The organism is Streptomyces sp. NPDC052020 (assembly GCF_040680575.1).
In the GTDB taxonomy this organism is placed as follows: domain Bacteria; phylum Actinomycetota; class Actinomycetes; order Streptomycetales; family Streptomycetaceae; genus Streptomyces.
Window position 1 is genome coordinate 1 of the sequence record NZ_JBFAWY010000039.1, and the last position, 57393, is coordinate 57393.

Consider the following 57393-nt stretch of genomic DNA (forward strand, 5'->3'; position numbering starts at 1 on the left):
CGCGGCGGTACAGGCCGGTGCGCCAGCCGCCGTCGTCGTTCTTCATGTAGCCGTGGGTGTTCACCTGGCCGACGTAGCGGTCCGCGCCGTGCTCGGCCAGGTGCTCCCAGGTGGTGACGGCCTGCTGGTAGTAGCTCTCGTCCGAGGCGGCCACGGCGACGTCGGACAGGCCTCGGGCGTCGAGCTGCCGACGCAGGAAGTGAACGATCCGCCGCTGAGTGGGTCGGCTCATGTGGCAGCCCTCGGCCAGCAGTCGGCGCCGTGTCGTCATTGCTGCCTCCTCCGCGTCGCACGGGCGAGCGCGGTATCCGGCCGCCATCAGGGACCGGACGCAGCCCGCCGAGCCGTCATCCGTAGAGGCGCCCGCACAGACAACCGCATCACTCGAACGGGTGAGAGGGGGAGCGCACGTAGCGCGCGTGTCCGCGCGGCCTGCCTCGGGCGCCGGTCGTAGTCGGCCACTCCTGGGACGGCGGGCCGCGATGCGCACGGCTCGCCGGGGCAACTTACTCCTGCGAGGTACGGCCCACTACACCCTCGACGAGCTGTCGTCCGCCCCTGCACGTCGCCGCCTGGCGAGCCCTACTCGATTCCCCGTCGCCTCTCACATCGAGATCGTCCGCGTCCTTGTCGGGCCGGCACGCCCGGTTCGACATGGGAACGCGAACAGCAGGCGGCAGCCCGGCCCCATCCCGTTGTCTGGGACTACGGCTCCATCGTCGGTGACCTCGCCGCCGTACCGTGTCACCAGTCCGGATTGCCAGCCAGAGCAGCCAGGCCATCGCTGAAGGGCCTGCAGAGCGGTGACCTGCTGCCGGGCCTGTGGTGCCTCGCGACGCAGGCCGATCCCGGGCCGGGTTCGGCGCTGGTGACGATCGGCCCGGCGGCTTCCTACGCGCCGCTGTCGTAGCGGGCACCGGCCGCGGCTTGCGGTCCTTGACGGTGTATCGGTGCGGGCAGACAGCAGCAAGACCTTTACCTTGATCGTGCCACCCGCTTGTCGCGATTCGAGTGGCGTGATGCCACAAGCACTCTGCTGTGACGTGCTCCCGCACGCCCCCACGGCCGGGATTCGCCTGTCACCTGCCAAGACATGCATACCCGTAACACAAAACGACTCCTACACGGACACCACGTGGAAGGCTCCCCATGAACCTCACCCGCAAGGTCGTCGCCACGCTCGGAACCCTCACCCTGGCCGCCTCGGGCGTCCTCCTCACCGCCCCCGCTGCCCAAGCGAACGCCCGCGACTGCCTGGACTACCTGCAAAGCCAGGGCTATTCCCTCAACTACGTCCGCATCGGCGCCTGTCACTACGCAGAAGAGGGAGACTGGTCGCAGTGCTACTACCAACTGGTATGGAACGGCGACGTGTACTTCCTCCATGCCGAACGAGCCTGTGACCTCGGCGCAGCATAACGTTCACTGAACATCGGACTGGCGGGCGCGATAGCGGGCGCATGGCCACAGCCGAGTTGGCCCGAGAGGGCCTGCACGTCCCACGCGGTGGCATGAGGTCTTCTGCCCCCGTTGCGCCCCCGGACCGGACGTCGGGCAGCCCCCTGGGTGCGGGGGCGTGCCCGGCGTCGCGCGCGCCGTCAGCGGCTGACGGGTTCGGGGTAGCGCGCCGGCGGCGCCGGTCCGGGTCGTCAACGCCGATCCCGTACCAGGGCTCGCCCCGCTGGAGCCGGGGCAGGGTGTTCACCCACACCGCGACGGCGATGCCCTGCACGTCGTCGGCGAGCGCCTTCAGGCAGTTGCCCGAGCAGGGGCTCCTCCTTTCCCGCCAGGACGACATACCGCCGCGGGAAGGTCTTTGAGGGGGTGTAGCGGTGGCGCTGCCAGAACGGTTGAAATCCATCTGCCAGCCGATCAGATGTTCGCGGCCGCCGAAGGCGAGGATCGTGTCCGGTCACCGCGACGCCGTGCGGACCGATCCCGGCGCGAACGGCCTTTGCTCCGGTGCCAGCCTTCGGCCGGGGAGGAAGCTCGTTGCTGTCAGCCAGAGCCTTCTGTCCCGTCACCGCAACACCGTGGCGCAACACCCCCGCCCGGCCGTCTCCGGCCGGGCACGACGCAACGGGTCCAGCCCAACGCGCAACCAGCTCTCGCCCACCCGCCCCCCCCAGCCGCGCCCCGCACGCCCGCCCCACCCCTTTCCACCAGGCCGGAACGGGCAGAGCGGGATGTCGGCGACCCCAAACATGCTGAGCACATCTGGTGACCTGCGCAGACGCGAGGACCGGCCGGGAACGCAGCAGATGCCCCAGGAGATACCGCAGAGGAAGTCGCAGGGGATCCCGGACCCTGACCACGGTCAGCCCGGCACGGCCTGGCGAAGGCGAGCCGGGGAAACCCGCAGACCACCCGGCAAGAGGCTCCGGCTGACTGCCCTGCAACTTGCCTCACTCGCCTGTCCGCGGCCGGGGAGGCCGCACGTCACGGGCCCGGTCAAGAGGAGGCGGGCACGTCGGCTACTTCCCTACCGAGGGGCCTGAGCGAAGCCGGACCCTATACCGGCGTCCGATGCGGTCCCCAGGTCATCCCGATCCGGGTCGCATCCAGGGTCCCGCCCCGGGGCGCATCGGCCGACGGCGTACGAGCGCCTCCGGCAAGCGGTCCGACCAGGCGGACAAGGAGGCCGTCGCGAGGCCGGACCGGCGTCGACTCCTTCCCCTGAGAGCTCTCTGCGAAAGGATCCGGAGATGACCGCCCGCCGGGCACCGGACCCGCCGCCGACCCCTCCCGCACACTGGACACCGACCTGGCACCCCCGCCCGCGCGGCCCGCCGCCGAGCGCCTCCCCGCCGCTCCGGCCGCCGAGCCCGTGGTGGTCGGTGGCGCATTCGTCTCATGGCGTAGGGTCTTATGCTGCGCCCAAGTCACAGGCTCGTGCAGCGACGCCGGGGTGGACGTACGCGTCCCTCAGAATGCCGTAGCACAGCATCCAGTCGCTCTTCGCGTGGTAGCAGCCGTAGAAGTGGTCGATGTTGTAGGAGTATCCCTGGTTTTACAAGTAGTTCAGGCAGGCGTTGGTGTCGGCTTGGGCTGCGGGGCGCGAAGAAGACGCCCGAGACAGCCAGGGTGACGCCCCCGAGCGTGGTGGCGATTTTACGAATGGCGTTCATAGGAATACCTCCACGTGTTACCCCGCGCCGGGGGCCGTTTGTACTACTGACATACATGCTTTGGCAGGGCGTGAGCGAATCCCTGCCGCGTGGGGCGTGCGGGAGCACGTCACAGCGCAGCGGCGCTGTTTCGGCACGCCCTCTTGGCCGAGATGCCTATCGGATGCCCTCTCGCAGAGCGTTGCCGGGTCGAACGGGAGCGGCGGACGTCGACCGGGAGGTTCCGGTTCTTGGTTGCGCCGGGTGAAGTGCGCTGGTACTGGTACGGAGGGGCGCTCTTGCGATCAAAGGATCGCTTCTCTGCCGGTTGCCAGCCCCCCGTCACAGGTATCACGCTCCGGCGTGGCTCCCGTCTTCGTGTGCGTCGGTTCACCTCCGCGCGCTGTCACTTATTCGGGTGAGTTGTGGCATCGGATGTATTACATCAGGAAATAGGCGTGGCGAGATGTTGGACTGTTACGTAGCCATTCGCAAGGGTATTGACCGCCGGACGGGCGTAGGCCGACCATCAACGACGAGACCGAAACGGTGCGCCGCACACCGCGCAGCACTGCGTCGGCTCGCCTCTGCCTGGGGGCCACCGGAGCAGGTGCTGCGCTCCCTCTGCCACCTGCACACAACCGACTGCTCGGCACCTGTCCCGCAGCACGAACAGGCGACCTGTGGCGTGGCGTGGGGCGCGGTGCGAGCCCATCGGGACCGACGTAGGCACCAGAGACGGCGCTCATCCGCGACAGGAAATCCACCAGCGACACGGCCTCCACCCGGACGGGATCCACGCGGTCCGCACGTCACGGCGGGACTCCGCACGGGCGGTCGTCACCGACCTGACAGCCCGCCTCACCGACCCGGACACCGTGACGTGGTGCGTATGGCAGCGGGATGAGTGACAGGAGTGTTCGTGAGCGCGACGGCACCGCGCTACTCGGCAACATCGCCAGAAGGCGGCAGGTGCACCACTGCGACCAGCGCACCCCCGGGGCAGGCACAGCTTGCACCGCCGGTCACCCTCTCGGAGGACGATCAATATCATGACCGTTTCCACGAGCGCGTGCGGCGGGTCGCGTGCGCAAGGACAGGTGACCATCAAGGCTCCCTGGCTGGTGAGTTGAGACTTCAGGCGTCCCTCTCAACAGCACGGGAGTCTTGCCCGTTCTCCCCGCCAACCAGCGCAAGCCGCCACATCACCCGATCAGTGACCGAGTTGAAGACGCTCATCCCCCAAGCCACACTTACCGCATCAAACCGGAACTACACCGGGGCCGTGTTGCAGGGCCGGTTCCGGTTCCGCTCTGGCCGCAGATCACCGCTGCAATGGTTTCGGAGAACCGGAATCCATGGCGATGCATAGCAAATCCAGGCGGGCACACAAAGAAGGAGTCAAATCAATGACGCTGGCAGTCGAAATCAAGAACAAGCAAGGCGGCGAGATCCCCAACTACCCCCCTCAGCCCAGCAAGAAAATTTTGAAGGACGCCGAAGACCTAATCGACAGCAAGAAGCTGGACTTTGCCTCGCTATGGGGAAGTCAAGGAGAAATTACCCGTGGGGAATTTACTCGCATTGATAGACAGAAACCCAGCAAAACCCACCAAAATATCCAGATCCAGATCAATAACATGCAGGGGGGATCGACGATCGCTGCCGTCCTGATCCAGTTGGAGCTCGGCAACGTCGGCTCCGGCGACCGCGAGACCGTCCTGACATTCTTCAAGCAAGCCCTCAAGGCCAGCTTGGGCGATAAGCATATCTGGCAGACAGATAAAGCCTGAAGCATGTTCCGCAAGCATCCGTCTTGTACAGCTGGGGTGTTGCGGGTCGGACCGCGACCGGGGCAGTTCGACCGGCTGCTCCGTTACCTCGGCCCGACGATGCTGAAACCCTTGTCGGCGAACAGAAGCCCCATCAGCGCCCCCGCCGTCCGGGCCGACGAGGTGGACCTCCTGCCCGGCTGGGACGATCACCTGCACGTCACGCCGAGGAAGCGGACATGCCACCCCGTCAATCTCTTCAACCGCATGGTCGGGTGCTTGCACCACCGCCTCGGCGAACGCGTCCACTACGATGAAACCATCGCTTTCCCCACCCGTCCCGAGCCCGTCCTTACGGCCGCGGCTTGACCGCTTGACGCCATCGGATGTCTGATCTGTGACGGGAAGGGCACCCCGTTCGAGGTCATCAGCACCGCTGCCAACCTCAACGACGTCACCCTGGCCCTGGCCGAGGGCATCCCGCCCGTGGCCGGCAAGCCCGGACGTCCCCCGGCGCCGATACGACGCCGTACTCGGCGACAAGGGGCTACGGCAGCAACGCCCCGAAACCACCGGGCAGGCCGGGCCCCGGCTGCAGAACGTTGGGATGGCCCCTCTCACCCCCGCCGTCGTCCGTGCCGCCGGCACCATCACCGGAGCCGCCCTGGGCCGCTATCGTCCTGTCGGCGTCGTCCGGGCCGGCAGCGCCGAGGACCGCGCCCAGAGCTACCGCCGGTTCCTTGATGCCGTCGTCCACCACACCGCACCGCACCGCACCGCACCGCACCGAGGCGCGCGCTACAGCGGGGCGCCTTTATCACACGCCCCCTTGACCGGGACCTGCTCGCCAGCCGAAACCGGCGATCGTAAGGGGGAACGTCGCGGTAGCAGAGCTGGACAAGGGGGTGTGACGGAGCCGGGCAAGGGGGTCACGCGCGTCCGGCCGCACCCGGCGGCGGGCACACCAGTGCGGAGCGTCGGGTGCGGCGCGCCGGGGCGCGCGAGAGTGCCCGGGCATCGTCGGAGTGGTGCGGTGCTGGACGCGGTGGCGCACCATCGCGGTGCGCATCACGGTGGAGTCCATCGTCGTCCGGCGCACCGGAGAGTGGGCTCCACTCGGTGGAGTCCATCGGGTGGAGCGCACTCGATGTTCTGCATCCGGTGGCGATGCGCGGCATCGAGTGGACTCCACTCAGTGGACGGTGCCGGGCATCGTCACCACAGCCAGGCGGTGGAGTGCCGCATCCGGGACAGGGCGCGGGCGTCGCGGCGCGCGGCCGCGTTGCCGAGACGGTTCTGCCAGGGCCGGGGCCGGCGCGACTGCCCGGCGGCAAGGCGGCGCCGTCCGGCGGCCTTCAGCCGCCCCCGTTGCCTACGCAGCTCCGCCTTCTGCGCCGCCTTGGACTTCGGCGTTCGGGGCCGCTACCAGACCGGCTGCCATCCCAGGGGCTCGGCGGCCCCGGGCTCCTGAACCTTCTCGAGCGCGGCGGCCATCTGCGCGCGGGCGGCATGGGCGCGGGCGAGCTCGTCGTTGGGTTGGGGCGTTCTTCCGGGGTGCTCACGCGACTCCTCCAGTGGGGTTCCGGCCCGGTGTGTTCTGGGTGCCGGGCTGCTGGGTGTGCGGCGGCGGGACCGCTGCCGGGGCGGGCTGCGGACGCGGGCCGTGGGCGGCTTCGCGTGCCCGTCGACTGTCCTGGAGCGTGGCCGCCACCTGCGCGGCGGCGGCTCCGAGGGTCTGACGGGTCTGCTCCACCGCGTCGACGTCGAATCCGGTCTCCGGCTCCAGGAGGCGGCCGTCCTTCCGGCCGACGCGGAACGGCCGCGGGTGCGACCTCGAGGCGGCGGGCACCGCGACGGCGTACGGGCGGGGTGCGGGAGCCCAGGCGCTCCGCTCGCCGCGCGGCACGGACCCGGGCGGCCAGCGCGTCAGGGGCGAGGCGAGCCCGCTCGTACCGGGCCGCCGCGCGGCTGCGGGTCAGCGGGCGCAGCATGGCCTGGTCCTCGGTGTCGCTGGGGTACAGGGCGCGCAGGTCGGCGGTCATCCTGCGGCCGCGTCCGACGGGGCGGGTGTGGTCGTCGACGGCCGTCTGCACAATCCGTTCGTCCAGGGCGGGCTGGTGAGGCCGGCCGCGCAGGACGTAGGAGAGGTGGCGGCGAGCTTCGGCGAGCAGATGGTGGCGCGCGAAGGCGCCGCGCGTCACGTACACCACGGCGACGACGTCGACGGCCGCCAGCGTGATGTCGACCACCGGCCACACCCGCGCCCACACCGCCGCGGCCGCCGCCCGCGCCCGCTGCGCCAGCCGGTCGACGACGTCGGGGCCGTAGGCCCGGATCGCCGAGGTGCGCCATCGTTCGCGCAGCTCGGTCAGTGACCGCATCTCCGTGCGCTTGGGTGGGCGGGTCTGGTCGGCGGCCTGGCCGGCCAGTGCGTAGGCGGCCCGCTGCCCCAGCGCATGGCCCTGCCGTTCCTCGTACTTGGCCGTCAGCACGGGCAGCGCGTCCTCGATCTGCCGGCGGCGGGTCGACTGCCAGCCGATGAGACGCCGGTCGATTCCCGCGATCTCCATGACGGGCCGTCGGCCGGGCGACACCTCGCGCGGCTCCCACGCCCACCCGAGCCGGGCGGACACCTCCTTCATGGAGTAGAGGAGGTAGGGGGTGTCAGCAGCGACGATGTGGGCCAGCATCGAGTCCGCCGACAGGTTGCCCCACGTCCCCTGGTCGTCCGGCCGCCGGGCGCGAATCGAAATCAGCGCATGATCGTGGAGAAGGGGCTTCGACTCGGCAGCTCTGGACTCGTAGTGCCGGAAGACCGCGATGATCAGCCCGTCCTTGACCCGGGCGCGGCGCTTGCCGCCGCCTTTCAGCGGATGTGGGCGACCGCATCCTCCATCCACGCCAGCGTCTTGTCCCGGGCGATGTCCTGGCACAGCTCCAAGCACCAGGCGGGTCTCGTAGTCAGCCAGCGCCCGCGCGATGTGTGCCGTCGACGGGGCCGGAACACCAGGTGCATGCCGAGCCAGGGGATGCGCTCCTTGGCCTTGTCGGTCTTGGGTGAGCGGTTGTGCTCGATGGGCCTGCCCAGAACGGTCGCCCGCCGGGCGCGCGCGGGCCGGGCTCTTGCCCTGCGCCAGGAGCTCGCGCTCGATCCGGTCGGCGTCCGGGTGCCGGCCTTCCCCGAGGAGCAACTCGGCCTGCCGCTCGGCACCACGCCCTCGGCCGCCAGGCCGACCGCGGCCAAGCCCCGGCCCTTCCAGGTCCCGGGTGGGACACCGGCTTCGTCCTGGGCGGCGCGCAGCGACGTGCCCGCAGCACGGTGGCCGTCGCCGACCTTCACGCCGCGGAAGAGATAGCGCCCGTCTCCCGGGCGGATCTTCGTTTGGCTGATCATCGAGCCATGGAACCCCGGTGCTGACGTGCAAAGAAGCGCGATCCGGGGTCCTTCCCGCAGGGCGGGAGGTCATCACCCAACCTTTACCGCCCCGCCCGCCAGGCGGGCCGCCGGGCCCGAGACGGTAAGCCGCCGGTGTGTGCACCCTCCCGCCCATGAACCCCAACCTCGTTCACGACGACCTCTGCCCGCTCTGCCGCCGACCGCTCCGGATCGAGTACGGCTACACCCAGCGCTCCGCTCAGCAGGACCACCCGGCCCGTAGCTGGATCACAGGGCGCCGATGCTCCAGCTGCGAGGCCACCCGGCCCCAGCAGTTCTGGGACGCCATGCGCGCTCTCTACGCACTGAGCACGCTGGACGGGCCACCGGCGAACCCGTGCGCCGTCACGAACGAGCCCGGCACGGCGAGCTGGTCCACATCGACGTCAAGAAACTCGGCCGCATTCCCGACGGCGGCGGCCACAAAGTCCTCGGCCGGGCGGCCGGCCGGGCCAACCAGGACCGCTGAGGCGGCACCGGATACGCCTGCCTGCACACCGCCCTGGACGACCACACCCGCCTGGCCTACACCGAGGACCTGCCCGACGAGAAGGCCGCCACCTGCGCGGCCTTCCTGCGACGAGCTGCCGCCTGGTTCACCCAGCAGGGCATCACGATCGAACGCGTCCTGACCGACAACGCTTGGGCCTACACCAAGAACACCTGGCGCGACACCTGCCGCGACCTGGGCATCAGCCCCCGCTGGACCAGGCCCTGGCGACCGCAGACCAACGGCAAGGTCGAACGCTTCCACCGCCCCCTGCTCGACGAATGGGCCTACATCCAGCCCTACACCTGAGACAGCGAACGGCAGGCGGCGTTTCCCGACTGGCTGGAACGGTACAAATACCGCCGCCCCCACACCCGCATCGGCGGCCACCCACCAGCCGGCCGCGTCACCAACCTGTCCGCACTGCACACATCTAGCCGCCCTCCGGGTCCAGCGAGGCGAGCAGCGCGTCGAGCCCCGCCGCGAGTTGCTCCTCGCCGCCGCGTTCGGCGAGGGCGGGGCCGTAGGCGCGGAGGATGGGGAGGTCGCGGGCCGGCAGGCGGTGGAGGCCGAGGCGGAAGGCGGGGTCCGGTTCGTCGGGGTCGTCGACGACGGCACGCAGGTCGATCACGATGTAGCCAAGCACCCAGGCGAGGAACGCCCGGTAGACCCGTAGCGCCTCCTGGCCCTCCAGACCCGTCGCGAGCAGCAGCGCCAGCAGGCGTTCGTGGACGCGCAGCACCGCGTGGGGGCGGCGGGCGAGGGGGACCATCAGAGGGCGGGTGGCGCACAGCGAGACAATGTTCGGGTGCGCCACCGCGACCCGGTACATCTCGCGCGCAAGGCCGTGCAGCGTGCTCCGGAGGCCGGGGCGCGGGCCAGCGGCCGCGACCCGGTCCTCCAGCTCCAGGAACAGCGTCTCGACGAGTCCGTCGAGCAGGTCCTCCTTGCTCGCCGTGTACCGGTACAGCGCCATGGACTCCACGCCGAGTTCCTCGGCGACGCGCCGCATGCTCACGGCGGCCAGCCCCTCGCCGTCCGCCACGGTCAGGGCGGCGCGCAGAACGCGCTCGCGACTGAGCCATCCCCGGCGCGCATCCGACGGCCCGCGACCCATGATCATACCCACCCTTGACGGTCGGACCACCTCAGGAGCAGCATATACGTCATAAACGTACATAGTACATATATGCCGCATACTTACGGTGAAGGTCCCGGTCATGGACGTAACCCCGAACGCCTCCTGGTGGCCGACGATCTTTCTGTGGATCGTCCCGGTCTCCGGCGCGCTCCTGTGGTTCCTCGCTCCCGCGATCTCCCGGTGGACGAACCGGCTGCTGCTCGTGGCGCTCCTCGGCGTGTGGAGCTGGCTCGCCGGTTCCGTGGCCATGCGGGCCGAGCGCACGGGCACCAACATCGACGCCACGGTCGTCGACGGGATCGAGCTGGCCGTCGGCTGCCTGGTGGACGACGGGTGGAGGTGCCTCGCCGGACAGCAGAAGGACATGGACTTCCAGTTCTCCCCCGGCGTCGTCACCTGGATCGTCCTTGGCGCGCTGCTCGTGGGCTTCGTCCGCCTCCTGGAGATACGCAATGCCCGCGGCGACCACATCACCATCGAGGTGGACGACCTGACGTACCCCAATCCCCCGGAGGACGAGCCCGATCCGGACGCGGCCACCTGCACCGCGAGGATGCGCACGATCCTCGCCACGCAGGTGCAGACACCGCCGCCTCTGCCTGGAGGGGAGCCGGTCCTCAGCCTTCCCACCGTGCTCTACGAGGCCAAGCCCAAGGAGGCGGACCTCTTTACCAAACTCCTCGCCCTGGGCTGGCAGTCGGCCTTCCCGCAGCGCGGCTGGCGGCTCACCGGCCATGTCCAGCACTCCGGGGCAGGTTATGGCGTCACCGTGAACATCACGGAGAAGCCGACGCACCGCCGTGTCCTCCAGGACACCTACTGGGAGGACACCCCTGACGAAGCCGTGTACAAGACGGCCTACACCGTGTCACAGCTCGCGATGGCGAGCACCGCCTGCGTCCCTCGGTGGACCAAGTGGCGCTCCAAGAACGGGCGCGGGCTGCGGCACTACCGGGACGGCGTCGATCTCCTGCACAACGGCGGCAAGCGGCGCGAGGCCGAGCGGGAGTTCAGGACCGCGGTGCGACTGGACCCGGCCAACGCGCTGGCCCGCTGCGAACTGGCTCTGCTCAAGGAGGGAACTCCCTTCGGGTATCTCCAGGCCCTGGAGATGTATCTGCAGCTCACCGCGGAGTATCCGGCGATGATGCAACCCCGCTACCGGGTCGGAATCGTCCTGGACCTGGTGGACGAGTGGCTGGACGCCTGGTTGGCCAGCGGGGGCTGGCAGGGACACCTCGACAGGGCCTTGACGGGCGCCGGACTCGCAGCCGTGCCCGATTCGGCGCGGGAGGACAGGGCGAAGGCGCGAGAGCACTTCCTCACGCAGTCCCTCTCGGCGCTCACGACGCTGCGCGGGCAGCTGACAGGCCGACGGCTGCTCGGACGCTGGATCCACGGCGAGACCCGAGGGCTCTACCGCGACTTCGTCCGGCCGTTCGGGACCCTGCGCGCACAGACCAGGGCCGCCGTCGACGCGGCGATCCTCTCGCACACCGTTCATGTCCGGTACAGCGGGAGACCCCGCCACTCTCTCGCGAACCTACGGACGCAGTGCGACTTCGCGGAGACGGAGAAGCGGCTCGAGGCCGCGTGCGCGTACGGCGACAGGCACCGCTTCCGGGGCTCCCCGGCCCGCCCCGCCGGCGATGGTCAGGCACTGGGGCACATCCAGATCTCGGGACTCGTCCAGTACAACGCCGCCTGCTTCTACGCCCGACTCATCGGGCCCCCCGAGGACCACCAGCACGACTGGACCACGGAGACGGAGGAGGCCGCCACCCTGGCCCTCGCGCATCTCACGGCGTCAGTGCGCACATCCGAGCTAGCCAGCGACTGGCTCGACCACCTGAAGGGTGATCCGGACCTCCGGCACCTATGGAGTCACCCGTGCTTCCAGGACTGGGCGCTGACACGACACACACAAGAAGGAGACGGTCATGACCGTCGAGAAGTTGGCGCCGCCGCTGGCGGCAGCGTATGAGCGCTACGTGCAGGAAGGCCGTCGACGCGCCCCACTGCGCCGGCCAGCGGGAATGATGGGGCTGGTCTCCGTCGAGCAGCGGGCCAAGCCGCTCAGGATCGTCGTGTCGGTGGAGTGCGATCCCGACGCGCCGCCCACGGGGACGGGCGACCTCGTGATCAACGAGGGCGGGCAGCGGGTCCGTACCGGGATCGTGCCCCTCGACGCCCTGGAGGAACTGGCCGCGCAACCGGGCGTGCGCCGGATCGTGCCGGCCGCGCAGTTGCGGCCGTGCCTGGATCTAGCGCAGGCGAAGGTCGGCATGCCCGAGTTCCGCGCGCGGACGGACCGGACCGGGGACGGTGTGCTGATCGGCGTGGTGGACACCGGAATCGACCCGCGGCATCCGGAGTTCCTGGGCCGCATCGAGCGCATCTGGGACCAGACGCTGGCGGGCGGGAGCGGGGTGCCGGAGGGGCGGTACGGGGCGGAGTGGACCGCCGGCTCGCTCGGCGCGGACGTGCTGTCCCGGGACAGCGACGGGCACGGCACCCATGTCGCTGGGATCGCCGCCGGGACGGAGGGGGTCGCTCCCGAGGCGCGGATCGTCGCCGTCAGCACGGACTTCCAGGACGCGCACATCATCGACGGCATCCAGTACGTGTTCCGCCTGGCGGGCGAGCTGGGCGTGCCCGCGGTCGTCAACCTCAGTCTGGGCGGTCATGTCGACGCGCACGACGGCACGGACCTGATGTCCCTCGCCATCGAAGAGGAGAGCGGCCCCGGGCGGATCGTCTGCTGCGCCGCCGGCAACGAGGGCGAGGACGACATCCACGCGCGGCTCACCGTCGCCGAGGGCGCCACCCGATCGGTGCCCTGCCACCCGGGGCGGGTCGGCGGCTTCCCCGACCTGTTCTGGCTGAACGGCTGGTACGCGGGCGGGGACCGGCTGGAGGTCGCAGTCGTGTCGCCGTCGGGCGAGTCCACCGCGTTCCAGCCCGTCTTCACGAGCGGCTCGCCGGTGCGCGCGTACGCCCTCGCGGAGGGCGTCGTGCAGATCGTGACGCCGGGGCCCGACTCGGGCAACGGGGACCACAACTTCTTCGTGGCCGTGGAGCCCGCCCCCGCCGCGCCGTCCGCCCTGGCGCCGCGCTGGCGGCTCGTGCTGCGCGGGGCGGGCGTCGGCGGCGCGAGCTGCACGGCGGACGTGTGGATGCTCGGCAGGCAGCAGGCCCGGCCCCAGCCGCAGTTCAGCGGACCGGCCGTGCACGACGCCCTCAAGATCGGTTCGCCGGGCGCAGCGACCTCGGCGATCACCGTGGCGGCGGCCACGACACGTACCCGGTGGCAGGACGTCGACGGCGTGCAGCGCGAGGCGACCTGGCTGGTCGCGGACGACATCGCGGGGTTCAGCAGCGAGGGGCCGCGCCGGGACGGACTGCCCAAGCCCGACGTCGCGGCACCCGGGGCGATGATCGTCTCCGCGCTCTCCCGGGACGCCGTCGGACAGCTCCGGGCCTTCATGGTCGACGACCGCCGGCTGGCGCTGCAGGGCACGAGTATGGCGTGCCCGTTCATCGCCGGGCTCACCGCGCTGCTCCTGGAGGGCGACCCAGGCGCGGACCCCGATAAGGTGCGCTCGGCCCTGACGGACGCGTCGGCGATCCCGGGCGCGGCCCAGGGGGCGTTCGACGCCCATTGGGGGCACGGCCTCGTCGACGCGTCCCGTCTGTGACCTCCCGTACCCGACTTCCGGGGCACAATCGACCGCCATGGACTACGGAAAGCTCGACGCCTCCCTCGCGGCCGCCGTGGACGCCGAGGGCGGCGACCCGGAGGCCAGGGATCTCCTGGTGACCGTCCTCCTGGAGCGGGCGCCCACGGACGAGCAGCGGGAGACGCTGCGCGGCGCGGGGGTGGACGCCGGGGCGGCGGACCGTACCGTCGTCACCGGCACGCTCTCGCGGCGCGGGGTCGAGCGGCTCTCCCGCGAACCCTGGGTGCGCTCCCTGGCTCTGTCGTCGCGCCGCCGCCCGCTCTAGCACTCCAGCAGCGTTTCGCTATCTGGCCTGGTCGGAGGCTTCGTCCGGAGTGTAGGGGGCTGGTGGTGTGCCGGGGGCGGTCTTGCCTGACCGCCCCTCCAACGAGTGGCTCGGGAAAGTGGCTGAGCTCTGATACGGACAGCCTCTCAGCATGACCGATGAACATGCGGACGCTGGCTGGGAACGAGAACTCGATGATCTTTTTCCTCTGCATCGGTCACCGCTTTGGCCGTGCTGACCTGCGGCGCCGGATGCGGGACTATGTGCGGGGCCTGCTCGCCCCCGTCGGCCGCAAGAACGCCTGGCAGCCGGCGGAGTTTGCCGGACACCGCACGCCCGACGGCTTCCAGCGACTGCTGAACGGAGCGACCCGGGACGCTGACGACGTCCGCGACGACCTGCAGTCGTACGTCGCCAAGCACCTCGGCGATGACAACGGGGTACTCGTCATCGACGACACCGGCTTCCTCGAGAAGGGCACCACCTCGGCTGGGGTGCAGCGCCAGTACTCCGGCACCGCCGGCCGCACAGAGAACCGCCAGATCGGTGTCTTCGCCGCCTACACCTCCGCCGCCGGCCGCACGTTGGTGGACCGGGAACCGTATCTGCCCAAGTCCTGGACGGATGACCGTGAGCGCTGCCGGGCGGCGAAGGTCCCCGACGAGCGCGGCTTCGCCACCAAGGGAGAGCCGGCCAAGCGCCTCGTACTGCGCTCCCTGGCCTCCGATCTTCCCCTCGCCTGGGTGGCCGCGGACGCCGCCTATGGGCAGGAGGGGCGTTTCCGCCGCCCGCTGGAGCAGTCCGGCTCGGCTACGTGCTCGCGGTGCCCAAGTCTCAGCAGGTCTTCGGCCCACGGATCGACCACCTCTACTACACTCCGGACGAAGCCTCCGACCAGGCAAGAGAGCGAAACGCTGCTGGAGTATTAGTAGTGCAGCAGCGTTTCGCATCTGGCCTGGCCAGCGACATCACCGGGGGTGTAGCTGGCTGCTGGCACGTCAGGGCGGTCTTGCCCGACCGCCCTTCCAACGAATGACATCGTCGTCCGTAGTGACAGTGCCGGGCCACGACCTGACGCCCTTCGCCGCCATCGCGACCAACTCAGCGCATGGACGCGAAGGGGCGGGCGAGGCCGGTGGGCGGGGCCAGTTGCCAGCAGCCGACGGACTTCTGCCACGGTAAGCGGGGCCATGGTGGAACCGTTTCTGCGTCCCCCTTTGCCGCCGCTTGGGCCGCGGTGACCGCGAGAAAGGCATGCGCGAGCATGGCCGGGGTGATATGCCTCATTCATCCGACGTAGCGGCGGACTTCATACTGGTCCAGGCCACACTCGTTCTTCGCAGCCTGGAAGCATTCCTCGATCGCCCACCGACGCCCGGCAACGCGCACGAGTTGGTCTACGCTGGCCCCCACCGGCGGCGCGTATGCGAGGTAGTAGGCAATCTGATCGGGTCTGCTGATGCTGCGCCGGGCCAGCGTCCAGTGGTGATGGGTGGACCGCCCACTGTCGAACTCCTCGATCACCGGGAGCTGGCCGGCTGCCCAGTCATAGACGCGCGGACCCTTGGCGCCGTCGCCGCACGAACGTTGCTCCCATGCCTCATCCGGTGCTTGGTCGAGAAGACGGTCGATCCGGCCGAAACGGGGCACCGGCTGAGAATTCGGGACGGCGAGCACATGGCCGACGGTGGTTTCTTCCCGTCCCGTGTCCGGCCAGTGATGCCCGGCAGCGGGCCGCTGACCAGTTCGGCACAGCGCCGGTTGGGCTGCGGGCCCGAGTGGTCGTGGTCGGCGCCGTAGACCCGGTGGCGCGGCGGCCGCTCGTCATCACGGTCCGTCCCGGTCGGCTTCGCAGCCACCGCTGACAGCCGGGCTCGATCGCGGCACGCGGCCGGCTCCGAGGCCGGAGCCGGCCGCGTGCCCCATACCGGCTCGCCCGGCCTACGCGGTGGTTGCTCGAGCGGGGCGACACGGTCAACGGTGCCGTCGGGTACCGTTCCCGCCTTGCTATCGTTCGCCGGGTGCAGCAGCATCGGGCAGCTCCTCCCGCCTTCGCTCCCGCCCCCACGGCTGCCACCGGACGATCCGGCGGACATCATGACAAAGCGTTACCGCCGATCGGCGTGGTCATCCTGGCCGCGGAGAAGGACATGCCCGGGCTGGACGTCTGCGTGCGGGGCATACGGGATCACTGTCTGAACCCCATCACCACAATGCAGGTGATCGCCCAGCGCGTGCCAAAGCGGCCCCGCGGCGACATCGATCCGCGCATCGTGTGGTACGACGAACGCCGGTGCACCGTCGCCGGCAGCATGGTGCGCGCGTACCTGCGGGACCTGGGTAGAGATCCCTCCACCGCCTCGTGGTACTTCCAGCAACTGGTGAAACTGGAGTGCTTCACCCTCCTTCCCGCGGACGCGCCGGAGCACGTGCTGGTGGTCGACGCGGACTTCGTGTTCCTGCGGGACACGGTGTTCGTCGACGGTCGGGGAAGGTCCCTGTTGTCCTACGGCTATCCGCTCTCCTGGCACCCCGGCTCCCGGACGCACCGGCTGCCGGTCCGCCACTCGGCGCTGGAGGCCGCCGGGAGACTGGTACCGGGCTGGTTGCCCGTGGACGCCTACAGCGGCATGCAGCACCATATGGTCTTCGACCGCACCGTCCTGGGCGACCTCGTCCGGCGCGCCCAGGATGCCCACGGCGAGCCCTTCTGGCAGGCGTTCTTGCGCACCGCCGACCCCGGCAAGTGGACCGGCGCCTCCGAGTACGTCCTCTACCGGCACTTCGCGGCGCGCTTCTTCCCCGAACGCGTGCGCCACCGGCACGTCGACGCCATCGACGTGATCCAGGGAGAGGGCCCCGGCGGCTTCACCCTGCCCGAGGTGGCCGCCGCGGCACTGGGCTCCTCCCTGCGGGCCGTCGGCTGCCACCGCTTCCTCCACTACACCGAGCGGCTCGCGACCATGGACTACATTCCCGCTGCCCTGCGCCGCACCCTGGGCGCCGATCCCGGCCCCCTGTGGTTGCGGCTGGACGGCGGGGTGCTGGCCATCGGACAGGCGGTCCCGCCTCTCGCCCTCGCCTGAGGGCTTCAGCCCTCGTCGAGCCGGCGGAGGATACCGGCGGTCACCGCCGTGATGTCGCCCTGGAGGAAGTCGAACAAGGGCAGGCGGACGTCGAAGTCATGGCTCAGGGCCGCCCCGTGGAGCTCGCTGGCGTGCGGCGACCCCAGCCCCTGGGCCGCCATCGGCACGTCGTCCTCGACCGACGCGGGTCGGACCGCCAGAAGTCCGGCCACGCGGTGGCGCACTTCCGCCGCGACCGCCGCGGCGCGCCGCTCGGCCGGCAGGGCCCTGACCGTCGGGCGTATCGCGCTCCGCGGCGGCGTCCCGGGCCGGGCGGCCGGGGAGACGCCGCGTGCGGGGGTGGTGTGGACCGGATCCAGCAGTCCGGCGGCGTACGCCTGCCGGCAGGCGGTGCGGCGCACCTTGCCGCTCTGGGTCGTCGGCGCCCACCCGGGCGCACGAGGACGATCTGGTGGACTTCCACGCCCAGGTCGTCCGCCACCGCGGCGCGCGCGGCGGTGCCCAGGGCGGACAGGCCGTGTCTCTCGGGGTCGGCGACGGCCTGGATGACGACCACCGCCCGGCAGCCGAAGCCCGCCGCCTTCCCGCGGGCCGCGAGGGCTGCGGCCATCTGCGGTTTCGTGCGGAAGGCCTGGTCGGAGCGGCCGGACAAGTGGTGGGCGGGGGTGTAGGGAGTCGCGTGCAGCGGGTAGCACACGCGGCCGTCGGTCCACACCGTGGCCACCTTGACGATGCCGTTGTCGGTCTTGCCCAACCGGCCCAGCCACTGCCGGCCCACGTGCGCGGTCCCCGGAATCGTCGATCACGATGACCCCGCCATCGTGCGGAGCCGTCGCCGGCTACTCGAGCAGCAGCTCAAGCCGCCGGTCGTTGATCAGCTCGGCCTCCCACGGCGACTCGACAGGAAGAACTGCAGCCGCTGCACCCCTGGCATCCCCGCACCCGCCACCGGTTCCGCTCCTGCCAGGCAGGTGATCGTCTTGTTCCACTCCCGCGGGGCCAGCAGCCCGGTCAGGTACTCGCGAAAGCCCCGCCGCTGGGCCAGGCTGAAGAAGAGGTCGTCGAACCGGGCCGCGCACTCCTCCAACGGCCCCGGCGCGAGCGGGCACGGACGGCGAGCGGTCATCTTCAGCCCACAGCAAGCCAGTTGACTCCTACCACCGGCCTACGACCAACCCGACCTGCAGTCAACCCACACCATCACCGGATTTAACGAACTACCGGTAACACAGCATTCGATGGGGCATCTTCTGCGACGATGACTCCACCCGTTGCAGGAGGTCCTCGTGTCAGACAACACCTCGCGATCGCCTGACTCACCAGAGCCACCACAGGGTGGAACAGAGCCGGAACCGTCGTGCCAGCCGCACGCGTCCGCCTCCCCGCCCCCCGCGCCCGCACCCGACGGGCAGGCAGAGCCCAATTCAAGTACCGAGGGCGACTGGCGACGGTATCTGCCTTTGAGAGACGGGAACTTTACCGCTACGGCGATCATCGCGCCGGTTGTCGTCTCGGTCATCGGGCTTGGAATAGCTGGTGGCTTCTCATGGATCAGTGATCAGTTCAAAGAAGAGAAGCCACCCCTGTATGTGTCCGGTTCGCGCTCGCCGAGGTTTGCGGTCTCTACCAAGCCGGGCGTCCAGCCATCCACCTCCATATCGTCGCCGGCGCCTGTGTCCCCTCCCCCCGCACATGGCATTCCTTCCTCGTCGGTGACAGGCAGGCAAGCAGATCAGTCCGAGGCAGAGGCACAGGGAATTCAGTCTTTACGTAATGGCTATCTGTGCCCGTGGGAGGCATGGGTAGTTAACAAACCCCCCAGCGAATTCAGCAACATACCCGTGTTAAAGGATGGAAACCCCGATCCAGAGATCATAAATGATGACACAGCGGGAGACCCCACCAGCACACATCTCAGCATTGATATCCAACCTGTCGACAACAGGCCGCTGCAGGTCAAGGAGCTGAAAATCAAGATCCTCGAACGAAAGCCGGCTCCGACGGCTGACGAAGCGACGTTGGTCGGATTGCAGAACGGCCAGTGCGGAGGAGGTCCCGTAGAGCTAAGAGCGTATGCCGACCTTGATGGCGGCGCCGACTTCGCAACCGTGAGATTTAAAGGCAAGGAAGCATTGCCTCAGGAGCTCGTCGGTGGAAGAACACTAAATATCGATCTCACGGTGGAGACCCGAACCTGCGACTGCGTGTGGATCCCCGAGATTGTCTGGTCTAAGGACGGTGAGGTGAAAACAACAGAGTTCCGGGTCAACGGGAAGAATTTTCGCACCATCGCGTCCATCGGACTTGAGCGTCGCGCCTGGCAGCAGGACCTTAATACGTTGGAGTGGTCAGAGACCGTTTTCGACGAATCCATCCTGGACTAACAACGCTAAGCGGCTGTTCTCCTTCCGATCCTGAGAGATGCGTGTCGAAAGGGAGTCCCGGTTGGGCGTTGCGGGGCTCTTGGTGCGTACCGGTAGGGCCTCCTGAACAGCTTGTTGGTGTCGATCACCGTAGCATCAGGAGATGCTACCTTCACGGCCTTGCCACGGCGAGACAATCCACTGGGAATCTGCGTTCGACCACCACTGCTCAAGATCGAAAAGACAACAGCTTCTGAGACAGGCCGCCATGCGATGAAGCCCTACGACAGCGATCCCGCCCATCAATCTCTCACTTCATGACAGTGTCCACCCACAAACAACCGCTGACCAGCCCGGAAAACCCCGCCCCAGAACACCACCACCGGCACGAAGCCGAGAGAGCGCAGAGCCGCTCTCGCACCGGGTGCAAGGCGGACGGAAACCGCACCAGCCGAACCTCCTGCCACCGTCGGCACTCAGATCCTCAGCGGCTACTGGCATTTCTGCGTGGCACGGGGCGCGGTGCCCTAGTGGGGCTTGGTCATGTGTGGTCTGTGATGGCGTTTCTTCTTGACTGGTCGTGTCGTTGGCTGGGTGTGCTGGGTGGGGAGTTGGCTGGGGTCCGGTGTGATCTGGAGGACTTCGCGGCGGAGATGCTCGAGCCGTTCGCGCGAGCGGAACAGCGACGGTGGGGTGAGGTCTATCTGCGGGGCCTGCTGCTGGACGGCAGGCGCACGCGCCACAGGGCGGCGATCTGGTTCTCGGAGGGATCCCTGATGCGGTCCGGCGGTGCTGTCCGCCGCTCAATGCCGATCGTCGGGTCACCGACGATCCGACCCTGGCGCTGCCACCAGCCGATTGCCCTGCGGGGGATGGCCAGTTCCCGATTGACGGTGTCAGCGTCCATCTCGTTCGCCCGGGCCGCCGCCGGTTCGGCCAGGGCCTCTGGCAGGGCGGGGCCGTCGATCGCGGTGACGGGGAAGACGGGGCGGCTTCGCGCCCCGGCGAGCGGGTCCGGTCGGCACCGGTTCGCCGGCGAGCATCCATCCCCACGTCGTCAGCGAAATCCGGTAGATCCGCGCGGAGGACTTCGCGATGCCCGCGCCGGTGAGGTACCGCTCGACCGCTGCGGTGTACGACGGCGGGGGGACAGGGCACCACCCGGGCGCGCGGCACACGCAACACGCCCCCGGCCCTGAGTTAGTCACTGGTTCGATCCTCATGCCCGCCCCGCCCCCTACATGCTGTCGCAGTAGATGCGTACACCTCGCCCCGGCGGCCGGAACCGTCCGCCGCAGGTCGCGACTCGTCACCGCCGCGCAGCCCCGCCCCTGTGCGGCGGTATGCAGCCCCGGCCTGTTCCCCTATGGCCGCCCGCCTCTCGTCTGGGGCCATCTTCTGGCGGCGACCAGCGACCGTGCACACAGCGTCCTGACGTCCGGCTCCGGTGGCCCGAGCGGGTACGCACCGCAGGACGTGATCGCCAGCGAAGTGACGAGCCTTTACTCCTGGCTGGCTCCGGAGCGCCACCGGTCCGCCGCGGCCGACTGGCACCTCGCCTGGCTCGAAGCCACCGTCGGCCACCGTGCTTCCGGCACTCCCCCGCCCTCACCGCCGCCCGCCGCTTCGGCCTTCCCCCGGCTTCCCGACCCAGGCCTGCCCACCGGCCTCGCCATGGGCCTGCACACTTGGTCCTCCTGCGTCGCCCGTCTGGTCGGTGTCCCAGCCGAGGAAGTGTGGACGCCGGTGGTCGCCAGGCTCTGCCACATCCAGGCCGTCCGCCTCGGCGGTTCGGACGCCGGGAGCCGCGCGGAGACGGTAGCTCTGCTCGCGTTGCCACGGAGGTGACCAGCGGGGCCGGGAGGCCAGCCGCCGTTCGCGAGCCGCCGGATGGACCTTGGGGCGTGCACTTCCACTTGCCAGGCGATGTCCTGGTATAGGGATGGTCTGCCACCGGTTTCGGCCCCGGTTACCGCTCGGGCTACCGCAGCAACAGCGGCTGAATCGGTCACCTCGAACGAGTCGCCGACCGAGCCCCTGGATGCCTGGGTACCGGCCCTGACCAGGCGCGTTGTGAGCTTCACGGACGTGTACTGACAGCCGTGGTCAGCGTGGTGAACGAGCTGGCCGGGGGCGACTTCGCGGCTGGCCAGGGCATACTCCAGCGAGGTGAGGACCAGATCCGCGTCCGCACGGGCGGAGGTCTCCCAGACCACGACCCGGCGGGAGAACGCGTCGCGGATCGCGGACAGCCACAGCGGCCCCTCCCCGGTGGGTATCATGGTCAGGTCGGTGACCCACAGCCGGTTCGGCCCGTCCGCGGTGAAGCAAGCACTCCTTAGAGCCCCGTAACACGATCTTGTAAATGCGTACTGGCGTGCCTGACGAGTAGGACGACTCCGCCGTTCGTGGAGTGTGGGGAATCGGCCGTGGATCGTGGACGAGTTGTACGGCCGTCGTGGCGTGGGCGCTGGCAGCCCCCCCCCTCAACTGCATGCTCCGAGATGCGGCGCCTGCCATGTGCGGGGATCCTGGCCAGGACGCCGAAGCGGGACGTCGACGACCATCGATCGCTGCTCCAGGCATTAAGACAACGTCGCAGTTCCGTTCACGGCGCTTGGCGGCCTCACTCACGGGGCGACAGGGAGCGGCATCGGCGCCGACGGCACCCCGCTCGTCGGCCGCCTGCGGTGAGCACGATAGGCGGAGGAGGCGTTTTGACACCTCTGACTCGGGTTCCGGTGGAGGGCGGGGGCTGGGTTCCGGTCGAGGGGCCGGCGGGTGCGTTGGAAGGGCCGGTGAAGGCCGGTCGCATCGGTGACGCCGTTCATGAGCTACCGGGGACTCTGCAGGGGGCTCTGGAGCCGGTCGCCAAGGCGGCGCACGCCACACTCGACCAGCTGCGCAGGGCTCACCCCGACAACATTACGGTCGAGTTCGGTGTCGACCTTGCGGCCGAGGCCGGGGCCGTGATCGCCAAGAGCCAGGCCAGTTGCCATCTGAAGGTGACCTTGTCGTGGGTGAAGGAAGGACTTGGTCATCCTCTCCCGCACGAGAATCCGGGCTGATCCGGTGGAAGGCGTCGGGAAGGTGTCGGACGGCCGTACAGCGTCGGATTTGCCCGCTGCCGTGGCACAGATCCTCGGGCCGGGAGGGAAAGTAGCGGGGGCCGGCTTCTTGGTGACCGAGGGTGTCCTGGTCACCTGTGCACACGTCGTCCGGGCGGCGGGAGGCGGGCCCGGGGAGCGAGTGGGCGTGGTCTTTCCCCACGTAGCGGATAGGTTTCGGGCCGAGGGGCATGTCGTGTCAGGGCTGTGGCGTGCTCCCGAGGACGAGGACGTGGCCGTCCTTCACCTGAGCAGTAAGTCGGCGAGCATGAGGTCGCTACTGTTGGGCTCGGCGGCGGGCTGCCGGGGCCACCAGGTGCGCTCGTTCGGGTTTCCCGCTCAGGCCCCGCCGGATGGGCACTTCGGCTTCGGTGTGGCCGGCGATCTGCTGCCAGCTGTCGGCGGCAGGGGCCCGCACCTGCAGTTGACGGCCGCCAACGACCTCACGACCGGATTCAGCGGCGGGCCCGTCCTCGACGAGATAACCGGCCTGGTCATCGGCATGCTCACCGAGATCACAGCTCCCGACGAGTACGTACGAGGCCAGGGCATCGCGTATGTCACGCCGACACAGGTCTTGCGGGAGCTCCTACCGGAACTGGCCGAGCAGGAGTTGTGCCCCTACCGGGGGCTGGAATCGTTCACCGAAGACCAAGCACGGTGGTTCGAAGGCCGCAAGATGCAGTACGGCAGGTCGTGACGAACCTGGCCCGCCAGCGGCGGCTCACGCTGCTGCTCGGGCCCTCCGGGTCGGGCAAGTCGTCTCTGATCCAGGCCGGTGTGCTGCGCGCACTGGCCGCTGGGGAACTGCCGGGCAGTGACCGATGGTTGCCGGTGCTAGCCCGGCCGAGGCAGGACTTGTCGGCGGAGATCGAACGCGCGGGGCTGCCCGGGGCCAGCACCGAAGGGATGGCCACGGCGGTCACCCGTCGACTTGCGGCTGAACCCGCCCACGACCGCATCCTGCTGATCATCGACCAGTTCGAAGAACTCTTCACCCAGACCGCCAATGGCTACCAGCGCAACCGCACGGCCGTTCTGGACCAGATCGCCGCAGCGGTCGACTCACTCGCCGAACTCAGCGTGATCCTGGTCATGCGTGACGACTTCTACCCTCAACTGGCCGCTTTGGCCCCCACGGTGCTGGAGAAGGCGATGCCCGGGCTCCTCAACGTACCGGGGGCCCTTACCCGGCAGGACCTGCACGACATCATCGTCCTGCCCGCTCAGGACGTGGGACTCCGTCTCCAACCAGGGCTGCCGGAACAGATCATCACCGACGTCCTGGCCACCGATCTGGAGACAGCGACAGCCGGGGAGGCACCCGTGACCGTGCTGCCCCTGCTGGAGCTGACGCTCAGTCAGCTGTGGCTCCGTCGTCAGGACGGATACCTCACCCACGAGGCCTATCGTCGCATTGGAGCGGTCAGCGGAAGCCTGACCACCTGGTGCGACAGCGCCCTCAAGGGGCTGGCCTCCGGGCAACGTCCCATCGCACGGCGCATCCTGACCGCGCTGGTGCACCCCGCCGACCCTAGCCGTCACATACCGGCCGTCCGAGCGCAGGTCCCTCTCCACGAACTACGAGACCTGGCAGCGGGCCCCGGCGACGCACCCGACGGTGACGTCGACACCGTCATGGCCGCCCTCACACGCCATCGCATCATCACCACCCACACGCTGCGAGACCCACAGCGCCCAGACGCCCCGCCCGGCGAGCCAGTGGCCGAACTCATCCATGACGCGCTCATCCGTGACTGGGGCGCACTGCGCGAGTGGATCAGCCAGGATCACCGTTTCCAGGAATGGCTCAACCGCACCCGCGAACAGCAGGCCCGCTGGGTGGCGACAACCGACACTGGAGACCTTCTCGGGGGAACAGCACTCGCGGAAGGCCTCGAGTGGTCACGGCGACGTCGCCTACCAGGCGACATCACAGCCTTCCTCACCGTCAGCAAACAGCGTCAACAGGCCGACATCCGACGCAGCCGGCGCCTCAACACGATCCTGGCCAGCGTGCTCGTACTCGCACTTCTCGCTACGGGGGGCGCCCTCTGGCAGTGGCGAACGGCAAACGCCCAACGGCAAGCAGCGCAGTCCCGGCAGCTCGCCGCCCAGTCCGACACGCTCTTCGGCACAAACCCTGAGCTCGCCTCGCTGCTTGCCGTACAGGCCTACCGCACCAGTCACACTCGCGAGTCCATCGCTAGCCTGCGGACCGCTGCGGCTCTCCCCCTGCATCGGCGTCTGACCGGCCACACCGACGAAGTGAATCTGGTGAGCTTCAGTCCCGATGGCCGCACCCTCGCCACCGCCAGCAACGACACGACCGTACGCCTGTGGGACATCGCGACCGGCAAGACCCGCACCAGCCTGACCGGCCACACCGACAGGGTGTGGTCCGTGGCCTTCAGCCCTGACGGCCGTACCCTCGCCACCGCCAGCGATGACGGGACCGTACGCCTGTGGGACGTCGCGACCGGCAAGACCCGCACCACCCTGACCGGCCACACCGACAGGGCGACGGCGGTGGGCTTCAGCCCCGATGGCCGCACCCTCGCCACCGCCAGCGATGACGGAACCGTACGCCTGTGGGACGTCGCGACCGGCAAGACCCGCACCACCCTGACCGGCCACACCGACGCCGTGAATTCGGTGGGCTTCACCCCCGATGGCCGCACCCTCGCCACCGGCAGCACCGACGAGAGCGTGCGGCTATGGGACATCGCGACCGGCAAGACCCGCACCACCCTGACCGGCCACACCACCGAGGTGTGGTCGGTGGACTTCAGCCCCGACGGCCGCACCCTCGCCACCACCGGCGACCACACCGTGCGGCTGTGGGACGTCGCGACCGGCAAGACCCGCACCACCCTGACGGACCCCGAGACCGAGTATGTGGACACAGTGGACTTCAGCCCCGATGGCCGCACCCTCGCCACCGGCAGCTCCGACGGAACCGTACGCCTTTGGGACGCGGCCACCCGTGCGACACGCATGTCCCTGATCGGGCACACGGGCGAAGTGTGGTCGGTGGGCTTCAGTCCCGACAGCAATACCCTCGCCACCGGCGGTGTCGACGGAACCGTACGGCTTTGGGACGTGACCCCCAATGCGACACGCACGTCCCTGTCCGGCCACACCGACGCGGTGAATACGGTCGGCTTCAGTCCCGACGGCCGTACCCTCGCCACCGCCAGCGCCGACGAGACCGCACGGCTGTGGGACGCCGCGACCGGCAAGACCCGCACCACCCTGACAGGCCACACCGACGGGGTAATGTCGGTGGCTTTCAGCCCCGATGGCCGCACCCTCGCCACCGCCAGCGCCGACGAGACCGCACGGCTGTGGAACGTCGCGACCGGCAAGACCCGCACCACCCTGACAGGCCACACCGACATTGTGTGGTCGGTGGCCTTCAGCCCCGACGGCCGCACTCTCGCCACCAGCAGCAACGACGCCACCATACGGCTGTGGGACGTCGCGACCGGCAAGACCCGCACCACCCTGACCGGCCACACAGGCACGGTGGTCTCGGTGGCCTTCAGCCCCGACGGCCGCACTCTCGCCAGCGGCAGCATCGACAACACCGCGCGGCTGTGGGACGTGACCACCCGCAAGACACGCACCACCCTGACAGGGCACACCGGCGATGTGAACTCCGTGGCCTTCAGCCGCGACGGCCGTACCCTCGCCACCGGCAGCACCGACGCCACCGTACGGCTATGGGACGTCGCGACCGGCAAGACCCGCACCACTCTGACAGGCATTGGAAGGGTGTGGTCGGTGGCCGTCAGTCCCGACGGTCACGACCTCGCCACCGCGAGCGACGGCCCGGCCGCACGGCTGTGGGACGTGACCGTCGGCAAGACCGAAGCCACCCTGACCGGGCACACCGACAGCGTTGCGTCGGTGGCCTTCAGCCCCGACGGCCGCACCCTCGCCACCGGCAGCACCGACAACACCGCGCGGCTTTGGGATACGACCCTCCCCCAGCCCTCCGAAGCAATCGAGAAAATCTGCCGTGCCGTCAATCGCGATCTCACCCCTCAGGAACGCACGGCGTACTTGCCGGATCAGTCAGCGGACCCGGTATGCCCAACGAGGTAAAACCGGTTACACGCCCACCCTGCTCGCGTACGGGGCCGGGGAGAAAGGCAGCCTTTGACTAAGCTTGTCGTTCATGGTCCGACGTCGAATGCGACTCGAACTTGATCGGCGTTTTCGCAGTTCATCGGACACGTAGGCGGCCTCCGTCTGTCCTGTGCTCCGTCACAGAGTGGATCAGCACGAAGGCCGTGGTCGTGAGTTTGGTGCGTCAGGGAGTCCTACGGGATGCGTCCGCGGAAGTGTCACACGGCGCCGGATCGGCACTCAGGACGTCCTCACCGGCCCGTAACGCACCCCGCCGGAAGCGGCGGTAGGGCGGTCAGCCGCTGGCGGGCTCGGCGCCCGCGCCGAAAGGCGGGACGTCCGTGACCGCGACGTCCCGCCGGAGCCGGGCGAAGCGCACGGGGTGCCGCCACAATCCGCGCTCCTGCGCCGTGTCCACCGGGATCTCGGCGACCAGCTTCGGTTCGACGAGCACGACGTCGAGGGGGGTGCGCGACCCCCAGGAGGTCGTGAACCGTACGCCCTCCCACGGGTGCTGGGGTTTTGCTGGTGTCAGCCACTCGGCGAGGTCGCGCGCCGCGTCCGGCCGCAGCGGCGTACTGCGGCATCAGGCTGCCCCTGCGGGACTGCACGAGCACCGGGCCGGGCGCCGGCCACGGCGTGAAGACGATCGCCCGGTAACCGTCGAGCTTCGGCTCCCCAGTCGTCTCGGGCGGTGCCGGCGCACTTCGGCAATCGTCTGGTGCGGGGGCCGCGGTTGCCGTAGGGTGCCGGGCGGCCTTTATGGGAGCGCTCCCACAAAGGTCCACGCAATCCCTCCGACCTCACCCGATGGAGAACTTCGCATGCGCTCTCCCCTCCCCTCCGTCCGGCGGCTGCCCCGGCTGCTCGCCGCCGTCGCCCTGGCCGGCGTCACGGTGGTGGCCGCCACCGGCGGCGCTCCGGCCCACGACCGCCACGGCGGTCGGCCGATTGGCGGCTGCGCCCCCGACCCGGCGTTACTGTTCTGCGAGGACTTCGAGGAGCTGCCGCGCGGCGCGGGCACCAGCCTGGACTGGGGCGTGGACACCCGGAACGGCGCGCTGTCCGTCGAACGCGAGCGGGGCCGCGGACACGGCGGGAAGCGCGGCGCGGACCAAGTGCTCCGGGTGCGTACCGAGGGCAACGGATACGCGTTCCTGGAGGTCGACGACTTCTCCGCCCCGGACAACAGCTTCTTCGGCCGGATGCGGGTGAAGGTCGACGCCTTCCCCACCGCTCCGGACTGGGCCCACTTCACCCTGGTGGAAGCCACCGGCCGCGGCGACGGCAGCGTGGTCCGGCCGATCGGCGGCCAGTACGTGCCAACCGTCGGCGACGGGGTGCAGCTGTGGGGCATCGGCTCCGACGGCGGCCCCACGGGCGACTGGACCGACTGGCGCGAGTCCGCCCCGGCCGAATCGGGGAAGTGGACGTGCCTGGAGTGGGAGATGGACGCCTCGGACAATCGCGTGGCGGTGTGGATCGACGGCGAGCCCCAGCCGGACATGACCGTCACTACCACCCGGCACGGTGGCAATCCGGTGGACTTCGTCTTCCCCGCCTTCGACACCGTCCGCATCGGCTGGCAGCTCTACCAAGGCAATCCCACCCCGGACTCCTACGACCTGCGCCTGGACGACCTGGCGCTGTCCACGGAGCGTGTCGGCTGCGGCCGCTGACCGGCACCACGAGCCGGCGCCCGCTCAGGGCACCGGCCGGCGGAGGCTGACGGCGAGCAGGGCGGTGGCGGCCAGTATCACGGCAGCCGCCACCGCCATCGCCCGGCCCGGCGGGCAGCGCGTTCAGCTCGGGCCCGGCGCAGGGCCGCAGAGTGGGAGACGTCGGCCTGGCGGCGCTCGATGCGGGCCTGCTCGATCGGGGCCATCTGGTCGTCGGCCGTCGCCTCCGGCTCGGGGAACGCCGGGAGGCTGAGCGCCCGCATCGTCCTGGTCTGCCGCTCCGCCGCCTCCGCGATCGGGGGGCGACGCGGCTCGGGGGCGCGACGGCCTGGTGCGCGGCGAGCTCCTGGTGGAAACCCGGCGAGGCCATCTCGCGGACCTTGACCGGCGCCTACGAAGCGCCCGGCGTGGCGGCCGAGGCCTCCGACGCGGTCCGGAGCGCGGACGCAGCGCCGGGCGGCAGGACCCGCACGGTGCTCACCGCGATCACCCGCCGCCAGCACGAACACCGCCAGCGCACCGTCGACCGTCTCACCACCGTCCTGGATAGCGGCCTGCTGTCCGCCGAGCTGACCGAGATTTCCCTGTACTACTGGGCCAAAGCCCATAAAGACCTCAGCCAGGACGACGCCGCCCGGGCAGGAATGCAGCAGGTCGCCGAACCTCGGCGGCCGCCTTGCCCCTGCGGTGCGGCGCCGTAACAACTCCGGCCGCTTTGCCGTCAGCCATCGCTCACTCGTACCCCTCACCGTTTCACGGCGGCTTCACCGTCCCGTCATGCGGTGATCACGGTCTCCGTATGCTGCGGCATGCTCCATACGCATGCTGCTCGGCGCGAACGACGATCGGTCTGGGGGCGTAGCCGCCCTGCGTCTCGCCGGGACGCGTATCACCGGCCGTCTTGACCTGTCCGGGGCGAAGATCTGCCACACGTCGGGTCCGTCGGAATCCCGGGTATGCCCCGCAGCCCTACGAGCAACTCGCGGGCTGGTACCGGCGGATCGGCCACGACGACGACGCCCGCCGCGTGCTCCTGGCCAAACAGCGCCACCGACGCCTCACCCTGTCCCTGCCGGCACGGGCGTGGGGGCACCTGCTCGACGTGACCGTAGGCTATGGCTACCGGCCCTGGTTGGCAGGCGTCTGGCTCCTGACACTGGCCCTGCTGGGCACCCTGGTCTTCGGTACCCACTCTCCGACCCCGGTGAAGCCGGGTGAAGGCGTCCCGTTCCAGCCCCTGGTCTACACACTCGACCTCTTGATTCCCATCGGTGGTCTGGGACAGCGCGCGGGGTGGTACTGGTCGAACAACGGCCTCCAGTGGCTGGCCTACCTGCTGATCGCTTTCGGTTGGATGCTCACGACCGCCGTCATCGCCGGTGTCACCCGCACCCTGCAGAAGAACTAGCGATCGACAGTTGAGTTCAGGCGTCGCCAGCAGAGCGGTGCGCATCCGAGGATGAGGAAGGCTTCGTGGATGTCGCCGCGGATCTCCCAGCGGATCCGCAGGCGGCGGAACCAGTGCAGGTGGGCGAAGGCACGCTCGACAACCCAGCGTTGAGTGCCGAGTCCGGAGCCGTGTTCGGTGCCGCGTCGCGCGATCAGCGGCTTCACTCCCAGCACGCGGACGAGACGGCGGTACTTGTCATGGTGATCCGCAGGCCGTGAGCGCCGTCGCCGCAAGAGCGGCGCTTCCACTTCTGCCGGGGCAGTCCCTGGAACAGGTCGTGCACGGGGTGGTCGAGCACGAAGCGGGTGACGACGGTGTCGTGGCGGGTGGTGGCCATGACGTGGAAGACGTCCGCCCGCTCGAGCTCGTAGCGCCCGCCGTTGGAAAAGCCGTAGGCGGCGTCCACGGTCACCCACCAGAAGGGAATCTTGTCGGCGATCGCGCGGCGGGACCATCGTCTTGGCGATGGCCACCTCGCTGGCGAGGAGACGGGCAGATACAGACGTCGGTCGATCAGCGTCCGCCCGCGGTCGGTGGCACAGGCGAGGAAGACGCCGATCTGGCAGTTCTCGGTGCGGCCGGCGGTGCCGGAGTACTGGCGTTGCACGCCGCCCGAGCGCACTCCCTTCTTCGGGAAGCCGGTGTCGTCCACGACCAGGACGGCGTCCCGGTCACCGAGGTTGTCGACCACGTACCGAAGGCCGGCGTGACGTGCGCCCCGGACGACTCACCGACGGCGTCGTCGAGGATGCCCGGGACGGGCGACGGGGTGTCCGAGGGAAGGCCGGCCGGGCCGTGCCGATGCTTCGGTACGGCCCGGCCGGGAGCGCTCCGCGGACGGGATCAGCGGCTGGACCGGCAGTAGAGGGTGTCGGTCAGGCACACCATGACCTTGGCGTTCCTGACGTCGTACTCCGGTGCGGTGCTCAGCGGAACCACGGTGCCCGATCCGCCGGCCCGACCGAGCAGCGTCTTGTCCGTCACCCCGTCGCTGCAGCGGGTGTACACCAGCCAGGCGACGGCCGCACGCCCGTCTGCGGCGGTGTCCCACAGAGCGTTCTCGGCGTCGTCCTTGAGCTTGGCGTAGGAACATTCATTCCACGCCGCGCCAGTGACCAGGGTGCCCCAGGCGTTGCCCCCCTGATTCGCGTCCGTGGTGTAGATGTCGAAGTTCTGCGCGGCTGCGTGCGCGGTACCCGGGGCCATCATCAAGGCACCGACGGCCACGGCACCGACCAGGCTGGCGATCTTGCCTTTCATAGGAATCCTTTCGCTGTGCGGACGGCGTTGCATGACGTTCCCGGTGGAAGGCGCCCGCCGGAATCGCTCAAAGCCTGGGGGAGGCGACGGTATCCGGGCAACGGCGGATGGCCGTCCCGGACGAGCGGACACCGTCCGGCCTGGTCGCAGCCTTGTCCGGGCGTCATCCGGACAATGACCCGGGCAGAGATGACGCCAGGCTGGCGGGAAAGGGCTCTTGTCTCCTCGCCGGGAGGGAGGTCAGGCTGTGCCCCGGTTCTCGACGGTAAAGGCCAGGGCCGCGGTGACGGCCCCCGAAAGGGGCGTGACGGTGGAAAGCAAACGCGCATTTCCCGATCCGGCGACCGCCGGTAACGCTGCGGAATTCGTCGCACTCCTGCGCGCGCGTAAAGAATGCGCGAACGTGACTTATAGGCAGCTGGAGATGAAGGCGGCGGAATCGGGCGATGTTCTGCCCCGCAGTACATTGGCGGACGTCCTGCAGCGGGCGACGCTTCCTCGCGAGGAGCACCTGAGGGTCTTCCTGCGCGCTTGCGGCTGTACCGACCGGGAAGTGGCCGTCTGGACGGCGGCACGCAGCAGGCTCGCCGCGGTCGGCGAGGGCCGCACCGCCGCCTCCCCTCCGGCCGGGCCCCCGGACCCGCATCCGCGCGCCTCCCGGCCGCGTCGGCTGCGGCATCGCGCGAGGCTCCTGGCACTCGGTGCCGCGGGCGGCGCACTGCTGGCCGTCACCGCCGCGTGGACCGTCCGGGGAACACCGCACAGCGGCGACAGCCGGCTTCAGGTGCCGTCGGCCACGGCCCAGGGTGGCCCCGTGGCCGCGGGCGAATACCGCATACACCCCGTCCACAGCCACCCCGACCGCTGCCTGGACGGCACCGGTGAGGGCAGCGGCTCCCTCGCCATGGTGGTCGAATGGACATGTACCGGCTCGCGGGACCAGGTGTTCGCCGTGGAGCGCATCAGCGCCGACCTCTACCGGGCGCGGCCGACAAACACGATCCGGGGAGCGGGTCCGTGGTGTGCCGCATTCGCCTCTTCCGAGACCGGCTCCCTCTGGCTTCCCCGCCCGTGCCGGGACGACGATCCCCGTCAGTACGTGAAGCTCGAACCGGTCCCCCTCGCCCCTCTCGCCGGACAACCGGCGTACAGCATGCGGACCGCACGGGGCGATGCCTGTGTCACCGTCGGCCGGGAGATCGACCGGAACGACGTCGCCGAGGTCGCTCAGCACCCCTGTATGGACAGCCCTCGCCAGCAATTCGTCCTCGTCCCCGTCCCCGGGACTCGAACGGGGAGCGGCGGCGACTCGAAGGCCCTCCACGGCACCCCTCTGCACGCCTCCCGACCGTCCCCGCCCGCAACGTGACCAACGGGCCGGCGCCCAGGGCGCGACGGGCATCCGGCGTCCTCCGCAGCCTTCACGTCCTCAGCGTCGTCCCGCCGGCCCGCCCGACCACGGCCGGCCGCACTCCGGCGCGACCCGGCCCGCGTGCACCCCGGCCTGCGCGCACCCCGGCCTGCGCGCGGTCCAGCCCCCGTGCGGCCGACCGGTGAGCGGGGTCCCCGGCAGTTCCGTGCCGGGTGGTGGACGCGTGCCGCTCGGCCGCGGCCGAGCGGGTGCAGCGGCGGGTGAGGCCCGGCTGCCGCGCACCGTGTCCGCGCGGCCTGGTCGGAGAGGTCCTCGGGGCCCTCTCTGCCTGTGCGACATCCCGTGAGTTGCCCTGAGCCCCGTTGGTCCCTCAATCCCGTGGCCAGGAGGTTCGCCCTTTCTCCAATGCCTCTTCATGGCCTGACGCAACTTCGGGATCTCTGCAGCGTTCTCACTGTGCCCGACTGGTCCACGGTCGGGGACCCCTCACGCCGGACACTGCCGCCGGGATGAGCGATGAGCGGCGCGCACGCCCGCCCTTCCCGGCCAGGCCGTGCCGTGCTCGCTCTCGCAGCGCTGGTCCTGCCCCCTCCCGCGGTCGTACCGACGGCCCCGCTCGGCGGCCGCTCAGCCCCCGGCATCCGTGCCGGACGCTGCCCCTGAGGCGGGCCCGCAGGCCCAGGATGATCGCCGCATCAACCGGACCGAGCGGCGCCCCGACCGGCACGGTGCCCGCCCGCACCTTCCTCGGTGGTCGGGCACGGGGAGCAGGCGGCGATCAGGATGACGGCGGCGAGTGTGGTGGGACCACCCCCGCGGGAGCGGGGAGCAGCGGCACGGAGGAACGCCCCGTCCCTGAGGGAGGGGACCACCCCCGCGGGAGCGGGGAGCAGACTGGCTGACCTGCGGCTCTTCCAGAGTTGTAGCCGGTTTCTGGGCACTTTCTCCGATACCGACGAATGAGACATAGGGAATGTTACCGAGCCAGCCTCTGAGTCGACGACAGCGTGTCGGAGGTGCTTCCCACGGTCCATGACACGAACGCCCCTGACTCCGGCCGTCGGCACGTCACCGCCTTGCGTCCGCGGGCCCCGCCCGGGGTACGACCGTCCCGGTCCCGGTCAGACGGGTGCCGGCCGGGACCGGTCGCCCGTGGGTTCCAGGCGGACGACGATGCCCTTCGACGTGGGCTGGTTACTCATGTCGGCGACGCTGTCGAGCGGCACCAGGACGTTCGTCTCCGGGTAGTAGGCGGCGGCCGAACCCTTGGCCGCCGGGTAGGACACGACCTCGAAGTTCTCCGCCCGGCGCTCGGTGCCGTCCTCCCAGACGCTCACCAGATCCACCCGGTCGCCCTGGGCGAGGCTGAGCTCGGACAGGTCGGCCGGGTTGACCAGGACGACGTGGCGGCTGCCGTGGATGCCGCGGTAGCGGTCGTTGTTGGTGTACGGAATGGTGTTCCACTGGTCGTGCGAGCGCAGGGTCTGCAGCAGCAGGTGCCCCTGGGGGGCCAGGGGCACCACCCGCTCGTTACAGGTGAACCGGGCCTTGCCGGTCTCGGTCCTGAACACGCCCTCGTTGACCGGGTTGGGCAGCTGGAAGCCGCCCGGGCGGGTCACCCGGGCGTTGAAGTCGTGGAAGCCGGGCACGATCCGGGAGATGCTGTCGCGGATGGTGTTGTAGTCGCCCTCGAACCTGGCCCAGGGGATGTCCCCCACGCCGTCGACGGTCAGCCGGGCGAGCCGGCACAGGATGGCGACCTCGCTCAGCAGCATGCGCGAGGCCGGTTCGAGCCGCCCTTGGGAGGTGTGCACCTCGCTCATGGAGTTCTCGACGGTGACGAACTGCTCGCCGTCGGCCTGGACGTCACGCTCGGTGCGCCCCAGCGTCGGCAGGATGAGGGCGGTCTCGCCGCTGACGGTGTGCGAGCGGTTGAGCTTGGTGGAGATGTGGGCGGTCAGCCGGCACGAACGCATCGCCTTCTCGGTGACCTCGCTGTCGGGCGCCGCGCGCACGAAGTTCCCGGCCAGGGCGAGGAAGACCTTGATGCGGCCCTCCAGCATCGCCTTGATCGAGTTCACCGAGTCCAGGCCGTGCGGGCGCGGCGGGTTGAAGCCGAACTCCTTTTGCAGGGCGTCCAGGAAGGTGTCTGGCATCTGCTCCCAGATGCCCATGGTGCGGTCGCCCTGGACGTTGCTGTGACCGCGCACCGGGCAGGCGCCCGTGCCCGCGCGCCCCAGGTTGCCGCGCAGCATCAGGAAGTTGACGATCTCCCGGATGGTGGGCACGCCGTGCTTGTGCTGGGTGATGCCCATCGCCCAGCACACGATGACGCGTTCGCTGCGCAGGACCTCGTCGCGGACCTTCTCGATCTCCTGACGGGTCAGTCCCGTCGCCGCGTGCACGTCGTCCCAGTCGACGGTGCGGGCGTGCCGGGCGAAGTCCTCGAAACCGGAGGTGTGGGCGTTGATGAAGTCGTGATCCAGGACGGTGCCGGGACGCGCGTCCTCCGCCTCCAGCAGCAGCAGGTTCAGTGCCTGGAACAGGGCGAGGTCCCCGCCCGGTTTGATGTGCAGGAAGCGGTCGGCGATCTGGGTGCCCCGCCCCACGACCCCGCGCGGCTTCTGCGGGTTCTTGAAGCGCCGCAGCCCCGCCTCCGGCAACGGGTTGACCGCCACGATGCGGCCGCCGTTGCGCTTGGCCTCCTCCAGGGCCGAGAGCTGCCGCGGGTGGTTGCTGCCCGGGTTCTGCCCCACCAGGAAGATGAGGTCCGCGTGGTGGAGGTCGTCGAGACTCACGGTGCCCTTACCGACGCCGAGCGTCTCGTTCAGGGCGAAGCCGCTGGACTCGTGGCACATGTTGCTGCAGTCGGGCAGATTGTTGGTGCCCAGGGCCCGGGCGAAGAGCTGGAAGACGAAAGCGGCTTCGTTGCTGGCCCGGCCGGAGGTGTAGAAGACCGCCTCGTCGGGCGAGTCCAGCCCTTTGAGCTCCTGCGCGAGGACGCCCAGGGCGTCGTTCCAGCCGATGGGCTCGTAGTGGTCCGATCCGGGCCGTTTGATCATCGGCTCGGTGAGCCGGCCCTGCTGGTTGAGCCACATGTCGGAACGGGCGGCCAGATCGGACACGCTGTGCTCGCGGAAGAAGTCGGCGGTGATCCGGCGCGTCGTGGCCTCGTCGTTGATGTGCTTGGCGCCGTTCTCGCAGTACTCGTTGCGATGGCGCCGGCCCGGGGCGGGGTCGGCCCACGCGCAGCCGGGGCAGTCGATTCCGCCCACCTGGTTCATGGTGAGCAGGTCGACCCCGGTCTTGCGCGGGGAGGTCTGCTCCAGGGAGTACTCCAGCGCGTGCAGGACGGCGGGGACCCCGGCCGCCCACTTCTTCGGCGGCGTTACGGAGAGGGAGGGCTCCGGCTCCTGACCGGGCGGGTTCTGCATCGCTTGGCCTTTCTCTTGCCGTGTGCGGTGGGCGGGTCAGCCGACGGGCCACTGGGCGACACGGCTCCTGGGCGGTTCCGGGGTGTCGTGCTGGACGCGGCCGTTGCGGATGGTGCCGCGCCAGGCGCCGCCCTCCTGGCCGAGCCCTTCGATGAAGTGCTTGAAGTTGACCAGTTCGGCGCGCACCAGCCGGGCGGTCAGCCCCGTAAACCCGGGGGAGCGGGTGAGGACCTTCGCGGCCCCGTGCGGCCGCAGGAGCATCCGGACCGTGATCGCTGTGCCGCCGGACCCCGTGGTCCTGAACTCGACCTCGCCCTCGTGGGTGGGGTGCTGCTCCAGGCCACGCCAGGCCAGGTAGGCGTCGGGGTCCTGCTCCACGATCTCGACCGGGAAACGGTGGCGCAGCGGGCCGTAGCCGATGATCCACGCGGTGGCGGTGGGCCTGAGCTGCTCGACGTCGCGCACCACGGCCGAGAAGCGCGGGAACGCCTTGAACTGCGTCCACTGGTTGTAGGCCGTGCGGACCGGCACCGCGACCTCGACCGTCTCCGCGACGTGCCACTCACGCAGCGGACGGCGGCGTGTGACGCCGTCGCCGTCGGTGCGCCCGTCGTCCTCTTCGTGCGCCATCATGGTCCTTCTTCCGGTGAGAAAGCCGGGCGTCCGGGCACCCGTCCTCCCCTCATGGGTCAGGGCACCACTTCCGGTTCCCCGATCCCGGGTTTCGAGTCACCCGACCACACCGGCGTCCCTGGGCGCGGACCCGACCGCGAGAAGAGCGCCGGACCCGAGGCACCGAAAGGAACGCCGCGCACGGTTTCTCCCGTTGCCCGGCGGACACCTCCAGCTTCACCCCTGGACACGGCCACCCGCCACTCACCGCGCCCCGACGTCATGCGCTGCCTCAAACGATTCGTCGCCCGAGAGGTCTACCGCGCCCTGACCAGCACGCCAACCGAACACATCACTCAAACCGACCTGACTCCAGCAGCGTGACAGCCATAGGTACGCCGGAACGCCGAGATTCCGGGCGGGGCCGCCTGCACCTCTGTGTGCCGGCGGGCTGCGAGGTCGTCGCGGCGTGTGCCGCGTTCTATGCAGGAGATCACGGCCGACCAGACCGTCACCACCGAGCCCGCAGTCGCGGACAAGCCCGCCGCAGTGCCGAGCACCGGCGGCTTCGCGCCGCCAGTCAGCGCCCGCCCGGTGCCGTCCTCGCCCTGAGGCGTCAGACGTTCAACGACTCGGCCGAGGACGATTACTTTGAGGCCACTCCCCCGGCAGGCGGGAGGGACCATCCCCGTAACCGCTGGCGCAGACGCAGCGGTACCTCGTCCCCTGACGGCTCCTCCGCCCCGGGCAGCAGCCGGCCGCGCGCGGCGCCGGACTCGGCGCGTACCGGCCCGTCGGTTCCTGGTCGACGCAGGAGCCGGCCCGGACGTGGGCGGCCGGCCCGGCTGGCGACCCGCGGCCTGGCGCTCGCCCCCGCTCTTGGGCAGCCGCACGGGCGGCATGGCGGCGGGCCTGTCCGGCAGCGGCCAGTTCACTGAAGCCGGTCCTCGAGGGCTCCGGCTGCTACAGCCGCCCCGCCCGAACCGGGCACGAGTGGCCGCGCCCCCACCCACGTCGTACACAGGTCCTGTGAGCGGAGACGGCGACAAGGCTGCGGTCCGCCGGACCACGGCCATCATCGTCAGCGTGTTCTGCGGCGGGCTGTCCTCACCGGCGGCTGCGGCTTTTCCGACCCGGGCGAGCAGCACACGACGGGAGCCGGCCTTCGGGTGAGCGGCAGCCAAGCACGGCGCCGCACGGCATCGTGCCGCCGTCGGCACGGTCTGGGCCTGCCGGGCCATCCGTCCAGTTCACGGCGTTCACGGGGCACAGGTGCGCGAGCCGGGCCCGGGATGACCGGCATCAGCATGGCCGTGACACGCTAGAGGTCCTCAATGACCTGCTCGACGGTGCGGTCGAGGCCGTATCCGAGATCGTGGAGCGGCTCGCGCGGGCCGGCGGCCTCGGGCTCGCCGGCTCGCGCACGGCGGAACACGGCCAGGGCCTGCGCCCACCGGATCGCCTACGTGGCCTGTGACCCGGCTGCGTTCGCCCCTGACCTGGGGTACTTCCGGGACGGGGGGTACCGGGTGCGGACGCTGCGGGCGTTCGATCTGTTCCCGGTGACCTCGCACGTGGAGTGCGCGGCGATTCTGGAGCCGGCCGCGAGGGCCTCCTGATCTGTGGTCCGGCCGCCGCGCCATCAGTGCGGTGTGGGCGTTGCGGGCGCCGTCCCGACGCTGACTTGACGCTCGCGCCACTCGTTCAACGGCGGGCATCGCCGAACGCCGTGCCTTCGAGCGCGTTCGGTCCTGCCGCTGCGCGCCCAGGAGGCCGTTAGGGTAGCCCGGTGACCGACGCGAGCAGGGACAGAATGAACCGCTTCCGGGCCGAGGCGGCATCCCGGGGGCTGCCCCCGGAGGAGGTGGAGGAATGGATACGTGTCGCCCGTCCGGCGGTGTACCTGGCGGAGGGCGGTGACGGCCCCCTCGTGGCCCGGGTCGGCGGAGAGCCCATGCTGCCGCACGGCGTGCCCAGGCCGTCCGTTCCCCTCGTGGCCTGCGTCGACCTCGCTGCTCTCCCGCCGGGCGCCACCGGCCTCCCGCTCCCCGCCGACGGCCGCCTGCTCCTCTTCTCCGGCACCGAGGTGCTCGCCGGGGGACAAGTGTCCGACGCGGTGCTGTACGTTCCCGCCGGAACCCCGACAACCCCGGGCCTCCGCGCACACACCTGGCGCGAGCCGTACCGGCCGCGTGAGCTCCGCACGGTCTGGCACCAGCCGAGCGCGCAGATGCCGGAGAGCTTCGCCCTCGACAGATGGGGCGAATTCCCCGAGGACGAGCAGTTCGAACTCGCCGGCGAACTCGGCGACGCCTGGGCTCACGTGGGCGGCTACCGCCCTTCCTGGACCCTGCAGATCGGCGGTCACCCGGTCTCGCCCCAGAACGACCCCGTCCACTACGCCCGTGGCCCCGAGGAGGCCGGCCCCTGCGAGTTGGGCGGTACGGCCCACGCAGAGGGCGCCGACGACTGGGCTCTCCTGGCCACTTGGAGGTGCGGCGACGACGTCACGGAACTGGACTCCGGCGTGGCCCATTGGGTGATCCGCCGCCGGGACGTGGCGGCCCGGCGCTTCGACCGGGTCCATCGCTACGTCGAGATGGCCTGACCGCGCGGGGCGGGGCGGCCGGCTCCGCATCACCTCCGTCGACCCGCTGACCGCCCTGGGGACCGCCCGATGAGCCTGCGCCTGACCGGCATCACCCTCACCTACCCCGACGGCGACACCTCGCCTGACCGCCCTCGACCAGGTCGGCCTGGAGGTTCCCCGGGGCAGCCTGACCGCCGTGGCGGGGCCCTCCGGCTCCGGCACGTCCAGCCTCCTCGCGGTCGCCGCCACCCTGGTCTCCCCCGACACCGGCACCGTCACCATCGGCGGCCAGAGCACCACCGGCCTCACCCCCGCGGCGAACTGACGGAACTGCGCCGCCACAAGATCGGCATCGTCTGCCAGCAGCCCACCCTCATCGCCTCGCTCACCGCCGCCGAACAACTCCAGGTCATGGCCCAGATCGACGGACGGGCCGGCAGAGCGCGTCGTCGACGGCCCCGGCCCGGCTCGTGCCGAACGGGACCGCAAGAACACCCCGGACGCCCGCCGGGGCCGCTCCTCTTCGAGGTGGTTCGCCAGGCCGCCGAGGAAGCCCGCGGCGCCGCGCGCCGGCTACCGGCCGCCGCGGGGCGCCGTGCTCGACGCCTCGACCGTGTCCACCGCCAGCCAGTGCTCCGAGCGGTAGTGGACTTCGTCACCCGCGTAGCCGAGCACGTAGTGGACGTCCCCGGCCCGGTCCGGCAGGACGTCCTCCAGGACGAACGTTCCGTCCTCGGCGACCGGGACCGGCGGCAGGTCGGTGACCTCCAGGCCGTTCAGTCGCTGCACCGTGATCCGCGGCGCCTGGGTGGGTGCCAGTCCGTCCAGGTCCAGTCGCCCGGTCACCCTGAACGGCTCCCCGGCGACGGCCGGGCCCTGCGTCACGTCCACGAAGCGCGACGGGGCCAGGGCCTCCCGGGTCTGGATCGTGTGCAGCCAGAACTTGGTGCCCTCCGGGTTGGAGGTCACGACGAACAGCTGTTGTCCGTCCCCGGAGAACTCCATGCCCCGCGGGACGACGCGGTGGCTCGCGGCCTCGTCCTCGAAGCTGATGCGCAGCGGCTCCCGCTCGACCGACGGGTCGGCGAACGCCAGGGTCAGGTCGGCGGTATCGCCCGAGGCCGCGCCGCCCTGGGCGAACCACTTGCCGTCGGGACTGAAGGCGACGGCCGTGGGCGCCACGCCCTCCGGCAGCGGTGCGTAGTGGTTCTCGAGGAAGCGGGCGTCCTGGCCGCCCAGCAGCACGGTCCCGCGGAACGCGTCGGCCACCGCGAGGACGGAGCCGTCCGCGGAGAAGTCGGCGTCCCGGAAGTCCATGCCCCGGTCCGTGCCGTCCTCGGTGAACCGGCGCTCGCCCAGGAACTCCAGCGGGTTCCCGTCCGTCCCGTCCGTCACCCGGTAGATCCCCAGGTCGGGGTCGTCGGTCGGGGACCAGCGCTCCGCGGCGGTCACCAGCAGCCCTCCGGGCCCTCCCTCGAGATGGATCGGGGTGTACGAGTACATGACCTCCCGGGCCTGGCCGCCCCCGGCCGTCGCGGCGACGCCGAGCGTGCTCAGCGCGTCGGTGCAGCCCTGGGACGACGCGGCCGGCCGGCTGGTGAAGAACAGCCGCCCGCCGGTGTGCACCAGCTCCCGCCCACAGCCGTCGGCCGGCGCCGGAATCGGATCCAGGGGGTACAAGGACCCGCTCTCGTGGGAGTAGTTCGCGATGTGGTCCGACTGCCCGGCATAGACCTTCGAGCCGTCCGGCTCCACCGCGACGCCGGACAGGGGGGCGGCCATGTGGGCGCTGGCGACGGCGGGCCCGGCGCCCCCGTAGAGCACGCCGACCAGCTCGCCGTCCCGCGACCCGTCCGGATAGACCCGGTCCCCGGCGATCCACACGCGCTTGCCGGTGTCGTCCACCGTCATCTGGGTGAACGACGCGGCCGACAGCTCCATGCCCGGGCCCGACGGCACCACGGCCGCCGCGGCGGTGTCCGTGTCCGCGGCCCCCGGGGCCGCGGACACGGTACCGGGGGCCGCCACCAGCGCCGACCCGGCCAGCGCGCCCGCCAGCAGCACCGTCGTCAGTCTGCTGCCTCTTCCTGACGCATCCCTCAACGCTGATCCCACCCCTGATGTCGGCGCGCCACCGCGGATCGGGCGGCGCTCGTGTGGACATAAAAGCGCCAACAACCGGCCGAGACGAATCATTTGCTGTCATCGCCGTGTCGCAGTGGCGCTCGAGGAGTGCGCCTCCTGCGGTCCGCCTCCGACGTCGGACTGATCACCTACGAGCATCCCGGCTTCGAAGCCCGCTCCGGCCGTCAGACGCGTGGTCCGCGGGCCGCCGAAGATCTCTGCACGATTCGCGTCCCCACCACCCGACCGGTGGTCTCCTCCCACCGCTGGTCGGTGAACTTCTGCCCGTACCGCTTGACACCGGCCGCCGCGCCTCCCGCACAGCGGCCCTGTGCCGTGTCTCTTCCGCTTCGGCGCGGGCGGCCTGGTCACGGTTCCCAGGCAGCTCCGGACAGCATCCGACCGCTTCCTGCGCCCGGGGCGGCGCGGACGGCCGGCTCGAGCGCGGCATCCGGGGCCTGTTCGTCCCACGCGTGGCGCCGGCGGTCGCGGGCGATACGTTCCGGTCGTTCGTCGAGCGCGCGGGCCCGGGTGCAGTCGTCCTCCGCAGCGGGCTCGGCCTGCCGCAGACGGTCCTTGAAGCTCCGCGCCTCGGCTCCTGACGGGGCACTCGCCCGCGCAGGCGCTCGGACCACCTCCCGGGTGCCACGCTCACCGAGGCACAGGACAAGGCGAGCCTCGCTGGCGTGCCATGGGCCGGGCCGCATATGGCCTGTTACGTCCTGCCCGCGGCGGCAGCGGCACTGGTAGGGGTGGGAGGGCCGGTCGGTCCCTGCCCGGTGCCCGCGTCTGTCACCTGGAGGAACGTTGTCCTCGGTCCAGCTCACGCATCTGCGCCATGTCGACCTGGCGGTTCCCGACCACGACCGGCAGCTCGCCTTCTACACCGACGTCTGGGGCCTGGCCCGGACCGCCGACGACACGGGCGTCTCCTTCCTGGCGGCGGAAGGGTCACCCGAGCAGTACGTGGTCCGGCTGCGCGAAGCCGGTGAAAAGCGCCTGGATCTGCTCGCCTTCGGTATCGCGAGTCCGAGGGACGCCGACGTGCTGGCCGAGCGGCTGGCGGGCGCCGGTGTACGGCTGATCTGCGAACCGGGCGCCTTGCCGACCCCGGGCGGCGGCTACGGCTTCCGCTTCTTCGACGTGGACGGCCGTACCGTCGAGGTGTCCTGCGACGTGGCGCCGCGCCGGCACCGGCGGATCGAGGCCCGGGAACCCGTACCGGTGCGCCTGTCGCACGTGGTTCTCAACGCGCCGGACATCGGGCGCACCCGGGCCTGGTACGAGCGGCATCTCGGCTTCCGGCTCACCGACACGATGCGCTCACCGCAGGACGGTGACCTCATGTATTTCCTGCGGATCAATTCCCACCACCACTCGGTGGCGTTCTCCAGAGGACCCCACACGTCCCTGCACCACATATCCTTCGAGCTGCGTGGCCTGGACGAGTATCTGCGTGCCTCCGGCCGGGCCGTCCGGTCGGGCGCCACCAAACTATGGGGTCCCGGCCGGCACCTCGCGGGCGACAACGCCTTCACGTACTTCCTGGACCCGCACGGCAACACGCTGGAGTACACCACCGAGATGGAACAGGTGGAGGAGGACACCTGGCACCCCCATGTCTACGACGCCACACAGGCACAGGTGACCGACCAGTGGGGCACGGCCAACCCCTGGGACGAGCTGGTGGCCAAGGAGTCGTTCAACGATCCGGACCGCGGCTGTTTCATCGCCCCTCCGCTCTGACCCGGGTCGCGGCCCGCAGCGCGGAGTAGCTCCCCGCGGGCCGTGGACCGCTCGGACGAGGTCCGCGGTTGCCCGGCTCGCCGGGCTCCAGTCCGCGCTGCACAAGGCGTCGGCGGGGGAGAACTTCGGCAGGACGCTCGTCTTCCACCACCTGGTGAAGGAGGCCGAGGCGTTCGCGGCCGGCCTGCCCGGCGTCGCCGCGCCGTCGCACGCCGCGGACTCCGAGCTGTACCCGGGGACGATCTGGGCGGACCGGCTGTGCGGCGACCACAAGCCCGGCCACCGCCGCCGGGCCTCACCGGGTTCGCGTCCGGGACCGCCACGGACAGCACGGTCGTGGAGAAGGGCTTCCTGGGCTCGGTGGAGGTAGGGCGGCCATCGGTTTTCGCGCCTGCGCCGGCCACCACCATCACCGCCACTGCCGAACGCCCAACCCGCGCTGCCGGTCGACGCGGGTCCGCCAGGCCACCCGCAGGTCCTCGCCGAGGAGCTACGCCCCCGTGCCCACCGCCTCGGACGGCAACGACGACGGTCCGCCGGCGCCAGCGGGGCCCGGACTCGCCGACCCGCGGCGGGGCATCGCGGGTGCGAGTCGATGCTCGTGCTGGTGAGGGGGCGTGTCTGTGGTGAAGATCGTCTGTCAGCGGTTGATCTCGGTGTTGGTCAGGACGAAAAGCGCTCGCGGCAGCGTGGTCGCACAGGGTGCGGAGAGCCGGAGCCTGGTGAGGACCCGCCAGTTCTCGAGGTGGGCGAAGACGTGCTCGCAGGCGGCCCGCTCGGTGGCGATCAGCTTGTCGTCCCGCGTCATCTCGGCGCTCAGGAGGCTGCTTGCGGGTGGCCGGGTAGCCGGTGGTCACGGCCGAGGGCGAAGTGCAGGAGGCCTGCACTTCCGGTCAGCGGACACTGCCCGTTCGTACGCTGCGTCGGCGGGCCCCCGCGGGTACGAAAGAGGGGGACGAACGGCCGGAGGGGGCCTTGCCTTGCGTGATCGTGAGAAAAGCACAGGTGACAGGGCCGACGGCGGCCGCGTCCTCACCCTCAGGCCCAGGACCGCGCCGCCCGTGGAGAGGCACGGCCTGACCGGACTTCAGGCCACGGTCGGCAACGCCGCGGTGGTCCAGATGCTCCGCCGAGCCGGTCAGGCCCGGTCCCAGGAGGAGCACCAGCACTCGGTCAGGCGTGGACACGGACAGAACAGGCCCGCCGGCCAGGCCGCGCCGCCGGTGCGGCGCTCCGCGGTCCATGACGTCCTGCGCACCTCCGGGCGGCCGATGGACGACGCCACCCGCGCCGACATGGAGGCCCGGCTCGGCGCGGACTTCTCCGACGTCCGGATCCACACCGACTCCGCCGCGAGGGCGTCGGCCGCTGAGATCGGTGCCCGCGCCTACACCTTCGGCAGTCACGTCGTCATCGGGGAGGGGGGCGGTGACAAGCACACCCTCGCTCATGAGCTGACGCACGTCATTCAGCAGCGTTCCGGCCCGGTGTCCGGAACGGACCACGGCGATGGAATCACTGTCTCCGACCCTTCGGATCGTTTCGAGCGGGAGGCCGATGCCAATGCGGCACGGGCCATGAGCGGGCCTGTGCCCCGCCCGCCGGTACAAAGAGATACCGCACCCGTGGCCGCCGCGCCTGTGGTTCAGCGCGTGAGCGAAGCCGTACAGACCCAGTTCGACAGGGCCGCGTATCCCTTGGCGTTTTTGACTGTGCCCGCCAAGGAGTTCGACGAGAACGGCCAGCCCGTTCCGCAACCTGCCACAGCTCGGGTGGGTAGGCCGAATGCCGAGGAAATCGAAATCACGCGCATACCCAAGGATTGGGCGCCACCGGCGCCCCGGGGCCGTTATGCCCAGCCTCACACCAGTATCAAGGCGCGCTTCCGCTCCTCGTTCTTCACGTACGAAGTGGAGTTGGTCAACGACCCCCGCGGCGCTTTCCACGGCAATCCGAGCTTGATCGATCTCGACAGCCCGTTCCAGATCACCTCTCGTGTTTTCCGCGGCTCCCAGGGAAGATCGGCGGGCAGGACTTACGCATACGGCGACCGATGGGGTCATAACCTGGGCTTCTGGTCGGCAGACACATACAGCCATGCGGTCGCGGAGAAACTGGCCGAAGATCACGGTCTGGATCCCGACGCGGAACTGGCCGCTACCGACGATGACTTCCTCAACTACCAGGCTCTCCCCTACACAGACGGACAGCCTTTCATCTTCTACAGGGCGTCACTCGAAGACCCAAGGTTCCGGACCGACAGTCGCCAGTTCTTGTCCGCACAGGACTTCGACGGTCGGCAAGCAGCCAGGAAGACAGCCGTGGCGGTTTCAACACCGCCCCAGACAGACCGCCGGGACGCAGGCCGGGGTACTGCCAAAGCCATGGGAAACACCCAGGCTCATCAATGGATGGGTCCCGGAATGGGCGGTGCGAGAGGCATGTTGGCGGCGTACGAGTGGTGTCACCTGATCGGTGACAAGGATGGCGGCCCGGATGTCGCGGAGAACCTGGTAATCGGCTCCAATGCGGTCAATACGGAGCAGATGGCCATGGAGACGGCGCTGCGCCGGCATGTGCCCAGGCTCCAGCCGCACGGACTTGGCATCCAGTTGCGTGTCCAGGCCGAGATGGAAGAGGCCCCTGAGCAGAGAAATCCCACGAACCGACTCCCCAGGATCAGGGAACCGCTCAAGGCACGCTGGATCAGCTACCAGATCTCCATCGTCCCGCTCGACAACCCGGAAACCGACAACCCCATAGTCGATGTCCACCGCCAAATCATGGACGCCGACCGCGGCACGATCACCGAGGCGGAGTTCACCTACCTCCACCACGAAGTGCACAACAAGCTGACAAAGGCCATCGAGGCCCTGGGCCCGGACATGGCCTGAGATCTCGGGCGTCCCGAGAACGCCGCACGACCGCCTGAGCAGCCGACCGCGAACCCGTCACATGACACCGTCGCGGGTGACGCGGACCCTGTCGGCGCGGTGCCAGTCGTGGGGCGTCTCGGTCACCGCCTGCTGGACAGGCAGGAGGTCGTTCTCCTTCCCGGTGAGTCCGCATCCACTGCCAGGTCTTTGTTCCAGTCGTCCATGCGCTCGCGCAGGATCCCCGCGTGCCCGTCCGGGTGGCCGGAGTCGACCACGCGGAACCGGGTGTGCAGTCCTCGGGCCGGGTGCGGGCACGCACGGCGAGCGGGGGCCGTTCACGGCTTGGTGGAGCTGGGCGACGGTGTCGGCCACCAGGACGTGGTGCGGGAGCTGGAGGAGACGGTTGAGAGTGAAGGAGCCGGGGTCCTCGCGCGCGGCGGGGTACAGCGGGGTGTGCTCGAACCCGACGGGGTTCGGGCGCTAAGCCCGTTGCGTGCCTGGGAGCGTGTCAGACCCGCACTCCGCCCCGACCAGGCCCGCCAGCCACGCGAGTGCGCCGCCGCCGGTGAGCGGAGATCCACGCTGGCCAAGGAGTACGGCATCAGCCGCGAAACCGTCTACAGCTACCTGCGGGCCGCGACCGCCACAGGCGTCCCAGACTGAGCCGATCGAGGTCGCCGCACCGGAACCCGGTGGCCGAACCCGTCAGCGAGGCGTCAGGTCATGTGGCACCAACCTGCACCCTCTGCACGGTACCTACGCGCTTCCGGTTCAACGCGGTGGTGGAGACGAACGTCCATGCGGTGCGGCTGTACCGGTCGCTCGGCTTCGGCGTGCTGGGCACCGTGCCGGAGGGCTTCCGGCACCCGACGGAAGGGCCACGCCGGGCTACACCTCATGCACCGCGCGCTGCGGTATCCGGGGTCCGTCCCCCCCGGATGCCGCTAGATTACGGGTGACGAGGGGGTGTGGCATGAGCGTCGAGTTATCAGAGGTCATCGCCGAGCTTCGGGCCGAACTCTCGGCGGCGATGCGCGCCGGCGACGGCGAGGAGCTGCGTTTCGAACTCGGTCCGGTGGAACTGGAGCTGACCCTGGCGGTGTCCAGGGACGCGGGCCCCTCCGCGAAGGTGAAGTTCTGGGTGGTCGAGATGGGGGCCGACGCGAAGCTCTCGACGCAGTCGACCCAGCGGATCAGGCTGAGTCTTGAACCGCGCCGGACCAGCGCCCCGGACTCCCGCATGATGATCACGGGCGACTCGCTGCCTGGTGAACGGTGACGTCGGGGGTGGACGTGCGCCGCGTCGCCGAGATCATCGTCGATGCCGGGGGCCGTACCTCGCAGCGCGGCTCCGGTTACCGGATCCGCCCGGCGGCGGTCCTGACCGCCGCGCACGTGGTGAACGGCGCGCGCTCGATCCGCGTGCAGTTCGACGGCGGCCTCCCGACCGAGTGGGCCGCCGACGCCACCGTGGCCTGGTCGTGCCCGGAGCACGACATCGCCGTCCTGGCCATGGAGGGCCGCGCCGAGGCCCTGCCCGAGACACCGTTGGGCGGGATCCCCGACGACAGGGTCCTGCGGCTGAAGGCCCTGGCGATCGGTTTCCCGCGGTTCAAACTGCGGTCGGACGACGACGGCAGGACGTGGTACCGCGACACCCACCAGGCGGACGGCTCGATCGGGACGGCGTCCAACCGGACGCAGGGCACCCTGGAGGTCAGGGTGGCGGCGCCGCGCGCCGAGCCGGACGGCGCCGTCTCGCCGTGGGAGGGCATGTCAGGGGCCGCGCTGTGGTGCCGCGACCGGATCGTCGGCGTGCTGGCGCGGCACTACGGGAAAGAGGGCGACGGCAGCCTGACGGCCTTTCGGGTGGACCGCTGCGTCGCAGCCCTCGACACCGACGACCGCCTCCGCCTCGCGGAGCTGGCCGGGACACCGAAGTCGGGGCCGCTGCCCCCCGTCCTGCCGCCGACCCGGCACGACGTGGTCAGGCGGGTCCACCAGGCGGCCGTCCGTGAGGACTTCGCGCCCCTGCGACTGCGGGACCGCGAGAAGGAGCTGTCCGACCTGGCGGCGTTCTGCGCGGGCCGGCAGCCCTACGCGTGGGTGCAGGGCGAGGCCTGGGCCGGGAAGACGGCGCTGCTCTCGTGGTTCGTGCTGAACCCGCCGCCCGGGGTGGAGGTCGTGTCGTTCTTCGTCACCCGGCGCCTGCCCGGCGCGGCCGACGGAGACGCGTTCACGGCCGCGGTCGCGCGGCAGCTCTCCGCGTCGGCGGACGGCGAGTCCGGCAGCGGGGCCGCGTCCCACCGGCGTGGCTGGCTCGCCTCGCTGTTCGCGTCCGCGGCGTCACGGGCGCGCGCGAACGGCAAGGTGCTGCTTCTCGTCGTCGATGGTCTCGACGAGGACAGCGGCACCTTCGGGGGCGACTCCGCCAGCATCGCGGCATCGCTGCCCCGGCACCCGCCGGACAACATGCGGGTACTGGTGTCCAGCCGGCCGGACCTCCGCCTGCCGGCCGACGTGCCGGGCGACCACCCCCTGCGGGCGTGCCCGGTGCGTGAACTCGCCGCGTCCCCGCACGCCCGCCGGCTGGAGCACGACGCCTCGACGGAGCTGGCGCACACACTGCGGGACACCGGCGTGCGGCGGCAGGTGCTCGGGTTCGTCGCCGCAGCGCGTGGCGGGCTGACCGGCGCCGACCTGGGCGAACTCACCGGACGCGAACCGGACGACATCGACGCCCTGGTCCGGGCCGACCTCGGGCACAGCGTCACCGGCCGGTCGTCGGCGACCGGGCAGCTCGCCTACTTCCTCAGCCACGACACGCTGCAGACCGCGACCGAGCAGAGCATCAGCACGGAGATCGACGACCTGCGCGACCGGCTGCACCGCTGGGCGGACGGCTACCGGCGGCGCGACTGGCCGGACGACACCCCCGCCTACCTCCTGTACGACTATCCCAACCTGCTCGTGGCCACCCGGGACCTCGTCGGTCTCGCCCGGTGCGCCACCGACCGGGCGCGGCAGGACATGCTGCGCCGGCGCACCGGCAACGACTTCCTGGCCATCGCCGAGATCAACATGGCCTACCAGCTCAACGTCCGGCAGCACGCCACCGATCTGCCGCTGGCGCTGCGCCTGGCCCTGCGCCGCGACGAGCTGGCCCGCCGGTACGAGCACATGCCCAGCGTCCTGCCGGCCGTGTGGGCCAGGCTCGGCGCGTACGAACAGGCCGAGTCGCTCGCCCGGTTGCACGGCGGTCAGTCGCGGTACTGGGCGATCCGGCAGGTCGCCGAGACCATCGCGGAGAACGGCGACCGGCAGCGCGCCGAGGCCGTCGCCGGGTGGCTCGACGACCCCGCGATGCTTGCCGTAGTCGCCGAGGCGGCCGGCGACCACGAGCGGGCCGACCGGATCGCCCTGGACCCGACCCGGCAGGACCGTGAGCTGCTCGACCGTCTTTCGGTGGCGGCCGAGGCGGCCGGCGACCATGAACGGGCCGAGCTGCTCGCGCGCGCCTGCGGCTACCCCTCGCTCACGGCGCGCCGGGCCCTGGCCGCGGCGCGGCGCGGCGACTTCGCCCGCGCCGAGTCGCTGGCCCGGTCCGTGGGTGTCGCCGACGCCGGCCACGTCGACGTGTACGCCGGCTGGTATGACGGTGACGACGCCCTCGTCGAGCGGGCCGAGGCCCTGGTCGGCGTGGCCGAGGTCGCGGCCGAGCGGGGTGAGCGCGCGCGGGCGCGGGAACTCGCCGCAGCGGCACGGGAACTCGCGCGCGCGATGACCGACCCGGAGGGCCCCCAGCAGGTGCGCGCCCGGTTGGCGGCCCTCGACGGGGACTGGGATCGCGCCGAGGACCTGTTGCGCGAGACGGACGAGTTCGACGTCTGCCGGTTGGAGTGGCTCGTGGAGCGCATGGCGCGGGCCGGCGAGTACGACCGGGCGGAAGGCGTCGCCCGGCTGATGCCCGCGGGCGCCTCGCCGGCCTGGGATCTCATCCGGCTCGTCGAGGTGATGGCCGAGAAGGGGGACTACCGGCGAGCCGAACACCTCGCCAGGTCGCTGCCCAGGGCGTTGGACACCGCCGAGGCCTTCGCCCGGTTGGCCTGGGTCGCCGCCGGCGCGGACGAGCAGGACAGGGCCCGGCGGTTCATCGCCGGGTGCGAGGGTGCGATGGGCTCGTCGGACTGCGCCAGGATCCAGGCCGACGGGCTCATCGCCGTCCTGGAGGAGGTGGGGAGGTCCACCGCGCCCGAGGACCGCGACCGTGCGCGTGCGTTGATCAGGCTGGCCAAGGCGAAGATCCATCAGATCGGGGAGCCGGGATGGCGGCGGCACGTCTTCGAACGTCTCGTCATGGTGATCTCCACGACCGGCCACGCCACGAGGGCCGACTCCATGCTGCGGTCCTCGCACGTGCCGACCGACCCTGCGTGGGGACAGTGCGTCCTGGCGGACGAGGCAGCCAGGAAGGGCGACCGGGTCCGGGCGGCGGCCATGCTCCGGTCGGCGTCCCCGGTCATGCGCGCGGCGCCGGCCTCCCCCGGCTACCGGCACGGGCTCGGACTGCTCGTCCGCGCCGCCACGTTGATCGGCGAACAGGGCGAGGCGGCCACGGTGCTGCACGGCATCGGTGACCCGGCCGACCAGCTCAGCGCGCTGAACCTGCTCACCAAGGGCACCGACGACGCCGACCCCGCCCACGTGGAGCCGCTCGTGCGGGGGATCGCCGAACCCTACTTCCGGGCGTGCGCGCTCACCGACCTGGCGCTCATGGCGGCTCGGACGGGCGCTCGCGAGCACGCGGGGCGACTGCTGCGCGAGGTACCGGGCATCGCGGCGTCCTGCCCCGAGAGACACGAGATCCTGATCGTCCTGGAAATGGTGATCAAGGCGGCGATCGAGCTCGACGACCGCGAACTCGCGCGCTCGGCCGTCCTCCGGGCGCAGGAGCTGGCGCTGCGGGAGGAGAACGGGCCGACCCTGGCGTCGCACGTGCGACAGATCCTGCACGTCGCCGCCCCGGTCTGCGACCGCGACGAGATCCAGTCGATGATCGAGCACGCCGAGGACGCTGTCTGGCACTGGAGCCAGGGCGACCGGGACCACGCGCTGACCCTGCTCGTCCGCGAGGTGGCGCACGACGCCCGGGACCACGATCTCGCCGAGAGCCTGGCCGGATCCGTGAGCGGCACCGACGCCAGGACGCAGACGCTGGCCGAGATCGCTGCAGCCCTGGCGGACGCCGGTGCCGCCGACCGCGCCCGGGCCGTCTTCGCGCGGGCCGTCACCACCTTCGGCACCGGGGCGGTGCCGAACCCGTCCGGCGCGCTCCAGGCCCTGGCGAAGGCCGCGGACCGGATCGGCGAGCACGACAGGGCCGACGAGTTCGTGTCCCGGCTGCACTCGCCCGGTGATCGAGTGCGGGCGTTGACGGGACTGGTGGAGTCGGACCTGGCGATGCGGGACCGCTGCACCGACCCGGGGGCGCGGGACCGGCACGCGCGGCGCGCGTCCAGGCGTGCGGCGCAGGCCCTGGCCGCCGAGGTCTGGACGGAGATCCACTGGAAGTTCCAGGACGGTACGGGGCCGCTCACGCTCGCCGTGCGGGTGGACCCGCGCTGCGTCGACGTCCTGCTCGAAGCCGGGAGGTGACGCGCGCATCCGGCCGGGCGCGCCCGACCGATGGCGTGATCGGCCGCGGGGAACATCGGTACAGCGGTTTATCGGTGAGATCCGGCCTGCGGCACGAACGTGTCCCCGAGGACCGGCATGCGTGGCTGTCGGTGGCGTTCTGGTCGCGGGACTACCAACGTCAAGGAAGGTTCGGCGCTCCTGCGGGCCAGGTGTTCCCCCTGGACGGCCGGCATATCGCGGACAGGGACACCTTCCACTGTGCGATCGGCGAGGCCCTCAACGGCCCCGGCGGGCACTTCGGCTGGTACCTCGACGCTCTGGACGACTGTCTGGGCGGCGGCCGGGGCGCCACTCCTCCGTTCACCCTGCACTGGGACTCCTCAGCCGAGACCAGGGCTCGGCTGGCAGAGCGCGTGGCTATCGACCCCTTTGGATGGCGGCGTGTAGGGATGCCGAGGCCGGCAGAGGGTCGGCCTGCCATGCGCTGGGCTTCGTCGCGCCCCGTTACCGAGAGGTCGCACCTGCGGCCCCGCTGAGAGGATTTGACGAGAATTCATCATGACAGGTACATGACCGATGGGGAGGGAGGGGCCTACCATCACAACACCCCGCAGGGGCGGTCGGCGGTGCGTCCGGCCCTCAACGGACCACCCGTGCCACTCCTGCGCGCATCCCCCGGCCCGCCGAGGCCGGATCCCCCCCCACACACAGATGAAGGAGCAGCAAATGCCCCTTGGTATATGGCTCAAGGCAGGCACTTCCGCCACAGCGCTCGTCCTCGCCATGGCGGGCGCCGCGACCGCCGCCACCGGTCCTGCGAGCGCATCATCCACCGCGCAGGTGGCAGCGGTGACCCTTCGCTACGACGACAGCCGCGCCGCAGGCTGGGAGGCCGCGATCGCGGCCGGAGTCGCCTCGTGGAACGCGAACGTGAGCAACGTCCGTCTGGTGGAAGCAGCGCCCGGCGCCGCGGCCGAGATCGTGATCGTCGCCACCACGGGCTGGCCGCAGGCCACGCTCGGCCCTGTCCGTCCGGGCCGCCAGGTCCGCGTCGAGCTCGGCAGCCAGGCCGTGAACCAGGGCTACAACAAGACTCGGATCGCCGCCCACGAGCTGGGGCACAGCCTCGGCCTGCCGGACACCAAGCCCGGCCCCTGCTCACAGCTGATGTCGGGGTCGAGCGCCGGCACGGCCTGCACCAACGCCACGCCGAACGCCGCGGAGCGCTCCCGCGTACAGTCCGCCTACGCGAGCGGAACCGCCGCGCTCGCGCCCAACAACCGGGCCCTCATCGACGCGCCCTGACCACACGGCCGTCGAACGGACGGACTTCCCGGGGGGCTCGGCGAGATCCCCGGGAAGCGGTGAGCAGCCCGTGGACGACGGCAGAGCCGGGGGAAAGGGTCCCCCGCTCCCCTTCTCGCCCACGTGCCCCGTTCCACCCCGCCGGGTGCTGGTCAGGTGGGGAGCACATTCCCCGGTATGAGGCTGGGAAAGGTCTGGCCCATACACACGGGGTGATTCAAGCGCCGGGCACCTGTTCGCCGTCGGACGGCCGTCGTGTACGTCAGGTTGAACCGCTTCGCGTTGTCCAGGCCGTCCAGGGACGGAGGGGTGTCGACCTGGCAGTACACGCAGTCGCGGTCGCCCTTGACCGCCGCGGTGAACGCGGGGATGGGGCTCGGTTTGTTGCTGACGTCGAAAACGCCCCAGAGACCGCCGACTCCCTCGTCCTCGATCTCCGGCTCGCCGAAGTACTGACCCACCAGGTCCGCATCCGCCGCGACCCGCACCCCTTACGCGCCGGCGATGAAGCCGTCATCGACCTCGAGATCCTCACCGGCCCCCGCATGGACCTCGTCGCCGATCGTCCGGCGCGGCCAGGGGCCGGGGGCGGCCTTCGATCGATGCGGTCATGCGTCGCGGTGGTCGCGGAACCACTGCGTCACTTCGTCGGCGTGGGTGTCCGGTGGGAAGACCGGGTAGAAGACGTGCTCGATGGTGGCGCCGCGCAGTACGAGGGTCAGGCGGCGGTACATCGTCTGCCCGTTGGCCTCGAACGTCGGGAGCTTCAGCGTGTCTGCGAGCGTGAGCCGGGGGTCGGAGAGCATCGGGTAGGGCAGGTGCAGGCGGTCCACGAGCGCCTGCTGGTAGTCGGCCCGGTCCGAGGACAGGGCGAGGACGCGATCGACGCCTTCGGCCCGCAGTGCGTCCAGGTTGTCGCGGAAGCCGCACGCCTCCTGGCTGCACCCGCGGGCGCCCGGGATGTCGTTCCAGCCCTCCGGGATGTCGGCGGCCGGGTCTCCGGTCAGCGGGTAGAAGAAGAGCACCCAGCGGCCCTCGGAGACCGCGTCCAGGCGTATGTCGCTGCCGCCCGTGCCGGTGAACGACAGAGCGGGGAGCATACGGCCCGGAAGGTGGGCGGCGGCGCCGTCGTCCACCGGGACCGGCAGGCCGGAAGGCAGGGGGTCGGCCTTGGGCAGCATCTTGTCGGGCTCCTTGAATGGCTCGGTGATGGAGGGGAAACCTCGCCGGGCCGCCGCGTCCCGGCGGCGGATCAGCTCTTCCCGGCTGTGGGCCAGCCGGGCGACGAGAAGGTCGAGCGCCTCGATCTTCTGCTGGTAGGCGGCCAGGGACTCCGCGCAGTGGTCGCCTTCCTCGTGGCCCGCGCGCAGGCACGCGAGAAAGGGCCTGGTCTCCATGGGAGTGAGGCCGAGCGCCCCAAGGCTGCGGATCTCCTCCGCCAGCCGGACGTCCTCCGCGGTGTAGTCGCGGTAGCCGTTGGCCGCACGGCCGGGGTGGAGCAGACCGCAGTCCTCGTAATAGCGCAGCGCCTTGATCGTCACGCCGGCAGCCGCGGCCGCCTCGCCTGCACGCATGTGCACCTCCTCGTCGCAGCAGAACGCTAAACCCGGCCCTTGGGGGACGGGTCAAGTCGGCCCTCCATAACGGCGCCCACCACTCACCCGCTGGAAGGCTCAGCGCCGACAGCTCACTCGCTCATCCGCCACATCAAGCGCTCAGTCACAGCCGGTGTGGCTGAGCGCTTCAGTTGGCGGATTGAGCATGGAACGCGTGTTGTCACCCGGATCCGGCTGGCGGCGTTGAACGGTTCGCGGCCGGGCGCGGTGTGAGGTTGAGCCCACCAAAGGCAACTGGCGGGCCCGCGTCTCGTGATCGATACCTATGCGGAGAACTGCCTGCCCAACGACCTCCGTTGGGTCCGCGGGGCGATGCTCTCAGCCAGGGACACCGCGAAGGCGAGTTCCGCAGCCGGGACGGCATCCGCCGCTACCTGGCCCACGCCCAACCGGTGCTCGCGGCGTGACCACCCCGCGGGAGATCACCCAGCGGGGCCCCCGGTGCGGCTTGCACAGCGCGGGAAGGCGTCGTGGTCGCACGTCAGGCGGGCTTTCCGGTCTCCGCAGACCTGGAGGCGGGGGCTGGCGGCCAGGGCCCGCGGCCGCCGCTTGCCGAGAGGGCGCGGTAGCGGCCGGAGAGCTCGGCGGCCGCGGCGCGGTAGCGGTCCGCAGCAGGCCCGCTGACCGTCTCCCCGGCGGCGATCCGCTCGCCGGCGCCGGTGAGGGTGTCGGCCAGGGCCAGGCCCTTCTCCATGTCCAGCACGTCGAGCATGTCCGCCTGGGAGCGGCCTCGACTAGATTCGCCTCGAACGGAGCTCGTCACGCAGGCGCCGGGCCACCTGGCCCATGAGGGCGTCGGCGCCCGGCTGTCTGCCGGCGGCCACCCGTGACTCGGTCAGGACGGCCACGGCATAGGTCTGGCCGTCGGCGTGTTCGACGACGCCGACCTCGTGGCGCAGGTTGAGCAGCATGCCGGTCTTGGACGACCAGGTGGAGGCGTCGGAGTCGAAGTCCGGGGCGAGGCGGTTGCGCACGAGGTTGTTGGCCATGAAGTCGCGTACCCGTGCCGCGACGTCGGGGTGGATCACCGAACGCTCGGCGCCCTCGGTGGCGGGCCGCGACCGCCAGAGCGCCTGTAGGAGGTCGACGAAGGCCCGTGCCGTGCCGGTGTTGGCGCGTGAGATGTCGAGTTGCGGCACCCGGTGGCCGCGCCCCGGGGTGCCGGCGTCGATCGCGAGGGCGTGCGCGAGGTGCACGTCCGCCGGGTCGAACCGCTCCACCGGGGTTTCCATCAGCTCCCGCATGGTGTGCCGGACGGCGATGCCGCGCAGCCCGAACTCGTGCAGGACCGCCCCGACCCGGTCGGGCGGGGTGAGGGCGAAGAGGGCGTCGGCGGCGCTGTTGTCGCTGATGCAGGTGCTGAGGTAGAGCAGATCCTCCACGGCAATGCGGGCGGCGTGCCGAAACCGGCTGAGGCCGGTCGGACCGGGCGTGGTAATCCGCCCGGGCGGCACCTCGATCACCGCGGCGCCATCGAGTTCGCCGCGCCGGATGCGTTCCAGTGTCACCAGGGCGAGCGGGATCTTCACAAGGGACGCGACGGGTAACTCGATGTCGGGGTCGATACCGATCTCGTCGTCCGTCTCCAGGTCCCGGACGAGGAACGAGCCGTACAGCCCGCCGTCGCGCAGCGTCCGGCGGAGCTCCCCGAGCAGCCTCTCGGTATCCGTGGTCACGCGGCTGCCTCCGAGTGCTCCGTGGCGCCGAGGCACCGGGCGATGCCGTGCGCGCAGGCCCGGCGTACGCGGACCGCGTCGGCGTCCGTCTCGTCCGCCACGGCCAGGGAGAAACCCCGCGCGAAGCCGGGGCCGAGTTCGCCGATGGGCCGCCAGTCGAGGCGGAGTTCGCGGGCCTGCGCTGCCGAGCAGAGCAGCGCGTCGCCCCGGCTCAGCACGTCCGCCGCGGCGGCGGCCACGGCGGGTACGACGGCCAGTTGGGCCGGGCGCAGCCCGACGGCGTCGCGCAGGCGGGCGAGACGGTCCCGGACGTGCGGCACGTCGTCCTCCGGTTGAAGCAGCACGCGCTGCGGCCGCCGGTCGCGGTCAGTCCGGCCGGGGCGCAGGGTGTCCAGGTAGATCGGCCCTTGCGGGGCGTCCGCGACCGCCAGTCCCAGCGGCACCGACCAGGCCGCCTCGGTGGGAGCCACAGCGAGCAGCGCCGCACGCACCCGCCGGGACGTGACGAGGTCCGACCGCTCCGCGGGCCCGGCGGGACACGGGTCCAGGAGAACTCCATGGCCGTGCGCCTCCGCGATGAGGCGGGCGAGGGCTCCGGGGGGACAGATGGCGGGAACGGCGAGCCGCAGCGGCCGGCGCCGCGCGGCCTCCGCCTCGTGCTCGAACCGGTCGGCCAACCGCACGAGTTGTTGCGCCGTCGGCAGCATGTCCCGGCCGAACGGCGTCAGCGTCACCGCCCGCGACGAACGCTCCAGCAGCCGCTCGCCAAGGCGTTGCTCCAGCGCGGCGACGCGGCGGCTCACGACGGACTGGGCCGTCCGGGCCGCTGCCGCGCCCACCGTGAAACTACCGTGCTCACTCACACTGACGAACGCCCGGCATGCCGCAACAAGATCCACACGCCCCACTATGCCAAAACAGCATGGAATCGAACGTCCGCGTCTTGGACCTCAGCGGCCCACTGGCCGGAGAGTGGTCGCCACCCGGGGCTCTCCCCGGGCTCGCACGGTCCACGTGTCCTTCGACGGCTTGGAGGTCCATTCCATGACGCACCCGCTTCGCATCCCCCGGGGCGCCGCCTGGGCGGCGGCCGGCTTGCTCGCGCTCGGCGCGCTTCCGGCGTGCGGTCAGCAGACCGGGTCCAAACCCGGCTCACCGGCCGCCTCGGAGCGGCCGGCATCACCGGCCGCGGCCACGAAGCCCACCGCGCCCGAGTTCCGCGCGCTGGAGCGGGAGTTCGACGCGCGGCTCGGCGTCTACGCCCTGGACACCGGCACGGGCCGGTCGGTCGGCTACCGGGCGGACGACCGGTTCGCGTACGCCTCCACGTTCAAGGCACTGGCGGCGGGCGCCGTCCTGCGGAAGTACGGGACGG

General features: G+C 70.7%; 45 protein-coding genes and 12 pseudogenes (1 of these 57 only partly in view). 34 read left to right on the forward strand and 23 right to left on the reverse strand.

Going from position 1 to position 57393, the window contains the following annotated elements:
* A pseudogene (locus AB0L74_RS29125) lies at nucleotides 1-271 on the reverse strand (hypothetical protein); the annotation flags it as partial.
* A gap of 486 nt (nucleotides 272-757) precedes the next feature.
* Between AB0L74_RS29125 and AB0L74_RS29130 the strand changes: the two are divergent.
* Together AB0L74_RS29130 and AB0L74_RS29135 are read left to right on the forward strand one after the other, a co-directional pair.
* Nucleotides 758-910, forward strand: a complete 153-nt coding sequence (locus AB0L74_RS29130) for a hypothetical protein (RefSeq protein WP_365658718.1) — start codon at nucleotides 758-760, stop codon at nucleotides 908-910.
* A gap of 239 nt (nucleotides 911-1149) precedes the next feature.
* Nucleotides 1150-1419, forward strand: coding sequence for a hypothetical protein (locus tag AB0L74_RS29135; protein WP_365658721.1), 270 nt, complete (start codon nucleotides 1150-1152; stop codon nucleotides 1417-1419).
* A gap of 2697 nt (nucleotides 1420-4116) precedes the next feature.
* On the opposite strand, the pseudogene AB0L74_RS29140 reads toward AB0L74_RS29135, so the two are convergent.
* Nucleotides 4117-4215 (reverse strand): annotated as a pseudogene (locus tag AB0L74_RS29140) (IS5/IS1182 family transposase); the annotation flags it as partial.
* Nucleotides 4216-4516: 301 nt separating this feature from the next.
* Between AB0L74_RS29140 and AB0L74_RS29145 the strand changes: the two are divergent.
* Complete coding sequence (locus AB0L74_RS29145) at nucleotides 4517-4900, forward strand: hypothetical protein (protein ID WP_365658723.1); 384 nt, start codon at nucleotides 4517-4519, stop codon at nucleotides 4898-4900.
* Between the two features lie 3 nt (nucleotides 4901-4903).
* The gene (locus AB0L74_RS29150; protein ID WP_365658726.1) at nucleotides 4904-5248 is read left to right on the forward strand and encodes a hypothetical protein; all 345 of its coding nucleotides are present in this window, start codon (nucleotides 4904-4906) and stop codon (nucleotides 5246-5248) included.
* 986 nt (nucleotides 5249-6234) lie between these two features.
* Here the strand turns inward: AB0L74_RS29150 and mobF are convergent.
* On the reverse strand, nucleotides 6235-7779 hold the full coding sequence (gene mobF / locus AB0L74_RS29155; RefSeq protein ID WP_365658729.1) for a MobF family relaxase: 1545 nt from the start codon (nucleotides 7777-7779) through the stop codon (nucleotides 6235-6237).
* The gene (locus tag AB0L74_RS29160; protein WP_365658732.1) at nucleotides 7746-8273 is read right to left on the reverse strand and encodes a hypothetical protein; all 528 of its coding nucleotides are present in this window, start codon (nucleotides 8271-8273) and stop codon (nucleotides 7746-7748) included. The genes mobF and AB0L74_RS29160 overlap by 34 nt, the downstream gene beginning before the upstream one ends.
* A gap of 376 nt (nucleotides 8274-8649) precedes the next feature.
* Here AB0L74_RS29160 and AB0L74_RS29165 point away from each other — a divergent pair.
* Nucleotides 8650-9222: pseudogene (locus AB0L74_RS29165) on the forward strand (DDE-type integrase/transposase/recombinase); the annotation flags it as partial.
* Between the two features lie 16 nt (nucleotides 9223-9238).
* Here AB0L74_RS29165 and AB0L74_RS29170 read toward each other — a convergent pair.
* Nucleotides 9239-9922: a TetR/AcrR family transcriptional regulator gene (locus AB0L74_RS29170; protein WP_365658735.1), complete on the reverse strand. Its 684-nt coding sequence runs from the start codon at nucleotides 9920-9922 to the stop codon at nucleotides 9239-9241.
* A 103-nt stretch (nucleotides 9923-10025) separates the two neighbouring features.
* Here AB0L74_RS29170 and AB0L74_RS29175 point away from each other — a divergent pair, with 103 nt between their 5' ends.
* The 4 genes from AB0L74_RS29175 to AB0L74_RS29190 all read left to right on the forward strand — a co-directional run bounded on the left by AB0L74_RS29175 (nucleotide 10026) and on the right by AB0L74_RS29190 (nucleotide 14880).
* Complete coding sequence (locus AB0L74_RS29175) at nucleotides 10026-11930, forward strand: hypothetical protein (RefSeq protein ID WP_365658737.1); 1905 nt, start codon at nucleotides 10026-10028, stop codon at nucleotides 11928-11930.
* Nucleotides 11887-13644, forward strand: a complete 1758-nt coding sequence (locus AB0L74_RS29180; protein WP_365658740.1) for a S8 family serine peptidase — start codon at nucleotides 11887-11889, stop codon at nucleotides 13642-13644. Before AB0L74_RS29175 ends, AB0L74_RS29180 begins: the two co-directional genes overlap by 44 nt.
* A gap of 37 nt (nucleotides 13645-13681) precedes the next feature.
* On the forward strand, nucleotides 13682-13951 hold the full coding sequence (locus AB0L74_RS29185) for a hypothetical protein (protein WP_365658743.1): 270 nt from the start codon (nucleotides 13682-13684) through the stop codon (nucleotides 13949-13951).
* Nucleotides 13952-14115: 164 nt separating this feature from the next.
* Nucleotides 14116-14880 carry an IS701 family transposase gene (locus AB0L74_RS29190; RefSeq protein ID WP_365658842.1) on the forward strand — a complete coding sequence of 255 codons (765 nt, stop codon included), beginning with the start codon at nucleotides 14116-14118 and terminating at the stop codon, nucleotides 14878-14880.
* A 358-nt stretch (nucleotides 14881-15238) separates the two neighbouring features.
* On the opposite strand, the gene AB0L74_RS29195 is transcribed toward AB0L74_RS29190, so the two are convergent.
* Nucleotides 15239-15628, reverse strand: a complete 390-nt coding sequence (locus tag AB0L74_RS29195) for a hypothetical protein (RefSeq protein WP_365658746.1) — start codon at nucleotides 15626-15628, stop codon at nucleotides 15239-15241.
* 446 nt (nucleotides 15629-16074) lie between these two features.
* Between AB0L74_RS29195 and AB0L74_RS29200 the strand changes: the two genes are divergently transcribed.
* The gene (locus AB0L74_RS29200) at nucleotides 16075-17037 is read left to right on the forward strand and encodes a hypothetical protein (protein WP_365658749.1); all 963 of its coding nucleotides are present in this window, start codon (nucleotides 16075-16077) and stop codon (nucleotides 17035-17037) included.
* 5 nt (nucleotides 17038-17042) lie between these two features.
* Here the strand turns inward: AB0L74_RS29200 and AB0L74_RS29205 are convergent, their stop codons facing one another.
* Together AB0L74_RS29205 and AB0L74_RS29210 are read right to left on the reverse strand one after the other, a co-directional pair.
* The gene (locus AB0L74_RS29205) at nucleotides 17043-17438 is read right to left on the reverse strand and encodes a hypothetical protein (RefSeq protein ID WP_365658752.1); all 396 of its coding nucleotides are present in this window, start codon (nucleotides 17436-17438) and stop codon (nucleotides 17043-17045) included.
* Nucleotides 17439-17911: 473 nt separating this feature from the next.
* Nucleotides 17912-18163 carry a hypothetical protein gene (locus AB0L74_RS29210; protein WP_365658755.1) on the reverse strand — a complete coding sequence of 84 codons (252 nt, stop codon included), beginning with the start codon at nucleotides 18161-18163 and terminating at the stop codon, nucleotides 17912-17914.
* Between the two features lie 334 nt (nucleotides 18164-18497).
* On the opposite strand from AB0L74_RS29210, the gene AB0L74_RS29215 reads away from it, so the two are divergent.
* From AB0L74_RS29215 to AB0L74_RS29225, 3 genes and pseudogenes are all read left to right on the forward strand, one after another.
* Nucleotides 18498-19421: a hypothetical protein gene (locus tag AB0L74_RS29215; RefSeq protein ID WP_365658758.1), complete on the forward strand. Its 924-nt coding sequence runs from the start codon at nucleotides 18498-18500 to the stop codon at nucleotides 19419-19421.
* A gap of 575 nt (nucleotides 19422-19996) precedes the next feature.
* Nucleotides 19997-20131: pseudogene (locus tag AB0L74_RS29220) on the forward strand (IS701 family transposase); the annotation flags it as partial.
* A 745-nt stretch (nucleotides 20132-20876) separates the two neighbouring features.
* Nucleotides 20877-21248 carry a hypothetical protein gene (locus AB0L74_RS29225; protein ID WP_365658761.1) on the forward strand — a complete coding sequence of 124 codons (372 nt, stop codon included), beginning with the start codon at nucleotides 20877-20879 and terminating at the stop codon, nucleotides 21246-21248.
* A 185-nt stretch (nucleotides 21249-21433) separates the two neighbouring features.
* Here AB0L74_RS29225 and AB0L74_RS29230 read toward each other — a convergent pair.
* Nucleotides 21434-21877: pseudogene (locus AB0L74_RS29230) on the reverse strand (DDE-type integrase/transposase/recombinase); the annotation flags it as partial.
* A 240-nt stretch (nucleotides 21878-22117) separates the two neighbouring features.
* Between AB0L74_RS29230 and AB0L74_RS29235 the strand changes: the two are divergent.
* From AB0L74_RS29235 to AB0L74_RS29245, 3 genes are all read left to right on the forward strand, one after another.
* Nucleotides 22118-22468, forward strand: a complete 351-nt coding sequence (locus tag AB0L74_RS29235) for a CU044_2847 family protein (RefSeq protein WP_365658764.1) — start codon at nucleotides 22118-22120, stop codon at nucleotides 22466-22468.
* Nucleotides 22469-22580: 112 nt separating this feature from the next.
* Complete coding sequence (locus tag AB0L74_RS29240) at nucleotides 22581-23207, forward strand: serine protease (protein ID WP_365658845.1); 627 nt, start codon at nucleotides 22581-22583, stop codon at nucleotides 23205-23207.
* On the forward strand, nucleotides 23204-26617 hold the full coding sequence (locus tag AB0L74_RS29245) for a hypothetical protein (protein ID WP_365658766.1): 3414 nt from the start codon (nucleotides 23204-23206) through the stop codon (nucleotides 26615-26617). The genes AB0L74_RS29240 and AB0L74_RS29245 overlap by 4 nt, the downstream gene beginning before the upstream one ends.
* Before the next feature lie 319 nt (nucleotides 26618-26936).
* Here the strand turns inward: AB0L74_RS29245 and AB0L74_RS29250 are convergent, their stop codons facing one another.
* Nucleotides 26937-27095 (reverse strand): hypothetical protein, encoded by a 159-nt coding sequence (locus tag AB0L74_RS29250; RefSeq protein ID WP_365658769.1) that lies wholly within the window; start codon nucleotides 27093-27095, stop codon nucleotides 26937-26939.
* A gap of 370 nt (nucleotides 27096-27465) precedes the next feature.
* Between AB0L74_RS29250 and AB0L74_RS29255 the strand changes: the two genes are divergently transcribed.
* On the forward strand, nucleotides 27466-28320 hold the full coding sequence (locus AB0L74_RS29255; RefSeq protein ID WP_365658772.1) for a hypothetical protein: 855 nt from the start codon (nucleotides 27466-27468) through the stop codon (nucleotides 28318-28320).
* 77 nt (nucleotides 28321-28397) lie between these two features.
* Here AB0L74_RS29255 and AB0L74_RS29260 read toward each other — a convergent pair whose 3' ends face one another.
* Nucleotides 28398-28583, reverse strand: a complete 186-nt coding sequence (locus tag AB0L74_RS29260; protein WP_365658775.1) for a hypothetical protein — start codon at nucleotides 28581-28583, stop codon at nucleotides 28398-28400.
* 117 nt (nucleotides 28584-28700) lie between these two features.
* Between AB0L74_RS29260 and AB0L74_RS29265 the strand changes: the two genes are divergently transcribed.
* Nucleotides 28701-29021, forward strand: a complete 321-nt coding sequence (locus tag AB0L74_RS29265; protein ID WP_365658778.1) for a hypothetical protein — start codon at nucleotides 28701-28703, stop codon at nucleotides 29019-29021.
* Between the two features lie 236 nt (nucleotides 29022-29257).
* Nucleotides 29258-29728: pseudogene (locus AB0L74_RS29270) on the forward strand (oxidoreductase); the annotation flags it as partial.
* Here the strand turns inward: AB0L74_RS29270 and AB0L74_RS29275 are convergent.
* The 3 genes and pseudogenes from AB0L74_RS29275 to AB0L74_RS29285 form a co-directional block, all read right to left on the reverse strand.
* Nucleotides 29725-29967, reverse strand: a pseudogene (locus AB0L74_RS29275) (transposase); the annotation flags it as partial. The pseudogenes AB0L74_RS29270 and AB0L74_RS29275 overlap by 4 nt on opposite strands.
* Nucleotides 29968-29972: 5 nt before the next feature.
* Nucleotides 29973-30464, reverse strand: a pseudogene (locus AB0L74_RS29280) (transposase); the annotation flags it as partial.
* Between the two features lie 149 nt (nucleotides 30465-30613).
* Complete coding sequence (locus AB0L74_RS29285) at nucleotides 30614-31030, reverse strand: hypothetical protein (RefSeq protein WP_365658781.1); 417 nt, start codon at nucleotides 31028-31030, stop codon at nucleotides 30614-30616.
* Nucleotides 31031-31433: 403 nt separating this feature from the next.
* Between AB0L74_RS29285 and AB0L74_RS29290 the strand changes: the two genes are divergently transcribed.
* On the forward strand, nucleotides 31434-32399 hold the full coding sequence (locus AB0L74_RS29290; protein ID WP_365658784.1) for an RICIN domain-containing protein: 966 nt from the start codon (nucleotides 31434-31436) through the stop codon (nucleotides 32397-32399).
* A 1124-nt stretch (nucleotides 32400-33523) separates the two neighbouring features.
* Here AB0L74_RS29290 and AB0L74_RS29295 read toward each other — a convergent pair.
* Both AB0L74_RS29295 and AB0L74_RS29300 read right to left on the reverse strand, forming a co-directional pair.
* Entirely contained in the window at nucleotides 33524-35836 is a 2313-nt protein-coding gene (locus AB0L74_RS29295; protein WP_365658787.1) for an FdhF/YdeP family oxidoreductase, read from the reverse strand.
* Nucleotides 35837-35872: 36 nt separating this feature from the next.
* Nucleotides 35873-36469 (reverse strand): SRPBCC family protein, encoded by a 597-nt coding sequence (locus AB0L74_RS29300; protein ID WP_365658790.1) that lies wholly within the window; start codon nucleotides 36467-36469, stop codon nucleotides 35873-35875.
* 462 nt (nucleotides 36470-36931) lie between these two features.
* On the opposite strand from AB0L74_RS29300, the gene AB0L74_RS29305 reads away from it, so the two are divergent.
* The 4 genes and pseudogenes from AB0L74_RS29305 to AB0L74_RS29320 form a co-directional block, all read left to right on the forward strand.
* On the forward strand, nucleotides 36932-37060 hold the full coding sequence (locus AB0L74_RS29305; RefSeq protein ID WP_365658793.1) for a hypothetical protein: 129 nt from the start codon (nucleotides 36932-36934) through the stop codon (nucleotides 37058-37060).
* Between the two features lie 799 nt (nucleotides 37061-37859).
* A pseudogene (locus tag AB0L74_RS29310) lies at nucleotides 37860-38067 on the forward strand (RNA methyltransferase); the annotation flags it as partial.
* Nucleotides 38068-38237: 170 nt separating this feature from the next.
* Complete coding sequence (locus AB0L74_RS29315; protein ID WP_365658796.1) at nucleotides 38238-39056, forward strand: DUF1963 domain-containing protein; 819 nt, start codon at nucleotides 38238-38240, stop codon at nucleotides 39054-39056.
* Between the two features lie 69 nt (nucleotides 39057-39125).
* Nucleotides 39126-39470 (forward strand): annotated as a pseudogene (locus AB0L74_RS29320) (ATP-binding cassette domain-containing protein); the annotation flags it as partial.
* Between the two features lie 141 nt (nucleotides 39471-39611).
* Here AB0L74_RS29320 and AB0L74_RS29325 read toward each other — a convergent pair.
* Nucleotides 39612-41102 carry a hypothetical protein gene (locus AB0L74_RS29325; RefSeq protein ID WP_365658799.1) on the reverse strand — a complete coding sequence of 497 codons (1491 nt, stop codon included), beginning with the start codon at nucleotides 41100-41102 and terminating at the stop codon, nucleotides 39612-39614.
* An 867-nt stretch (nucleotides 41103-41969) separates the two neighbouring features.
* Between AB0L74_RS29325 and AB0L74_RS29330 the strand changes: the two genes are divergently transcribed.
* Both AB0L74_RS29330 and AB0L74_RS29335 read left to right on the forward strand, forming a co-directional pair.
* A complete protein-coding gene (locus AB0L74_RS29330; RefSeq protein WP_365658802.1) occupies nucleotides 41970-42908 on the forward strand; it encodes a VOC family protein in 939 nt (312 codons plus the stop codon).
* A 154-nt stretch (nucleotides 42909-43062) separates the two neighbouring features.
* A pseudogene (locus tag AB0L74_RS29335) lies at nucleotides 43063-43277 on the forward strand (helicase); the annotation flags it as partial.
* Nucleotides 43278-43548: 271 nt separating this feature from the next.
* On the opposite strand, the gene AB0L74_RS29340 reads toward AB0L74_RS29335, so the two are convergent.
* On the reverse strand, nucleotides 43549-43716 hold the full coding sequence (locus tag AB0L74_RS29340; protein ID WP_365658805.1) for a hypothetical protein: 168 nt from the start codon (nucleotides 43714-43716) through the stop codon (nucleotides 43549-43551).
* 313 nt (nucleotides 43717-44029) lie between these two features.
* On the opposite strand from AB0L74_RS29340, the gene AB0L74_RS29345 reads away from it, so the two are divergent.
* From AB0L74_RS29345 to AB0L74_RS29375, 7 genes and pseudogenes are all read left to right on the forward strand, one after another.
* Nucleotides 44030-45802, forward strand: a complete 1773-nt coding sequence (locus tag AB0L74_RS29345; RefSeq protein WP_365658848.1) for a DUF4157 domain-containing protein — start codon at nucleotides 44030-44032, stop codon at nucleotides 45800-45802.
* Between the two features lie 327 nt (nucleotides 45803-46129).
* On the forward strand, nucleotides 46130-46447 hold the full coding sequence (locus AB0L74_RS29350; RefSeq protein ID WP_365658851.1) for a helix-turn-helix domain-containing protein: 318 nt from the start codon (nucleotides 46130-46132) through the stop codon (nucleotides 46445-46447).
* 104 nt (nucleotides 46448-46551) lie between these two features.
* A pseudogene (locus AB0L74_RS29355) lies at nucleotides 46552-46732 on the forward strand (hypothetical protein); the annotation flags it as partial.
* Nucleotides 46733-46757: 25 nt separating this feature from the next.
* Entirely contained in the window at nucleotides 46758-47063 is a 306-nt protein-coding gene (locus tag AB0L74_RS29360; RefSeq protein ID WP_365658808.1) for a trypco2 family protein, read from the forward strand.
* A gap of 8 nt (nucleotides 47064-47071) precedes the next feature.
* The gene (locus AB0L74_RS29365) at nucleotides 47072-51439 is read left to right on the forward strand and encodes a trypsin-like peptidase domain-containing protein (RefSeq protein WP_365658811.1); all 4368 of its coding nucleotides are present in this window, start codon (nucleotides 47072-47074) and stop codon (nucleotides 51437-51439) included.
* Nucleotides 51440-51630: 191 nt separating this feature from the next.
* Complete coding sequence (locus AB0L74_RS29370; protein WP_365658854.1) at nucleotides 51631-51957, forward strand: barstar family protein; 327 nt, start codon at nucleotides 51631-51633, stop codon at nucleotides 51955-51957.
* 190 nt (nucleotides 51958-52147) lie between these two features.
* Complete coding sequence (locus AB0L74_RS29375; RefSeq protein ID WP_365658814.1) at nucleotides 52148-52726, forward strand: snapalysin family zinc-dependent metalloprotease; 579 nt, start codon at nucleotides 52148-52150, stop codon at nucleotides 52724-52726.
* A 152-nt stretch (nucleotides 52727-52878) separates the two neighbouring features.
* On the opposite strand, the gene AB0L74_RS29380 is transcribed toward AB0L74_RS29375, so the two are convergent.
* The 5 genes from AB0L74_RS29380 to AB0L74_RS29400 all read right to left on the reverse strand — a co-directional run bounded on the left by AB0L74_RS29380 (nucleotide 52879) and on the right by AB0L74_RS29400 (nucleotide 56917).
* The gene (locus AB0L74_RS29380; RefSeq protein WP_365658817.1) at nucleotides 52879-53187 is read right to left on the reverse strand and encodes a hypothetical protein; all 309 of its coding nucleotides are present in this window, start codon (nucleotides 53185-53187) and stop codon (nucleotides 52879-52881) included.
* A gap of 147 nt (nucleotides 53188-53334) precedes the next feature.
* The gene (locus tag AB0L74_RS29385; RefSeq protein WP_365658820.1) at nucleotides 53335-54300 is read right to left on the reverse strand and encodes a MerR family transcriptional regulator; all 966 of its coding nucleotides are present in this window, start codon (nucleotides 54298-54300) and stop codon (nucleotides 53335-53337) included.
* Nucleotides 54301-54823: 523 nt separating this feature from the next.
* The gene (locus AB0L74_RS29390) at nucleotides 54824-55054 is read right to left on the reverse strand and encodes a hypothetical protein (protein WP_365658823.1); all 231 of its coding nucleotides are present in this window, start codon (nucleotides 55052-55054) and stop codon (nucleotides 54824-54826) included.
* Between the two features lie 22 nt (nucleotides 55055-55076).
* Nucleotides 55077-56018: a serine hydrolase gene (locus AB0L74_RS29395; RefSeq protein WP_365658826.1), complete on the reverse strand. Its 942-nt coding sequence runs from the start codon at nucleotides 56016-56018 to the stop codon at nucleotides 55077-55079.
* A complete protein-coding gene (locus AB0L74_RS29400) occupies nucleotides 56015-56917 on the reverse strand; it encodes a LysR family transcriptional regulator (RefSeq protein ID WP_365658828.1) in 903 nt (300 codons plus the stop codon). The genes AB0L74_RS29395 and AB0L74_RS29400 overlap by 4 nt, the downstream gene beginning before the upstream one ends.
* 145 nt (nucleotides 56918-57062) lie before the next feature.
* Between AB0L74_RS29400 and bla the strand changes: the two genes are divergently transcribed.
* Nucleotides 57063-57393, forward strand: the beginning of a protein-coding gene (gene bla, locus AB0L74_RS29405; protein ID WP_365658831.1) for a class A beta-lactamase. 614 nt of this gene lie beyond the right edge of the window; 331 of the gene's 945 nt are visible here — the first part of the coding sequence; the start codon lies at nucleotides 57063-57065; the stop codon falls past the right edge of the window.

Bases quoted from the DNA above. Each gene is read 5' to 3' on its own strand.
- AB0L74_RS29135 (WP_365658721.1), top strand. From the start codon at position 1,150: ATGAACCTCACCCGCAAGGTCGTCGCCACGCTCGGAACCCTCACCCTG.
- AB0L74_RS29170 (WP_365658735.1), bottom strand. From the start codon at position 9,922: ATGGGTCGCGGGCCGTCGGATGCGCGCCGGGGATGGCTCAGTCGCGAG.
- AB0L74_RS29375 (WP_365658814.1), top strand. From the start codon at position 52,148: ATGCCCCTTGGTATATGGCTCAAGGCAGGCACTTCCGCCACAGCGCTC.
- AB0L74_RS29190 (WP_365658842.1), top strand. From the start codon at position 14,116: ATGCGGACGCTGGCTGGGAACGAGAACTCGATGATCTTTTTCCTCTGC.
- AB0L74_RS29260 (WP_365658775.1), bottom strand. From the start codon at position 28,583: ATGCGGGCGCTCAGCCTCCCGGCGTTCCCCGAGCCGGAGGCGACGGCC.
- AB0L74_RS29345 (WP_365658848.1), top strand. From the start codon at position 44,030: ATGCTCCGCCGAGCCGGTCAGGCCCGGTCCCAGGAGGAGCACCAGCAC.
- AB0L74_RS29295 (WP_365658787.1), bottom strand. From the start codon at position 35,836: ATGCAGAACCCGCCCGGTCAGGAGCCGGAGCCCTCCCTCTCCGTAACG.
- AB0L74_RS29385 (WP_365658820.1), bottom strand. From the start codon at position 54,300: ATGCGTGCAGGCGAGGCGGCCGCGGCTGCCGGCGTGACGATCAAGGCG.
- AB0L74_RS29145 (WP_365658723.1), top strand. From the start codon at position 4,517: ATGACGCTGGCAGTCGAAATCAAGAACAAGCAAGGCGGCGAGATCCCC.
- AB0L74_RS29210 (WP_365658755.1), bottom strand. From the start codon at position 18,163: ATGACCGCTCGCCGTCCGTGCCCGCTCGCGCCGGGGCCGTTGGAGGAG.
- AB0L74_RS29180 (WP_365658740.1), top strand. From the start codon at position 11,887: ATGACCGTCGAGAAGTTGGCGCCGCCGCTGGCGGCAGCGTATGAGCGC.
- AB0L74_RS29255 (WP_365658772.1), top strand. From the start codon at position 27,466: ATGCGCTCTCCCCTCCCCTCCGTCCGGCGGCTGCCCCGGCTGCTCGCC.
- AB0L74_RS29360 (WP_365658808.1), top strand. From the start codon at position 46,758: ATGAGCGTCGAGTTATCAGAGGTCATCGCCGAGCTTCGGGCCGAACTC.
- AB0L74_RS29285 (WP_365658781.1), bottom strand. From the start codon at position 31,030: ATGAAAGGCAAGATCGCCAGCCTGGTCGGTGCCGTGGCCGTCGGTGCC.
- AB0L74_RS29305 (WP_365658793.1), top strand. From the start codon at position 36,932: ATGCAGGAGATCACGGCCGACCAGACCGTCACCACCGAGCCCGCAGTC.
- AB0L74_RS29150 (WP_365658726.1), top strand. From the start codon at position 4,904: ATGTTCCGCAAGCATCCGTCTTGTACAGCTGGGGTGTTGCGGGTCGGA.
- AB0L74_RS29185 (WP_365658743.1), top strand. From the start codon at position 13,682: ATGGACTACGGAAAGCTCGACGCCTCCCTCGCGGCCGCCGTGGACGCC.
- AB0L74_RS29160 (WP_365658732.1), bottom strand. From the start codon at position 8,273: ATGATCAGCCAAACGAAGATCCGCCCGGGAGACGGGCGCTATCTCTTC.
- AB0L74_RS29300 (WP_365658790.1), bottom strand. From the start codon at position 36,469: ATGATGGCGCACGAAGAGGACGACGGGCGCACCGACGGCGACGGCGTC.
- AB0L74_RS29390 (WP_365658823.1), bottom strand. From the start codon at position 55,054: ATGCTCGACGTGCTGGACATGGAGAAGGGCCTGGCCCTGGCCGACACC.
- AB0L74_RS29340 (WP_365658805.1), bottom strand. From the start codon at position 43,716: ATGACGCGGGACGACAAGCTGATCGCCACCGAGCGGGCCGCCTGCGAG.
- AB0L74_RS29175 (WP_365658737.1), top strand. From the start codon at position 10,026: ATGGACGTAACCCCGAACGCCTCCTGGTGGCCGACGATCTTTCTGTGG.